Source organism: Ruegeria sp. BB7 (assembly GCF_056539365.1).
Map to the genome: position 1 here is coordinate 1 of NZ_JBQFUV010000018.1, position 56,630 is coordinate 56,630.

Sequence of the window (56,630 nt, forward strand, 5' to 3'; positions counted from 1 at the left end):
GCTTGCTTCACCGCAAATCCGCCGCATAATCACAAAAACCAGATGAGCCAGATCCTCTCTTAGCTCAGGCGGCCATCTGTCCCAAAATCCCTGACGACGGACACTCGGAAATCTCGTGGCAGATGCCGTCCGCTCCGCTACCAAGTCAGATGTTACATTGAACTCTGCCGGAATGATCCGCGCCGGACTGCAACAGGGTACAAGCGGCGTGCAGAATGTCTATGATGTCTTCCTGCTGGCACCGCTCGGTGTCGGCGTTGAGGATCATAGCACCGGCGGCTCGCTCATTGTCGCCTATCTCACAGGGCGCGAGATCAAGAATTGTCTGGAGTTTCTGCTGCTCGGCAACCCCAACCTTCCGGGTCAGTACTTTCCGCGCGTTTTTGGAATACGCTTCCGCTACGATCCATCGCGACCGCAATTCGAAACCATCACCGAAATCGAACTGGGCGATATCGAGAGCGGTTATCGCCCGATCGATATATCCGAGGAGTCCGAGGCGCTCTACAGCGTATCATGCAACCTCTACTTTGGACTGATCCTGGCTTCGATACCCGTTGATACGAACGGAGCATTGTCGTTGGTGCCGAAGACGAAGGACGGTGAACCGCTGTTAACTCGCGCGGATGCATTGCCCGACAAACAGTTGAGCCCGTACGTTCTGCCCCCGAAAGGCGATATCGATCCACGCAAAGTTGTACAAGACGGAGGCGGGACACCCTCGCAGGAAATCAAGGAGTGGCAAGCAATCATGGAATACCTGAAGGGCTTGCCCAACAAGAACGACCAGGGCGTCTCGATACTTCTGATGAACCAACGCGCGATGGAAGATCGATCGATTAGAATTGGCGCGTGATTTTCAGTTCCGTATCGTCCCTTTCGTGCGCGTCATCGGCTGACAACTGCAACGTGTGGCTGTCCATTTATGTCTGACTTTGATCTAATGCAGACATACCATAGCTTGCCCCCAATGTCTGAAAGGTCCGCGATCCAGACCTTTTAGAACTGATGCATTGCGTTCCCGCAGCGAAGGTCCGCAAAGCGGGCTGCGACTGCAGAATTTGAAGGCAGCGCTCAATGTCTGATAAGGGCCGGGGGCCGCCATGTTGAGCCTAGCCGCCGAACCAAACAGGCGCGTCGCCTTCTGCCCATGGCGCGTACTTGTGCATTACGTTTATGAAGACTTCGCTTTCCAGGAAACGATCCAGCCATGCAATCAAATTTGGCCATTCCTGTGCGTCAAACCACTCTCTGTCTATATGGGCGAACTGGCGAACAAAGGGCAGAAGTGCCAGATCGGCGAGGGTGGGGCGATCTCCAAATAGCCAAGACCGCCCGGCCAATCTTTTGTCGAGGCCGACCAAGTAACTGGCCGCTTTCATGCGCTCTGTCGCCTGGTCGATGTCCGGATAGCGGGTGGCGTATTTTGTGTGATCCAATGCGGCCTTGAATGGACCATCATTTTCTGTAATCAGGTCCCACCCTTCCTGAGGCATGTCCAAAAGCCGGGGCGGATCATTCTGTTCGAGAGCCCAGATCATGATATCCAAGCTTTCGTCAAAAACCTTATCCGCAAGGCGAAGCGCCGGCACCGTTCCGAATTCTGATGTTTGCAAGAAGGCTTGTGGCTTGTCCCTTAGACGAATTTCGCGAAACTCGACTTTGACACCAGAACACGCCAAGGCGAGGCGGGCCCTGATTGCATACGGGCAGCGGCGGAACGTCCATAAGATAGGGTGATGAGCCATAGGAGGATTTATCTGCAACCCGCCGGTACGGTCAAACCCTTCTTCGATTGTCAAATTATAGCTTCTGCTGTCATGCCGCCAAGCCGGTCAAGCGGGCCACCGCTTCGCAAACATCGGACACGGTATCCGTTGGTTCAGGGGCAAACCGGGTTTCGTCGCCTTCACGGAACTTTCCGGTGCGCACCAGATACGCCTCTGCCAAGCCCGCAGCCAAAGCGCCGGCAATATCGCTTTCAGCATCATCACCGATCATAGCTGTCTGCGCGGGGGCAGCGCCGGTGCTGGCAACTGCGGCTCTGAAAAAACCGGGATCCGGTTTGCCTAACAGTTGAGCCCGGATGCCGGTAGCGTATTCCAGCGCTTTGACAAAGCAGCCCGCATCAAGGCTTAACTGCCCATCCTCATCCTTGAAAATGCGGTTGTATGCGAGCGCGATCAAGGGCGCCCCATTTTGCAACAATCTGTATGCCCGGTTCATATTTTCATAGGAAAACTCCTGGGCGGCATCGCCAACAATAACGGCGGGCGGTCCATTGCGGTCGCAGGCAGAAAACTCTTCCTCAAGCGCTGGGTGTACGAGCAAACGCGGGCTGTGCCCTGTGCGCGAAAGCCAATCCAAACAGGCAGCGACAGGTGTAAATACCTCTTCCGGCTGAATCGCGAATTTAAGGTCCCGCAGCTTGTCCATGATGCGGTGCTTTGGCTGCCGCGTACTATTGGTGAGGCATCTCACTTGCAGTCCGCTGGATCGCAACCGGGTAAGTGCCTCAGTGGCTCCGGGGATCGCTTCGGGCCCCTGGTAAAGAACTCCGGAGATATCAAGTAAAACTGTTTGAATCATTCTCAAATTTTGCTGGAGCCTACACGAGGTGTCAACTTTGGCACCTTCCGCGCCACCCGGAACCGGTGGCATCAGGAACAGTATTCCATCCGCAGAGATGCAGCAGTTATCAGGATGAGGAGAAGCTACACTGAGGGCGAGTGGCACGGTGAGGACAACGGCAGGTTTATTACGCAGATTGTGGGTTAAGAGAAACGTCAATCCCGTGCATGCCGGGAACGGCAGCAATGCGGACTGCAACTGCACAAATGCCGTAGCGCGACCAACGGCAAGTATGGGCCGTTCGTTCAAAATTACGATTTGAACTAGCAACACTTCAGGCTAGAGATGGTAACTTTGGTTGGCGGAAAGGTAAGTTAATTGGTCAAAAGGCAAAATATCTCTGCATTTTACACTTGTTTTATTGGTCGGAGTGAGAGGATTCGAACCTCCGACCCCTGCCTCCCGAAGACAGTGCTCTACCAGGCTGAGCTACACTCCGACCGTGGCGGGTGATCTATACCCGAGGATATGGATGTGCAAGAGGGATTTTCTGGCGGTGATCAGGAATTCACCAGCCTCTTCGCCAACATTCCCTTCAGGGTAAAGGGTCAGTTCGATAAAGCCGAATTTTCGTGCCGCCGTGGTCCACAACTGGTCCTGCGGGCAGCAATGGCAGGCGCGTTGCGCGGGCGAGTGATTGATTGCTAGTTACGATGCCGACGCGCCAACCGGCAAATCGTGATGTTAGGGTCTTACCAAGGCTGCCATATAGAGAGCGGAGGCGTTTTTCGTCTCCGATCCTTGCACCATAAGGAGGATTGACGATAACCAGGCCCTCAGGGCCTGTCGGGGGTTTTATGTCGCTGACTGAGCGGCACAGAAATCGGGTAAACGCGGCAACTTCGGCGCGATTTGCATTTGTACTGGCCGCATCGACTGCCCCGGCATTCCGGTCGGACCCAATGAACACTGTGTCAGTTTCTACTTTTGATCTGTCCTGGCGCATTGCGGACCACGTGATTGAATCGAAACCAGGCAAATCTTCGAAAGCGAAACCACGAGAGCGTCCTGGGTTCAATCCCAGTGCGATCTCGGCGGCTTCGATGACAAAGGTGCCAGACCCACACATTGGGTCCAGAACTGGTTCGGCCCCGTCAAAACCGCACTCGCGCAGGAACATTGCCGCCATGGTTTCGCGCATGGGTGCTTTAGCTACTGCTGACTTATGGCCGCGCTTGTGCAGCGGGTCACCGGAGGTGTCGATCGAGAAAGTACAGATGTCCTTTTCGATGCGTAGCAAAACGCGCAAGACCGCATCGGGCGAGATCGACGCACCGAGTGTTTCTGTGATCGCTCGTTCGACCCTCTGTCGAGCTGCTCCTGCATGGTAGATGCGGGATTTGCGGCTTGTAGCCTCAACCTTAATCGGAATGTCTGGGCGCAGGAACTCGGCCCAAGGGAACTTGCGTGCGCGTTTATCAAGCTGCGCCAGATGGACGGCTGGGAAACTGCCTATCCTGACAAGAACTTTGTTGGCCCCGCGCAAACACAGGTTTGCACGCCAGACTTCAGGCCAGGCACCGCGGACGTTAACCCCGCCAGCCACAATTTTAGCCTCTGCGAATCCCTTTTCCAAAGCTTCGGCATGTAGCGGAGCCTCAAGCCCGGGTGTGGCGACCAAAAAAATTTCAAATTCGGTGTTTTGTTCCATTGGCAGTACCTACACCGGAAGCATTCCGGGTGCGACCGGCAAATTTTCCTGCGACAAATCGTAAATTTACAACGGAAAGCGGCGATCACGGTCAATTTGCGCGTCAACGGGTTTGCTTTTGACGTCATCCCCGCGTAAACGGTGCCAAATCTGAATTCCGCCCGCGGACTTTTAACGCATTCTGACGCTTTTGCGGCGACGCCAAAGAAATCACGCGTTATTGTCTGGACCGGATATGGGTTGGATATATTAAGGCGCAGGGAATGAGGCTTGGAAGACCGTACCGACATGCAAACGTTCAAACTTAAAAAGGGGTTGGAGCTGCCGGTGCTGGGTGCGCCGGATCAGATTATCCAACCAGGACCTGAATTTAGGACCGTTGGGGTATTGGGCGGGGATTACCTGGGCCTGAAACCACGTATGCTGGTTCAGGAAGGTGATACGGTTCAGCGTGGAACGCCGCTGTTCTGTCATAAGGACGCGCCAGAGGCGATGATGGTCGCCCCGCTCAGCGGTAAGGTCGTGGCCGTCAATCGCGGCGCCCGTCGTGTGCTGCAGAGTGTGGTGATCGAGGTGTCCGACCCCAACGATACGGGGCTGGATTTCTCGGGCGTCGGCAATTCGGACGACGCTGAAGGTGTGACCGAAAAGCTGTGCGCGGCTGGTCTTTGGACGGCGTTCCGCACGCGGCCCTATTCGAAAATGCCAGTGCCGGGCACCAAGCCTGCGGCTATTTTCGTTACCGCCATGGATAGTGAGCCACTGGCAGCTGACGCGGCCGTGATCATTGCCGACGCTGGTGAGGCGTTTGCAGCAGGCCTGGGCGCGATTGCCAAGCTTACAGAGGGCAAAACCTATCTGTGCCAAAAGGAAGGCGATTCTATTCCAGGCGCGGATGTGCCTGGGGTTGAGGCCGCTGCATTCTCGGGGCCGCATCCAGCGGGTCTGGCTGGTACACACATCCATTTCCTCGAGCCGCTGGCAGGGAATAAGCAGGTCTGGACCATCGGTTATCAAGATGTGATTGCTATAGGCCGTCTGATGCAGACCGGTCATTTGGACCCGAATGTCGTGATCGCAATAAGCGGCCCGGGCGCGCGTCAACCGCGCCTGATCCGTACTGTGATGGGTGCGTCGACCGACGACCTGACCCGTGATGAGATCGCTGTAGATGGTACGCCGCGGGTCATCTCGGGCTCGATCCTGTCCGGAACCCATGCGGAAGGCCCCACTGCATATCTGGGTCGTTTCGCGCGCCAGATTTCTATTATCCGCGAAGATCATGACCAAATTCCAATGGGTTGGATTCGCCCGATGCCATCGAAATACTCGGTGCAGCCGGTGTTAGGTTCGGCACTTTCGAACAAATTGTTCAACCTGACCAGCAACCTGAATGGTGGCCGTCGCGCGATGGTGCCGACAGGTGTGTTTGAACGGCTGATGCCACAGGATTACCTGCCGACGCAGTTGTTGCGCGCGCTTCTGGTCATGGATACCGACAGTGCTCAGGCATTGGGTGCGCTCGAGTTGGACGAAGAGGATCTGGGCCTTGTCGGCTTTGCCTGTCCGGCGAAATATGAATACGGGCTGGCGCTGCGCGACTGCCTGACCAAAATCGAAAAGGAGGGCTGATCCAAATGGGTTTGCGCAACTTCTTTGATCGGATCGAGCCGAACTTTACCAAGGGCGGCAAGTACGAGAAGTATTTCCCCATCTACGAGATGGTGGAAAGCTTCATCTACACTCCGAAATCCGTCACCACTGTAGCCCCGCATGCACGGTCCTTCGTCGATATGAAGCGGATCATGACCTATGTCGTGATCGCGACGATCCCCTGCATCCTGTTCGGGATGTGGAATACCGGCTATCAGGCGAACACGGCCATTGCCGCATTGGGACCGGACGCCGCAACTGGCTGGCGCATCGCTTTGCTGCAGATGTTTGGCATCTCGCTGGACCCGTCCAGCCTGTTTGCCAATGTTATGCACGGGCTGTTGTATTTCTTGCCGATCTACATCGTCACTCTTGTGGCGGGGGGCATTTTCGAGGTTATCTTCGCTACTGTTCGCGGCCATGAGGTGAACGAAGGTTTCCTTGTGACCTCAATGCTTTACACGCTGATCATGCCGGCGACCACGCCATTGTGGCAGGTGGCTCTGGGCATTATTTTCGGTGTGGTCATCGGTAAAGAGGTCTTTGGCGGCACCGGCAAAAACTTCCTCAACCCTGCGCTTGTCGGACGTGCATTCCTGTATTTTGCCTACCCGGCGAACATGTCGGGTGACACGGTCTGGACACCGGTTGACGGCTTTTCGGGCGCAACTGCACTGTCGGTTTCTGCGTCCGAAGGCTATCAGGCGCTGGCAGCCGAAGGTCTGACCTGGTGGAATGCCTTCTTGGGCTTCATGCAGGGTAGCTTTGGCGAAACCTCGACACTGGCCTGTCTGATAGGTCTGTGCTTCCTGCTGGCGACGCGCATAGCGAACTATCGCCTGATCGTTGGCTGTTTGGGGGGTATGATCGTCTTTTCCCTGCTGCTGAACCTGATCGGCTCGGAAACCAACCCGATGTTTGCAATGCCGTGGTACTGGCACCTTGTCGTTGGTGGCTACGCCTTTGGCCTTGTCTTCATGGTCACCGAACCGGTTTCGGCCAGTCACACCAATCTGGGCCGCTATATCTACGGCGCGCTGATCGGTTTCATGGTTGTGATGATCCGTGTCATTAACCCGGCTTTCCCCGAAGGCATGATGCTGGCTATCCTGTTCGGCAACGTCTTCGCACCGCTGATCGACTATTTCGTCGTTCAGGCCAACATTAAACGGAGGGCGCGTCGCCATGTCTGATACGCAATCCCCAGACAATAACGAGGCACCCAAGGGCGCGATTGCCAAGTTTCTGGCGGCCTCGCCAGATTCGGTCGGCAAAACGATCTTTATCGCTGTCGCCGTCTGTCTTGTTGCTTCGATGGTCGTGTCGGCTGCTGCTGTCAGCCTGCGCCCCGTGCAAGAGGCGAACAAGCTGAAGGACAAGCAGGTTAACGTCCTGCAGGTGGCGGGCGTCTTTGAACCCGGCGTCGATGTGACCGAAGCATTTGCCGCATTCGAGCCGCATGTGCTGGAACTGTCTAGTGGCGAATTCGTTGACGATCAGTTCAATCCAGCGACTTTCGACGATATCGCTGCCGCAAGCGATCCGGAATTGAGCGTCGCTCTGGACGATGATCCAGCCGGGATCGGTCGCAAATCCCAGTATCGCGTGATCTATCTGCTGCGCGATGATGCAGGCGATTTGGACAAGGTAATCCTGCCGCTGCACGGCTATGGGCTGTGGTCCACGCTCTATGGCTTTATTGCGCTTGAGAACAACGGCAACGATATCTTCGGCCTGCAGTTCTATCAGCATGGTGAGACCCCGGGCCTCGGTGCCGAGGTGGACAACCCGCGTTGGAAAGCCTTGTGGAACGGTAAGAGGTTGCGGGACGACAACGGTGATCTGCAAATCACCGTCGCCAAGTCGCAACCGGCGGCTGGCCCTGACTTCTATGTCGATGCGCTGGCTGGTGCCACGCTGACTTCGGTTGGTGTTGATAACCTGGTGAAATTCTGGATGGGTGATGCGGGCTACGGTCCCTTCCTGGCCAAACTGCAAGCAGGAGAGTTCTGATGTCCCAGACCAAGAAAGAGATGCTGGTCGACCCGCTTGTCGACAACAACCCGATCACGCTGCAGGTGCTGGGTATCTGTTCGGCGCTGGCGGTGACCTCGTCGCTGCAGGTGTCCTTTGTTATGGCGCTGGCGGTGACCTTCGTAACGTCGTTCTCGTCCTTCTTTATCTCGTGTCTGCGCAACCAGATCCCGGGCTCGATCCGGATCATCGTGCAGATGGTGATCATCGCCTCGCTGGTGATCCTGGTGGATCAGGTGCTGAAAGCATATGCGTTCGAAATCTCGAAAACCCTGTCGGTCTTCGTCGGTCTGATCATCACCAACTGTATCGTGATGGGCCGCGCCGAGGCGTTTGCGATGAAAAACCCGCCGGTCGCTTCATTCATTGACGGGTTGGGCAACGGGATGGGTTATGGCCTGATCCTGCTGCTGGTCGGCTTCATTCGTGAGCTGTTCGGCGCGGGTTCGCTGTTCGGCATCACCATTCTGGAGACCGTCAACAATGGTGGGTGGTACGTGCCAAACGGCATGCTGCTGCTGCCGCCGTCGGCGTTCTTCATCATCGGTCTGATCATCTGGGCCTTCCGCACGTGGAAGCCAAACCAGGTGGAAGAACGTGAATACAAAATTCAGCAGGTAGAGGCCCACTGATGGAAGGTCTGATCTCACTGGCCGTAAAGGCCATCTTTGTCGAAAACCTTGCGCTTAGCTTCTTCCTGGGGATGTGTACTTTCATCGCCGTTTCCAAGAAGATTTCTACCGCGCTTGGTCTGGGTATTTCGGTGATGCTGGTGCAGGCAATTACCGTGCCAACCAACAATCTGCTGCTGAGCTATCTTCTGAAACCGGGTGCGTTGGCCTGGGCTGGGTTCCCTGACGTGGACCTGACTTTCCTTGGCCTGATCTCGTATATCGGCGTGATTGCGGCGATGGTGCAGATCCTTGAGATGATCTTGGATAAGTACTTCCCACCGCTCTACAACGCGCTGGGGATTTTCCTGCCGCTGATCACGGTGAACTGCGCCATTCTGGGTGGTTCGCTGTTCATGGTGGAACGCGACTACAACTTCGCCGAGGCAACAACCTACGGTCTGTCTTCCGGCTTTGGCTGGGCGCTGGCGATCACCGCGATGGCGGGTGTGCGCGAAAAGTTGAAATACTCGGATATTCCCGACGGCCTGCAGGGTCTGGGGATTACCTTCATCACCGCTGGACTGATGGCCTTGGCCTTTATGTCCTTCTCGGGCGTGAAACTGTAAGGAGGGCGCAATGGAAACTTTTAGCTTAGGCGTCATCCTTTTTACACTGATTGTTATCGCGCTGGTGACGATCATTCTGGCGGCACGTTCCAAACTGGTTTCAACCGGTGACGTGAACATCACTATCAACGGTGAGAAAACAATTTCGGTTCCTGCGGGCGGAAAACTGCTGCAAACGCTGGCCACCGAGAAACTCTTTGTCCCATCTGCTTGTGGCGGAGGCGGTACCTGCGCGCAGTGCCGGGTAAAGGTGCATTCGGGGGGCGGGTCGATCCTGCCGACCGAGGAAAGCCACATCACCAAGCGTGAGGCTGCCTGCGGTGACCGCCTGTCCTGCCAAGTTGCGGTCAAGCAGGATATGGACATCGAAGTTCCCGAAGAGGTCTTCGGCGTCAAGAAATGGGAATGCACCGTGCGTTCGAATGAGAACGTGGCAACCTTTATCAAAGCGCTGACTCTGGACCTGCCTGAAGGTGAGGATGTGAACTTCCGCGCTGGTGGTTACATCCAGATCGAAGCTCCTGCACACCAGTTGAAATACACCGATTTCGACGTGGAAGAGGAGTATCGCGAGGATTGGGATCGCTTCAATCTGTGGCAGTATGAATCTGTAGTGAGCGAGCCGATCGAACGCGCCTATTCGATGGCCAACTATCCGGACGAGAAAGGTATGATCATGCTGAACGTTCGGGTCGCGTCGCCGCCTCCGGGGTCGGAAGGAATCCCTCCGGGGCAGATGTCTTCCTACATCTTCAACCTGAAACCGGGCGACAAGGTTACTATCTCGGGTCCGTTTGGTGAGTTCTTTGCACGCGAGACGGAAAAAGAAATGGTGTTCATCGGCGGGGGCGCCGGTATGGCGCCAATGCGGAGCCACATCTTTGATCAGCTCAAGCGCCTTGAGAACCGTAACCGCAAGATCAGTTTCTGGTACGGTGCGCGTTCCAAGAAGGAAATGTTCTTTGTCGAGGATTTCGACACGCTGGCCGAAGAGTTCGACAATTTCGAGTGGCACGTGGCCCTGTCCGACGCGCAGCCTGAGGATGACTGGAAAGGCTATACCGGCTTCATCCACAACGTGCTGTTCGAAGAATACCTCAAGAACCACCCCGCGCCTGAGGATTGCGAGTTCTATATGTGTGGCCCGCCAATCATGAACCAGTCGGTCATTAATATGCTGCTGGATTTGGGCGTGGACCGCGAAGACATCATGCTCGACGATTTCGGCGGGTAAGAGACGAAGAAACCGGCGCGAAATGCGCCGGTTTTTTTACAGCCGCAGGTCGCTTGCGTCTTTGGGTAAACAGGATTTCACGTCGTAGAGCACTGACTGCTCTTTGCCAAAAGCGCGAATCTGTTGGAGGTCGAGGGCGCGAAACTCCTCATGAGCCACCGCAAGAACTATGCCGTCGTAGACACCTTTCTGTGGCTCTTCGATCATGGAAATTCCGTATTCCGCATGCGCTGCCTGATTGTCGACGTGGGGGTCGTAGACATCGACTGCGATCCCGTAGTCCTGTAGCTCATCGATGATATCGATCACCCGTGTATTGCGCAGATCGGGGCAGTTTTCCTTAAACGTCAGCCCCATGACCAGCACACGGGCGCGGGCTACGTTTATACCGACTCGCATCATCCGCTTGACCAGTTGTGACACGACGTAGCCGCCCATGGCGTCGTTCAGCCGCCTCCCGGCCAGAATGATCTGAGGGTGGTGGCCAACTGCCTCGGCTTTGTGGGTCAGGTAATAGGGGTCGACGCCAATGCAATGCCCGCCGACCAGACCAGGCCGGAAAGGCAGGAAGTTCCATTTGGTACCAGCAGCCCGTAAAACTGCCTCGGTGTCGATGCCCATCCGTCCGAAGATCATCGCCAACTCGTTGACCAGCGCGATATTCAGGTCGCGCTGCGTATTTTCGATAACTTTTGCCGCCTCAGCCACCCGGATGCTTTCCGCTTTGTGCGTCCCAGCATTGATAATCCGCGCATAAAGCGCATCAACCAAATCGGCGACTTCGGGAGTAGACCCCGAAGTCACCTTGCAGATATCGGAAATCCTGTGCATTTTGTCGCCCGGGTTGATCCTTTCCGGGCTGTAGCCTGCGAAGAAATCCGTATTGAATGCTAGCCCCGACATGCGCTCTAGAACCGGCACGCAGTCTTCCTCGGTCGCGCCGGGGTAAACTGTGGATTCATAAATCACCAGATCTCCGGGTTTCAGCAATCCACCAACCATTTCAGACGCGTTGAGCAATGGAGAAAGATCTGGCTGCTTTCCGTCCGTGATAGGCGTTGGCACAGTCACGATATAAGTATCGCAGGTGGCCAGATCGGCCAGATCGGTTGTGAAAACCACTTCTGAGGCCGCAGCCAGATCATCGGGCTCGACCTCTTGCGTCGCGTCATGCCCTGAGCGCAGGTCGGCAATACGGGTTGCGTTGATATCGAAGCCTACGACCGGGCCGATCTTGCCGAAGGCCACCGCCAATGGCAGGCCAACATAGCCCAGACCAATCACTGCGATCCGACGAGAGTTCGGGTTGGTTTCAAACATCAGAGAACCTCGGACAAAGGCCAAGGCCGTGCTCCCAATTGGAGAGCAGGAGTTTTTTCAGATGGAAACCAATCAGTCTCGCGGTGCCTGTCACCAGATCACGTATCATTCATCCCTCGACCTTGAAGCAGTCTTTGACGCATCAGGGATACTGTCACCGGGCCAAGGTCAAGGGGATTTTCCGAGAATCCGTTCAGCCGACGATCATCTGCTTCATGCGCAGTGCTTCGTATTCCAGCTCTTTCAAACGGAAATGCACGACGTCACCGATGGTAATCACGCCGCACAGGTTGCCATCCCGCAGGACCGGCATGTGGCGAAAGCGGCCTTCGGTCATGCTTTTCAATACATCATTCAGCAGATCGTCTGGCGAGCAAGTCTTCACCTCGCGTGTCATCAGATCCTCGACCGATTGCGGCAGGGTTTGACCGGGTGTATCCGCCATACGCCGCACGATGTCGCGTTCGGACAGAATACCCTGCAAGCTACCATTTTGATCAGTCACGAGAACCGCACCAATCCGCTTTTCCTTAAGCGTATTGACGACCGAATGAATAGTTTCGTTCGGACGTACCGAAAAAACCGCATCCCCCTTGCCCTCAAGCAATTTTGACACGGTGGTCTGCGAATGGGACAGGTTCGACTCTGTCGATTGGCTATACGTGGTCTTTTCAGCCTTATCGCCGCGCGTTGGGGACTGGTAAGAGGTTGGGGCCATGGGCAATCTCCTTCCTGGTTATTGCTAAGTCTTTCCCTTTCACCTTAGCGCAGCTAAACGACGTGTATAGGGTACAATTGCGCTGAAAGGCAAAATCACCCGCAATAATGGAAGCTTAAGCCTTTGACCGACCTGTATCTTACCCCGCCTGTCGCTGTCTTGATATTCTTTGTGGTGGTAGTGTGTGGGCATAATTTTCGTATGGCCTGGAAACAGCAGCCAAAGGGGTGGCAGAAACGGGCGTGGCTTTTCGGGGTGCCAGCGGTGATTGGCCTTTTAGTCTTGGGCTTTATGCCACTCAAACTCTGATGTCGGTTTGACTCTGGCTGGGGTGGCTGGCATATGCCGGGCACCAAGTTTTCAGGAGACCCCAATGCGTCTTGTGCCTGTACTGGCTTTTGCCACACTTCTATCCGGCTGCCTGTTCGACAAGGAACCCGAGGTGATCCGCCTGTCGGGCGAGACGATGGGAACAACGTTCAATATCACGGCTATCGGTAAGGATTTGGACGAAAACGCCCTGGCCACTGCGGTCGAAGCAACGCTGGCCGATGTCAACTCCAAGATGTCCAACTGGGACCCGAATTCCGAGGTCTCGACATTTTCTGCTGCAACCAGCACCGATGCCATGCCGGTCTCCGCAGAATTCGTGCATGTGATGCAAGCCGCCAATGAAGTACACGAAAAGACTGGTGGTACGTTCGACGTGACCCTTGGGCCTCTGATCGAGCTGTGGGGATTTGGTCCGCGCACACCGGAAGACCCGGTGCCCTCGGATGCGGACATTCAATCTGCACTGGAAAGTGTGGGTCAGAACAGATTGCTGAAATTGGATGCCGAGGCGGGAACGCTGAGCAAATCCGATGCCAGCGTTGGGATCAACCTGTCGGCTATTGCCAAGGGCTATGGTATTGATGCGGTTGCGGAAACTCTGCGCGATGCCGGCATCGAGAACTATCTGGTCGAGATTGGTGGCGATCTCGTCACCAAAGGCGAGAACGACAAGGGCGAAGTCTGGCGGATCGGCATCGAAAAACCGCAGGCAGGCGCGCAGTCACCGCAATTGATCGTGTCTGTAGGTGATCTTGGTATGGCCAGTTCGGGCGATTACAAGAATTTCTTCGAGCAGGACGGCGTACGATATTCGCATATTATCGACCCGACAACCGGTCGCCCTATCACACACCGGACTACATCGGTCACTGTTCTGGCCGAAAACGCCATGATGGCGGATGCTTGGGCCACTGCGATGTTAGCTCTGGGTCAGGAAAAGGGTCTGGAACTTGCCGAAAAGCATAAACTTGCCGTGTATTTCATCTCGCGGGATGTGACAGGTGGTGAAGATGCCTATATCACGGTACACAGCACTGCGTTCAAAGACGCTTTGAGCTCTAACTGACGGAAGAACCTGAGATGAGCACTTTTATTCTGGCCTTCATTCTGTTGCTGATCATCGTTGTTGGTATGTCCCTGGGTGTCATGCTGATGGGCAAGAAGATCAAGGGCAGTTGTGGCGGTCTGAATGCGATTTCAGGAGCGGATAAATGCGTGGTCTGCAAAAAGGATGTGGACCCCAACAGCCCCCTGCGCGATCAGTTACAATGCAAGCGTGCTAAGAAGATGCTGGACCAGATGGAACAGCAGGCCGAAGCATAGTTTACGCTTCGCTGCAGGCCGGGAATTGGCTAACTAGGTCCCTGACCATAGGGGGACACTAAGTTGGCCAAAGCCAAAAACATCCTGTTCATAATGTTTGACCAGCTGCGCTGGGATTATCTGAGCTGTTACGGCCATCCGCATTTGCATACTCCGAACATTGACCGCCTTGCCGCGCGCGGTGTGCGGTTCAATCGCGCCTATATCCAATCCCCGATTTGCGGCAGCTCGCGCATGTCCACCTATACTGGGCGTTATGTGCATTCGCATGGTGCGTCTTGGAATGGCATCCCGCTAAAGGTGGGCGAAATGACGATGGGCGACCATCTGCGCAAGGTTGGGATGGACTGCTGGCTGGTCGGCAAGACGCATATGCGCGCGGATGCCGAAGGGATGGCGCGGCTGGGGCTCGAGCCTGACAGCCTGATTGGCGCTCGCGTGGCAGAGTGCGGGTTTGACGTGTTCGAGCGTGATGACGGCATGTGCCCCGAGGGACCGGACGGGTATTACGACCCGGACGGTGCCAAGGCCTATAACACCTACCTGACGGACAAAGGATACGAGAGCGATAACCCCTGGCACGACTTTGCCAATTCCGGGTTAGATGCAGATGGCAATGTACTATCTGGCTGGTTCCTGAAGAATTCTTCTGAGGCGGCAAATATTGCAGAAGAAGACAGTGAAACTCCGTATCTGACCAGGCGGGGTATCGAATTCATGGAGTCGCATGACGGACCATGGTGCTGTCACCTGAGTTTCATCAAACCGCACTGGCCCTATATCGTGCCCGAACCCTATGCCTCGATGTATGGCCCCGAGCATGTTCTGCCAGTGGTCCGGTCCGAAGCCGAACGTGAGAACGCCCACCCGGTTCTGCGCGCGTTCATGGATACGAAAATCGGCCAGACATTCTCGCGTCAGGACGTGCGCGAGGCGGTGATCCCTGCCTATATGGGCCTGATCAAACAGGCCGACGATCAGATGGGGCGCCTGTTCGACTGGATGGAGAAAACCGGCCGGATGGAGGACACGATGATCGTGTTGACCTCGGACCACGGCGATTTTCTGGGCGATCATTGGATGGGAGAGAAGACGTTTTTCCACGACGCCTCAACCAAGATGCCTCTGATCATCTATGACCCATCGCCCGAGGCCGACGCGACGCGCGGCACGGTCAGTGATGCACTGGTGGAATCCATCGATCTCGCCCCGACCTTCGTAGAGGTGGCAGGAGGTGAGGTGGCCTCGCATATTCTTGAAGGGTGCTCGCTGTTGCCGATTTTGCATGGGCAGCAAGAGGAGATGCCACGCGACGTGGTAATCTGCGAATACGACTATTCCGCGTCGCCGATTGCGGATGCTCTGAAAGCCTCGGTTCGGGATGCGGTGATGTTCATGGTCGCGAACAAAAAGTGGAAACTGATCCATTGCGAGAGCGGTCATCGGCCCATTCTGTTTGATCTGGAAAACGATCCGAGCGAACTGAACGATTTGGGCGGCAGCGACACCCACAAAGATATCATCGCCGAGATGTATGATCACCTGTTTGCCTGGACCCGACGCCCCTCACAACGCACGACTCGGTCGGAACAGCAACTGATCGAGATGCGGACCAAAAGCCGGGGCAGGGGGGTTGTTGTTGGGGTTTATGATGAAAACGACGCGCCGCTGAACCTGACAGTCAAATACAGGCGGCGCAAAGCACGGCCATTTGCTGAATTTGTCGGCAAGGATAAGTCGCCTCACCATTAATTCTGAGCGACCTGGGCCAAAAGACGGTTCACCCGCCGATAGTCAGGCGATAAAAGACGGGTCAAGAGCAGAAATCCGGAGAGCTTCAAATGACCGCCCCCAAACCCGTTGTCTTGTGCATTCTCGATGGTTGGGGCCTGTCCGAGGACACCGAAGCCAACGCGCCCTATCTGGCCAATACGCCAACCTTCGATGCGATCATGGCCAATGGCCCACACGCCACGCTGATTACCCATGGCCCGGATGTGGGCTTGCCCACCGGTCAGATGGGCAATTCCGAGGTTGGCCACACCAATATCGGCGCGGGCCGGGTTGTGGCCATGGATTTAGGTCAGATTGATCTTGCGATTGAGGATAGCTCATTCTTTGACAACAAAGCTTTGCAGGACTTCATTACCAAGGTGAAAGATGCGGGCGGCACCGCGCATCTGATGGGGCTAGTGTCGGATGGTGGTGTTCATGGGCACCTGAACCATATCGCCGCCGCCGCCAAGGCGATCACCGACGCGGGAGTGCCTGTCGCACTGCACGCAATCACCGATGGCCGCGACGTGGCTCCGAAATCCGCCTTTACCTATATCGCCGAATTGGAAGACCGCCTGCCCGAAGGCGCGCGCATTGTCACCGTCAGCGGGCGCTATTTCGCGATGGACCGTGACAATCGCTGGGAACGCGTCAGCGAAGCCTATGAGGCAATGATCAACGGGCAGGGTCGAACCTCGGCATCGGCTCATGGCGCAGTTGACCACGCCTATAACCAATCTGAAACTGATGAATTCATCGTGCCGACGGTTCTGGATGGCTTTGACGGCGTCAAGGATGGTGACGGGTTTTTCTGCCTCAACTTCCGTGCCGATCGCGCGCGAGAGATCCTGCGAGCGATTGGCGAACCTGATTTTGCTGATTTTGAAACTGACCCGCGCCCGAAACTGGCCGCTCTGCTGGGTATGGTAGAATATTCGGACGGCCACAATGCCTATATGACCACCGTTTTTCCAAAGCGCGAAATCGTCAATACACTGGGCGAATGGGTGGCCAAACAGGGTCTGCGTCAGTTCCGTTTGGCCGAGACCGAGAAATACCCGCATGTTACGTTCTTCCTGAACGGTGGCAAGGAAACGCCGGAACACGGAGAAAACCGCTATATGCCGAAATCGCCCAAAGTGGCGACTTATGACCTGCAGCCCGAGATGTCCTCGGCCGAAGTAACCGCCAAGTTCGTTGAGGCGATTGAGGCAGGCTTTGACCTGATCGTCACCAACTATGCCAATCCGGATATGGTTGGCCATTCAGGCGATTTGAAAGCAGCAATCAAAGCGTGCGAAGCCGTGGATCAGGGGTTGGAACAGGTGGTTGCTGCGCTCGAAAAGGCCGGTGGCGCGATGATCGTCACCGCCGACCACGGAAATTGCGAGATGATGGTCGATCCCGAAACCGGGGGCCCGCATACCGCACACACACTGAACCCAGTGCCCGTAGCACTGGTGGGCGGCCCAGAGGGTGCCAAATTGCGCGACGGACGCCTATCCGACTTGGCGCCGACGCTGTTGCAACTTATGGGTCTGGAGCAACCACCGGAAATGACTGGCCAGAGCTTGTTGTCATGACCCTTCGCGCGCTTCTTTTGGCACTGCTGACTACGACACCGGTCCTCGCCCAGACTGCCCCGTCAACCGCAGCGCTGAACGCAGCGCAAATGCTGGAAGAAGCGTCTATCGCATTGGCCGAAGCCGACAGCGCCCGCGACCGTGTGCGTGCGTTGACCGAAACTATACAGGCTTATGAGGCTGGCTTGACAGCTATGCGCGACGGATTGCGCCGCGCCGCCACGCGTGAAGCGCAACTGACCGCAGAACTGCACACGCGTGAGAAAGAGATTGCGCAACTACTGGGCGTATTACAGACCATAGAAACCACCTCTCCGCCCGTTCTGATGCTGCATCCATCCGGTCCGCTGGGTTCAGCGCGCGCGGGTATGATGCTTTCCGAAGTCACGCCAAGCCTGAATGCCCGCGCACTGGCTTTGGCCCGTGATCTGCAGGAGGTGCAAACCCTCCGGCAATTGCAGCAAAGCGCGGCGGACACACTGACCGAGGGCTTGACCGGCGTTCAAACCGCCCGCACCGAGCTAAGCACGGCCATCGCCGACCGTACAGACTTACCGCAGCGTTTTGTCGAAGATCCGATCCGAACGGCGATTCTGATCTCTTCAACCGAGACGCTAGAGGGTTTTGCCAGCGGACTGTCTGAAATTTCGGAAGGCGAGATTGTCGCGACCAATGCTGATATTTCAGACCTGCAAGGGCAAATCCCATTACCTGTGCAGGGCGTCATGTTACACCGTGCCGGTGAGACCGACGCCGCCGGAGTAAAGCGCCCCGGAGTGGTTCTGGCCACGCAACCCCGCTCGATTGTGAAATCCCCTACCGCAGCGACAATCCGGTACAGTGGACCACTTTTGGATTTGGGGAATCTGGTAATCCTTGAGCCTCAACCCGGTCTTTTATTCGTATTTTCGGGCCTGCAAGAGGTCTACGGCAAACCCGGTCAAGTCATCCCAAAGGGTACTCCAGTGGGTTTGATGCCCGGTGAAACGCCCGGAATCGGCGCTATTTTGTCAACAAGCAGTGATGGCACTGGAACTGACCGGTCAGAAACGCTCTATATAGAGGTAAGACAGGATAACAGCCCCGTGGACCCGGAATCGTGGTTTCGGATCAGCAAGGATGGATAAAACCGTATGAAGAAATTTGTGATGGCCGGTCTGGCCGGAACCGTGGCAGGTATAATTGCAACCACTCAGATCGCTGGCCCGTTGCTGGCGCAAGAGGCTGAGAGGAAGGCGGATGTCTATCAGCAGCTGGACCTGTTCGGGGATATTTTTGAACGCATTCGCGCGCAATACGTAGAAGAGGTAGAGCCGGAAGAACTGATCGAGGCGGCGATTGATGGCATGCTGACTTCGCTGGACCCGCATTCCAGCTATCTGTCGCCCGATGATGCCGAACAGATGCGTGTCCAGACACGCGGAGAATTTGGTGGCCTTGGCATCGAAGTCACGCAGGAAGAAGGCTTTGTGAAAGTTGTTTCACCGATTGATGGAACCCCAGCTGATGAGGCGGGGATCGAAGCCGGAGATTTCATCACTCATGTCGATGGAGAGAGCATTCTTGGTCTGACGTTGGACAAAGCGGTCGATCTGATGCGTGGCCCTGTCGGGTCCGAGATCGTTATCACCGTCGTGCGCGAGGGCGAGCAGGAACCTTTTGATGTGACCATCATCCGCGACACGATCAAACTGACCGCCGTGCGCGCTCGCACCGAAGGCACCAGTGTGGTTCTGCGCGTGACTACATTCAACGATCAGACATTCCCCAACCTTCAGGAAGGTTTGAATGAGCAGATCGAAGAGGTTGGCGGCATCGACAAGGTCAACGGTTTTGTTCTGGACCTGCGCAACAATCCGGGCGGCTTGCTGACGCAAGCGATCAAGGTGTCAGATGCATTCCTGAATGAAGGTGAAATTGTCTCGACCCGTGGTCGCGATCCAAGTGAAGGTGAACGTTTCAACGCAACCCCAGGCGATCTGGCAGAGGGCAAGCCAATTGTTGTTCTGATCAACGGCGGTTCTGCTTCGGCGTCTGAGATTGTTGCGGGTGCGCTTCAGGATCACCGCCGTGCAATCGTGGTTGGCACTAAGAGCTTTGGCAAAGGGTCAGTGCAGACGGTCATGCCCCTGCGCGGGGACGGCGCGATGCGCCTGACCACTTCGCGTTATTACACGCCATCGGGCCGTTCGATCCAAGCGCTTGGCGTCAGCCCCGACATCATTGTGGAACAACCGCGAGCAACGCCGGATACGGAAGAGGAAGACACGAACCGCCCAGCCCGATCCGAGGCAGACCTGCGCGGAAGCCTAAACAATGACAGTCTCAGTGAAGATGAGATTCGTCAGATCGAGGAAGATCGCGCTCGGGCTGAAGCCACTGCAGAACTACGGGAAGAGGATTATCAGCTGGCCTATGCCATCGACATCCTCAAAGGTTTGTCGGCCTTCAACCCGAACGGGCCGTCGCAGTAACAAAGAATGGGCCGCCTATAAGGGCGGCCCTTTTTCTTTGGGGGAATAGCTTCGCAAGCTAGCGAAGGATGCTCTAGTGTTCGCTATTGGCGGAGTTTGAGCCGCCAGCGGGGTCACCTACTTTCGTTCTGTGACCGACGGAACACTCGTTTGAGCATGTCGAGTTCGGCACGTAGAAGCCCGACCTCGGCCCGCAGATCATCTGTCGCAGGCGTACCCGCGATAATGGTAAAATCACCAAGCTTATCCGCCGTAGCCGTATCAATGATCACAAAACAATGAACACCGTCGGACAAAGCTGAAACCGGAACCGGGATACTGAGTAACCATCCGTCTTTCGCTGGTGACACGCGCACATCTTCCAGCGCTGCCCCCAAATATTGCACTTTGACCGCCGGTTCAGATTCCGCTTGCAAATGCGCCTGCCAAAGACCGTTTTCAAAGCAGATGGGTGTCAATGTCGGTTGCGTCATGGCCAGAACTCTCACAAATCGGCGCGGTGGTGGCGGCAGAAGGTCAGATCGCGCATCTTGACGCGGTTCATTCGTGGGTTTTCCAAGATCAGGTCCAGCCAGATCTTTTCAAGGCGCGCCTCATTCAAAGGCAAATGCGCCAGATCAAAATCTATCGAGCAGGATTGGCTTGAAAGGTCTAGCTTCCGCAGAACTTGCTCGGTGTTCGGTCCGTGTTGAATGTTTAGGCGAGCAAAGACCTCAAGAGACAGCTCAGCTTCAATTAGTGCATCCACACGCACCAGATGCTGTCTGGTCAAGCCCTGCGAAGCCTCTGGCGGCAACTCTACGGACAACGACAGAAAAGAACCGGAAAAGCCGAACACCTCGACTTGCAGGCCATAAGGAGCCAGATCCTTGTCACGGGTGTTACGGGTTTGTCGAACCCCTATTTCAGCCAGAGGGCAGTCATGGAACAGCGTTGCCTGCCGGTCCATCTGGGCTTTGCGCGGGGCAGAGGCCGCACCCGGGCGGGACAACGGCATGCGCCATAAATCTGGGCGCCAGCTCCAATCGGTGCTCAGAGGTTTGGGAATTTGTGTCGACCCGATTCGCGGGTGGGTCAGGCGATTGTCAGCTTCTTGGATCAACATATCCAGAAGGGTGCGAAGTTTGCGCGCATCGTCACGTTGCAGACGCAACTGCTGTTCTGGAGTTGCGTCTGCTTTACGCAGAGCCTTGCGCCAGCGTTCTATGACCCGTCGGTGATTATAGCGATCCAGCAGTTTGCCCATGGCCCTATCGTTCAAAAGTGCGCCCCTGTTTAGTCAAAGACGCGATCGAGGTTAAAGGCGTATTACCAGATTGTGAGATCAAAACTCTCAAATTCGTGAAGGCGGCAGAGTATGGGCATAGCAATCCTAAACTGTTAGGTCTGGCCATTCTTGCAATCATCCGGGTCAGTGCGTACCGTCTGACATCTGACTGCAGGGAACCACCCAAAAACTACCAAACGTTTTGAGGCAAAACCGGGGTATGGAACCTACTCTATTCGCATTCATCTGGAAACACTCGAAAAAACAACAGCTTGTGCTGCTGTTCCTGACGGTACTTTCATTTCCGTTCCTCTATGCTTCGCTTGAATTGCCCAAGCAGATCATCAACGGTGCCATTGGGGCACCAAGTAGCACGGTGGCCGTTATGGGCTTCACCGTGACGCAGGTTCAATACTTGATGATTCTGTGCTTTGCCTTTCTGGCCACCGTGATCGCCAGCGGGCTGATGAAGATGCGGATCAATACGATGAAGGGTGTCTTGGCCGAGCGTATGCTGCGCCGTCTGCGGTTCACCCTTATCAACCGCACAATGCGGTTTCCAAAGTCCTACTTTGCCACCACCAGCCAGGGTGAGCTGGTATCGATGATCACCTCCGAAGCCGAACCGATGGGCGGGTTAATGGGAGACGCCATTGCCCAGCCCGTGTTCCAGTTCGGCCAGATGATGACTATCGTCACTTTCCTGTTCATGCAGAGCGTCTGGTTCGGCCTAGCCAGCATCGCGTTGATCCCTTTGCAGGCGTGGTTGATCCCAAAGCTGCAGCGTCAGATCAACCTATTGAACAAGGAACGTATCCAGCAGGTTCGGAACCTCAGTTCTGAGATCGGGGAAAGTGCGGCGGGCATTAGCGACCTGCGAACGAATGGCGGCTGGCGCTATCGGCTGGCGCAATTCAGCCATCGGTTGGGGCGCTTGTTTGAGATCAGGTTCAAGATCTACAAAAAGAAATTTTTTATGAAGTTTCTAAACAACCTGATCACGCAGATGACGCCGTTCCTGTTCTATTCGGTCGGCGGTTATCTGGCGATCAAGGGCGAGGTGACGGTAGGTGCGCTGGTAGCGGCGCTTGGAGCCTATAAGGACCTGAGTGGCCCGTGGAAGGATCTTCTGACCTATTACAATCAGGTGCAGGACATGTCTCTGCGGTGGGAGGTTGTGACCGAACGGTTTGCGCCCTCCAACATGATCCCCGAAGAGCTGTTCGTGGGTGAGCCCAAGGTGATCCCGCGTTTGAACGGCGCGATTGAACTGCGAAACGTGACCGTACGCGACGATGACGGCAAGACCATTCTGGAAGACATCGATCTGACCATCCCTAAAGGCGCACGGGTTGCGATCCAATCCAACCATGCCTCGGAACGCAATGCTTTGGCGCAGGTTCTGACCCGTGAAGTGCTGCCAGTGCAAGGGGATGTGATCATGGCAGGGCAAAATCTGAAAGACCTGCATCAATCGGTGATCGCCGCCCGGATCGGTTATGCCTATTCGCGGCCCTACCTTTTCAACGGAACGCTGGGTGACAACCTTTTGATGCCGCTGAGACCGCACCCTCAACGCTCAGCAGAGACCGAAACCGCGCCAAGCCGCTGGCAGATCGAGGCAGAGCGATCGGGCAACCCGACAGATTCCCTGGATGACGAATGGATCGACCCCGAACTGGCTGGGCTGGACGATATCGATGATATTCGGGCCTGGTGGTTTCAACTGGTTGAGGCGATGGGCATTGACGAGTTCATGTTGCGGCGCAATTTACGCACGCGGTTTGACCCTAAACTTCACCCTTCACTGGCGGAAGACGTCGTCAAATTGCGTGGAACTGTTGCTGAAAAGTTAAAAGAAAAGGGGCTGGATCGACATGTTCACCGTTTCGACCCAGAGCGTTTTAACCCGACCGTCCCGCTTGGGGGTAACCTGCTTTTTGCCACTCCCTCGCGGGACATAACGCCGGAATCTCTGGCCAGTGATGCGCGCTTCAAAAAACTGTTTGGAATGCATGATCTGGCCAATGACGCCATGTCGATGGCCAGCACCGTGCTCGAGACGTTGGATCAAGCTTTTGGTCGCGACGGGGCTGATCACCCGCTGTTCCTGCGCCTGGGAATGTCGAAGGAGATGTACCACAAACTGCTCGACATCAAAGACCGCCGAAATTCCAAAGGTGAGAGCGGTATCGACGACTCGGAGCGGTTCTTGTTGTTGACACTTCCTTTTCTGCTGACCGCGGAACAGATTGGCCCGGATTTTCCCGAGGAATATAAGGATAAGATCCTGTCCATCCGTAAAGATCAGGCTGAACGTCTACGTGAGGCGCTAGAGGGCATGTTTGTCCCGCTGTCCCCGGACAGCTACATCCCCCGGCTGACCGTGATGGAAAACGCGCTGTATGGTCGGATTTCTGTGACGGCCGGCGCGCATGCCGAAGAAATTGAGGACGTGGTTGCTCAGGCCATGAACGAGGCCGGGTTGCGGCGACGAGCAGCATCCACCTTGTTCGATCTGCCGACCGGGCTGGGCGGGAACAACCTGCCGACGGTGTTTCAAGAGCGCGCGTCGTTTTCCCGTGCCGGGATTAAACGGCCTGACATTCTTATTCTGGACAAAGCCCTTGCAAGTCACGATTCCGAAAGCCGCCTGCGTACTCGACTGCGCCTGCGTGAGCTGCTGCCCAACTCGATCATGATCTTCATGGAAGATCATTTTGCCCACCCCGAGGCGTATGATTTGTTCATCGAAATCAAGGATGGCCGTATCGACGGCGTCTCGCGGACACAAGCTCGTCAGGAAGGCGCGGCTTCGGATGATCTGAGCACAAAGCTGGAAATTATTTCTTCGACTGAACTGTTCTCGGGCATCGATGCACGAAACCAGCGTCTGCTGGCGTTCTCTGCACAATGGTATGAAGTGGCCGAAGGCCAAATGATCTTTTCTCAAGGTCAGGCGCCTGATGCCGCCTATCTGTGTATCAAAGGTCAGGCAAAGCTGGATTGGCCTGCCGAAGAGGGTGGCAAACGCACGATTTCGATCATCGAGCCTGGCCGCCTGATCGGTGATCTGTCAATTATTACCGGAGAACTTCGCCAACTGGATCTCACTGCGATAACAGACTGCACTTTCTTGCGTATTGGCGCAGAAGAATTGCGTGCAGTGATCGAAAGCGATGCCTCGGTGGCCGTTCAATTGCTTCAGACCGTCGCCGGGTATCTGACAACTTTGTCCAACAGGCTCAACACGGCACAAAATCCTTCTGACGTCTTCACGGACGCTCCTCAATCAATCGAAGGTGAAATCACTGATAATGCGTGATCCAGCCGCCTATTCCGCCCATGAGCGGTTGTTGCGCGAAGCCCGCGCCCGCCCAGAATTGTGGCGGCTTGTTCTTGGGTTGGTCATCATTCTCACGCTCTATATTGCGCTAAACTCCGTGCTTTTTGCCGTTGTGGGCAGGTTGCTTGCGTCGCATCGAGATCAGGGTCTGTTGCAGGCTACTTCCGCGTTTACCACATTGGTATTGCTGATTAGTTTCGGGTTTCTGACCTTGGGTGTTGCCGTTGCCGCCAGGCAATTGCAGCGTCGCTCTCTGGCCTCGATACTTGGCCCGTTTAGCCTATTCCTGCGTCAATTCTGGCAGGTGTTCCGAGCCCTTGTGATATTGGGGCTGGTGATGATGGTTCTTCCACCTTACGGCATGGGTGAGCCTCTGACCCAGAACCTTGCCCTGTCAACGTGGCTGTTGCTGTTCCCACTGTCCGCGATTGCAGTGCTGATTCAGACCAGCGCCGAAGAGGTGTTGTTTCGCGGGTATATCCAGCAGTCACTGGCCGCCAGATTCCGGTCTCCGGTAATCTGGATAGGGTTGCCTTCCGTTCTGTTCGCCGCGGGGCATTACGCGCCGGGTATCACGGGTGAAAACGCATTGCTGGTAGCTGTCTGGTCATGTGTCTTTGGCCTATTGGCTGCCGATCTGACCGCACGGGCGGGTACGCTGGGGCCAGCTATCGCTATGCATTTCATGAACAATACCATAGCTTTGCTGTTTATCTCACTACCCGAAACCCTAAGCGGCCTTGCACTGTACCTGCTACCTTTCGGCATGTCCGAGAGTGGTCTGCTGCGGCAATGGCTGTTTGTGGATTTTGCCGCGATGACCGTCAGCTGGTTAACTGCGCGTCTTGCGCTCAGGCGCTGATTGCATTTCCTTCCGTTGCGTCTTATTTGACATCAACGCCGCATAACAAGGTTCCGCCATGAACTGGATCACAAACTATGTCCGCCCCCGGATCAACTCGATCTTCTCTCGTCGTGAAGTGCCGGAAAACCTATGGCACAAGTGCGATGAATGCGGCACGATGCTGTTCCACCGTGAACTGGCAGAAAATCAAAACGTCTGTACACAATGTGATCATCATATGGCGATCACTCCACGTGAACGTTTCTCGCATCTGTTTGACGGTGGCATATTCGCCGAGGTCGACGTTCCCGCCCCAACTGCCGACCCTTTGCATTTTCGGGATCAAAAGAAATACCCGGACCGAATGAAAGCAGCCCAGAAAAAGACTGGCGAGAAAGAGGCGATGCTGGTCGCTACGGGCGAGATTGGGCGCACTCCGATAGTGGCCGCCGCTCAGGACTTCTCGTTCATGGGTGGCTCTATGGGCATGTATGTGGGCAACGCCATCATCGCTGCCGCGCAAGAAGCGGTCAAACTCAAACGCCCGCTTATTCTGTTCTCGGCTGCTGGCGGCGCGCGGATGCAAGAAGGTATCCTGAGCTTGATGCAGATGCCGCGCACCACCGTGGCCGTCGAAATGCTCAAAGAGGCAAATCTGCCCTATATCGTCGTACTGACCCACCCAACGACCGGTGGCGTGACGGCGTCATACGCGATGCTGGGTGACGTGCATATTTCCGAACCCAACGCGTTGATCTGCTTTGCAGGGCCTCGCGTGATTGAACAGACCATTCGTGAAAAATTGCCCGAGGGTTTCCAACGTGCCGAATATCTGCTGGACCACGGCATGCTTGACCGCGTGACCAGGCGTACAGAAATGCGCGACGAACTGATCACGATCACCCGCATGCTCATGAATCAGCCTCCGGCGGTCAAAGGTGATCTGCCGGCACCGAAACCGGAAGAGACCGTGGCCGAAGAACCGTCCGAGGACGCGGGCGAGAAATGACCGGCCAGTCATCCGACCTCATCCTTGATCGGATGATGGCACTGCACCCCAAGATCATTGACCTGACCTTGGATCGCGTGTGGCGTTTGCTCGCAGCTCTCGACAACCCGCAAAATAACTTGCCACCGGTGATTCACATCGCGGGAACCAATGGCAAGGGTTCGACTCAGGCGATGATCCGAGCTGGGCTGGAAGGGGCAGGGCTGTCTGCCCATGCCTATACCTCGCCGCATCTTGCGCGGTTCCACGAACGCATCCGGCTGGCTGGTGAGCTGATCTCGGAACCTGCGCTGACGGCTGTTCTTGACGAATGTTATGCCGCCAACGGTGGCGAGAACATTACCTATTTCGAGATCACCACCTGCGCTGCTCTGCTGGCTTTCGCACGCACACAGGCAAATTACACATTGCTTGAGGTTGGGCTTGGAGGCCGCCTGGACGCCACCAATGTCATTCATGAACCTGCGGTGACGGTGATTACCCCGGTTTCCATTGACCATGAGCAATTCCTTGGCAACACGCTGGGAAAGATTGCCGCTGAAAAGGCGGGCATCATCAAGCCGGGCGTCCCTTGCATCGTTGGTCCGCAACAGGATGAAGCGTTGGAGGTCATCGAATATACTGCCGCACGGCTTGGGGCTCCGTTGCTAATCCACGGCCAGCACTGGCACGTGCATGAGGAAAACGGACGTCTGGTTTATCAGGACGAAACCGGCCTGCGTGATCTGCCGATGCCAAATCTGCTGGGGGCGCATCAGATATTGAACGCGGGGGCCGCATTGGCCGTTCTGCGGCACTTGAATCTGGGTGATGACGCCTATGAGGCTGCTGTGACCAAAGCCGAATGGCCCGCCCGCATGCAACGCCTGAAAACCGGGCCGCTGGTTGAGGCCGCGCCGCAAGCTGAATTGTGGTTGGACGGCGGCCACAACGCAGCTGCCGGTGCCGCATTGGCCGATGTCCTCGCCAAACTACCGCAACGCCCTACCCATATGATTTGTGGCATGCTCAACACGAAGGACGTCACCGGCTATCTGGCCCCGCTCGCCGCACAGGCCCACAGCCTGACCGCGGTTTCAATCCCGGATGAGGCCGCCACGCTCAGTGCCGATGACACTGCCGCCGCAGCAGTGAAAGTTGATCTGCCAGCCACAACAGCTGAAAGTGTGGCCGACGCTTTGGTTGCAATCGTAGCTCAGAATCCGCAAGCCCGCATCCTGATCTGCGGCTCGCTTTACCTCGCGGGCAACATCCTTCGAGAAAACGGTTAACCCATCCGCCTATAAGGCTTCATCTGGCCTAAAATATCCCGGGGGAGCCGCCGATGGCGGCGGGGGCAGAGCCCTTATTTCCCCCAGCTCTGATCCTGCATCTCACGCAAGCGCGAGGCGGTGCGTTCAAATTCAAACGTCCCTTCGCCCTCGACATACAGCATCTCTGGCTCCGCCGCAGCCGAACAGATCAGCCGCACCTTTGCCTCGTACAAAGCGTCGATCAGAGTCACAAAGCGCTTGGCCTCGTTGAAGTTGTTTCGGGACAGACGGGGGATATCCTCCAGCACAAGGACCTTCAGTTCCTCGGCTATCGCCAGATAATCCGCGGGTCCCAACATGCGCCCGCACAGATCGTAAAACGAAGCCCGTGCAACGCCGTTCCGAAAGGCCGGTAACTCCACTGCACGGCCCTTGACCTGCAATACCAGAGGCTCTGCAGCGCCCCCTGACAGATCATGCCAGACACTGCGAATGCTCTTCCGCGCCTCTGGCCCGATAGGCGTGAAATATACAGGTGCGCCCTCCAACCGATTTTGTCGATAGTCGGTGGGTGAAACCAGCTCCCAGATTTGCAGCTGTTCTTTGATATGGGCGATGAAAGGTAGGAATAACTGACGGTTCAGCCCGTCCTTATACAAATCATCCGGGTGCCGGTTTGATGTTGTCACAACCACCACACCGCCTTCGTATAGCAGGTCGAACAGCCGGCCGACGATCATAGCATCAGTGATATCGGTGATCTGCATCTCATCAAAGGCGAGCAACTTAACCGAGTTCACAACGCCTTGCGCCACTGGGGCCAAGGCATCTTCGACACCATCCTGACGCGCCTTGTGCATACCCGCATGGATTTCTTGCATAAAGGCGTGGAAGTGTACGCGTCGCGCGGGAATGTCCTCAAGCGCATCCACGAACATATCCATCAGCATGGATTTGCCACGCCCGACACCGCCCCACAGATATAGCCCTTTGGGCGGAGGGGGGGCTTTTCGGAAAAGCCCGCGTTTGACCGGAGTAGCCAGCGCTGCGCGGATACGCTCGAAATGGGGTAAAACTGCCTCCTGCGCATCATCCCGGGTCAAGGTGCCCTCGGCAATGCGGGCGTCATAAATCGAAATTAAATCCGTCATGGACCCGAGCCATAGCGCCCGTGTTGCGCCTTGAAAAGCAACCATTTCCCAAGACACATCAAATTTCCTTATCCGTGACCGCAAATCTGCTGATTTGACCGACTGTTCAATTTCGCTAACGTCCATCGAACCAACGCCCCCGAGGTTCCCATGCCGCACTCTGTTCGCTTGCTAAACCCAATCTTGATCGTAGGATGCGTCATCATAACGGTCAGCTTTGCCGTGCGCGCCTCGTTCGGGGTCTTCCAGATTCCCATTGCCAGCGAATTTGGCTGGCTGCGGACAGATTTTTCGCTGGCAATTGCAATCCAGAATCTGGCCTGGGGGATCGGGCAGCCGATCTTTGCCGCAATGGCCGAAAAGATTGGCGACAGGAAAGCAATCATTCTGGGCGCGCTGACCTATGCTGCCGGTATGGTGCTGTCGGCTTGGTCGATCACACCGTTTGGCCATCAGATGTATGCGTGGCTGGTGGGGTTTGGCATCGCGGGCACCGGCTTTGGCGTCGTACTGGCCGTGGTTGGGCGCGCGTCTTCCGACAAAAACCGCTTAATGTCTCTGGCCATCGTTACAGCTGCAGGCAGTTTTGGTCAGGTGATTGGTGCGCCAACGGCAGAATGGTTGCTAAGCTTCCTACCTTGGCAACAGGTTTTCCTCGTCTTCGCTATTGCGATCCTGGGCCTTGTGCTGACGCTGCCCTTCATGCGCGCGCCACAACCGGTCACCAAAACCGAGCTGGAAGAAAGCATGGGTGAGATTCTAGGCCGCGCTTTCCGCGATCCCTCTTATGCGATGATTTTTCTGGGGTTCTTCAGCTGCGGCTACCAATTGGCTTTCATCACGGCCCATTTCCCCGCCTTCGTGACGGAAATGTGTGGTCCGATCCAACCCGGCGGCGTCCTGCATTCGTTGGGTATCACGACCACCTCGGCCTTGGGTGCCGTGGCGATCTCATTAGTGGGGCTGGCCAACATCTGCGGCACGTTGCTGGCCGGCTGGGCAGGCAATCACTTCCCCAAGAAATACCTGCTGGCAGTAATCTATACCGGCCGCACCTTGGCGGCAGCAATCTTTATTCTCATGCCGATCACACCAATGTCGGTTATCGTTTTTTCGATCGTCATGGGTTCGCTTTGGCTGGCCACAGTGCCGCTAACTTCTGGTCTTGTCGCGCATCTGTACGGGCTGCGGTACATGGGCACTCTGTACGGCTTTATTTTCCTAAGCCATCAGATTGGCGGTTTCCTGGGCGTTTGGCTGGGCGGGCGCATGTATGATGTCTATGGCGATTATACGATGGTCTGGTGGATTGGCGTAGCCGTTGGCGCCTTTAGCGCCGTTGTCCACCTGCCGATCCGCGAAAATCGCAGCGCGACGCCGGTTCCGGCCTGATCTAATTGGCCTCTTCCAGGGTCAGCAAACTTTCGGATACCAACCGATCCGCCCAACCTTGCGGGCCAGTAAAGTGATGCGTCTGCCAGCCGCGCGCGCGCGCCGTTTCAATGTTGTCGATCCGGTCATCGGCAAACAGCAAACTGCTGGGCGGCAGGCCACAATCGGTCTCAACCATCTCATAAATCGCGGTGTGCGGCTTTACCGTTTTCATCCGACCCGAGACGTATTGCCGGTCAAATTCATTCAGGAACGGATAGATCGTGGTGGCATAGTCGAAATTCTGTATACCAAAATTAGTCAGCGCAAAAACCGGAACTTTCTTTGCACGCAAAGCGCGCTGCAACCGAACGGAATGCGGAATTTCCGGCGTGGCCAATTCGATCCACTTATCATGCCACATACGAATTTCTTCGCGCCATTCGGGGTATTTTTCGGCCCAGTCATAGATCGTGTCGGTAAAGTGATGACCTTGATCGACCAGATCGTTCATTCCGTGCAGGTCGACCTGGGCGAACATGGCGCGACGCCGGTCTTCACCGATGACCTTGTCGTAATAGCGCTCTGGCTGCCATTCGATCAGAACGTTTCCAATATCGAAAATAACGGCTTCAATCGCCATGGGGGCCTCTATCATATCAAAATCGGTTTGGGCTGACTGAACCAACCCAGCCCGCGATTTACAAGGAGGAACCGCAGCGTGAAGCGCTGCTTGGCCCAACCGAAGCAGACGCATCTGTGATGCACCATTGTCAGGCGCGAGCCTTACCCTCGTAGAGCAACCCGCACCTCGCGTTCCAACACATCCAGAAATCGTGACCTATCTGCTTTGCCAAAGGGTTTGCCACCACCACCAGCCCCTAATGGATTGGCTGCGCGTAGATCAGCCATCAGGTCGCGCATTGCCAGTTGTTGCCCGATATTGGCGGCGGTGAACACCTCTCCGTTTGGGCGCAATACCCGTGCTCCCGCCTCAACGCATTTGGCAGCCAAAGGGATGTCCGATGTCACAACCACATCGCCAGGGCCACAGCGTTCGGCGATCCACTTATCCGCCTCATCTGCGCCCTCGGCCACAATGACAACCTGCACCAGAGGGTTCGCCGATGGCCGCAGCCCGCCATTCGAGACCAGCGCCATCGGCACTTTGTGCCGTGTGGCAACTCGCTCGGCCTCAGCCTTCACAGGGCAGGCATCGCCATCGACATAAAGCGTTGTCACGTTTTTTGGGCCTCTCGCTTGGCAGGCGCAGCAGGCTTTTTCTTAACCTTGAACTCCTCCGGGATCGGCATCCGATTGAATGCGTCCAGACCGGCGATCTTGTAGGCCTCGGCCAACGTTGGATAATTGAACGTATTCTGCACGAAATAGTCCACTGTACCTTTTAGATTCAGAACCGCCTGCGCGATATGGATCAGTTCGGTCGCGCCTTCGCCAACGATCTGCACGCCCAGCACCCGGCGGGTCTTTAGCGAGAACAGCATCTTCAACATGCCATGTTCCAACCCCATGATGTGCCCGCGTGAGGTTTCGCGGAACCGAGCTACGCCAACCTCATATGGGATACCGCGCTCCTGTAATTCTTCCTCGGACATGCCGCAGGTCGAGATTTCAGGCACCGAATAGATACCATAGGGATACCATGGGCTTTCAGGCAGGGTGGGGGTTTCCAGCGCATGGCAGGCCGCCACGCGGCCCTGTTGCAGCGAGGTCGATGCCAACGAGGGATGTCCGATCACGTCGCCGGTCGCATAGATATGCGGCACGGCTGTCTGATAGGTTTTGCGATCCACCTTGATGCGGTTTCGATGGTCGGTCTCAAGACCAACAGCGTCCAGGTTCAGCGCTGAGGTTGCGCCCATTCGGCCAGCTGCGAACAGCAGCATCTCGGCCCGCACATGGCGACCGTTATCAAGGGTTATTTCGACGTGTTCGCCTGCATCTTCGATCTTTTCGACCGCCGATCCCAACCGCAAATCAACGCCGTTCTCGCGAATCTGATGGGTGAAATCATGGATCAGACGCTTGTCGATGAAATCAAGAAAGGTCTCGCGTGGTTCGATCAGGGTCACGCGCACATCCAGAGCAGAGAACATGGTGGCATATTCAACACCAATCACCCCGGCACCAATCACCACCAACGAACGCGGAATCTCTGCCATTTCTAGGAAATCGTCACCGTCGACTACAGTCTTACCATTAAAGGGCACATAGTCGGGTCGATAGGTCTTGGTTCCGGTGGCAATCAGAAATTTGGCCGCGGTCAGGCGCGTGGTTTCTCCGGCATCGGTAGCGACCTCGACCTCATGCGGCCCAACGAATTTGGCCAGACCGTTCAGGGTTTCCACGTGGTTGCGGTTGAACTGGTGTTCCAACACGTCGACCTCGTGGTCGAGTGTCATGTGTAGACGGGCTTTGAGATCCTCGGCGCGGATCTGATCCTTGACCCGGTAGGAACGGCCATAAAAGCTGCGCTCGCGCCAGCCGGACAAGTTCAGCACCGTTTCCCGCAAGGTCTTCGAGGGGATGGTGCCGGTATGTACCGAGACACCTCCAAACCGGTCCTTGCGGTCGATCACCAGAACGCGCCTCTTGAGTTTGCCAGCCTGTATCGCCGCTGCGCGTCCGGATGGTCCTGACCCGATGATGATCAGGTCATAGTCGTATGTGCCCATCCCTTAATCTCCGTACAAAGCTTCGGCATGGAAGGAGATGTGATCTTCCATGAAGGTCGAGACAAAGAAATACGAATGATCATACCCTGGCTGCAGGCGATAGGTCGCTTGCTGGCGGCGCTCTGCAATGGCCTGCGCCAGCGTTTCGGGGCGCAGCAGGTCGATGAATTGGTCGCTGGCGCCGGTGTCAATCAGGATCGGGCCGTCAAAGCCAACGTCTTTCATCAGCACAGAGGCATCGTGTTTTGACCAAGCCGCCTCATCGTCACCCAGATAGGCGCTTAGCTGTTTGCGGCCCCAATCCGCGCCGGTCGGGTTCGAAATTGGCGCAAAGGCCGAAACCGAGCGGAATCGCCCCGGCAGGTTCATCGCCAATGTCAGCGCACCGTGGCCGCCCATCGAATGGCCAGTAATCGCCTGACGCTCCATGTCGATGGCGAAGTTTTCCGCCAGTAGGGCAGGCAGTTCCTCTGCCACATAATCCCACATGTTGAAATGCGGCGCCCAAGGCGTTTGCGTGGCATTTACATAGAACCCGGCGCCCTGACCCAGATCATAATCTTCATGATCGGCTACGCCTTCGCCACGGGGCGAGGTGTCGGGGAACACGACCGCTATGCCCTGTTCCGCCGCCCAAGCTTGTGCACCTGCCTTGGTCATGGCGTTTTCGTGGGTGCAGGTCAGGCCCGATAAGTACCACAGCACCGGAACCGGGCCGTCCTTCGCCTCGGCGGGCAAAAACAGGCCAAAGGTCATGTCGCATTGGCAGGCCGAGGAGGCATGGCGATACACGCCCTGCACGCCGCCGAAACAGGCGTTTTCCGAGAGGGTTTCCATCTGGCAAAGTCCTTCAATTGGGTCGAGATATGGCTAACGACCCAAGGGCGCGGCGTAAAGGCCACGCGCATTGAGAGCACACATTTTTTGACTAAGGATATTCAGAGTGCCGAAAGCCAGGCGATAACAATCGGAAAACTCAGGATGCTGGCTACCGTCGATAGCAGGATTGCTGCCGAGGCCCGGTGCGGAGCTACACCGTAATGAGCTGCAAGCATGTAGACATTCCCAGCCACTGGAAGCGCAGCAGCAGCAATCGCAACTGTCGCGGGAAAGCTTTCAATTGGGATCAGCCATAGTAGAACTATGGCTACACATGCGGGATGAATGACCAGCTTGCAAAAGCTCAGCCAAGCGGCGACCTGAACGCGTTCGGCCGATTTCGAGGCCAGCGAGGCTCCGATAGCGAACAATGCGCCTGGAGTTGCGGCGCCACCAAGAATGGTCAGAAAATCATTCAGGGGGGCAGGGACAGGTATCTGCAATGTCGACCACAACAGCCCCGCGGATATCGACACGATCATCGGGTTTTTCACCAAGCCCCTTCCAATCAGGCGAAACGTGGATAGGGTCAATCGCCCGTCGTGCCCAGCATGTATCAGGATCACGATCAGCGAAGAAAAAACCACCAGATCGACGGCCAGTACCAACATGACAGGCCCAATGGCAGCTTCGGTCAGCAACAGGGCCAACATTGGCAGGCCCAGAAAGCCGACATTTCCGATGGCGGCGCATTGGGCCTCGATCGCCGCAGTAGGAATATCGAGGCCGCGCAACCACGCCACTAGTGTCGCCAGCAGGTAAACGGCCATCGTGCCCAGCAGATAGCCAGCGACCAGCCGCGCATTGAAAATCTCGGCAAAGGGCAGTGTGGCGGCAAAGCGGAATAACATCGCCGAAAGCGCGAAATAGAAGACGAATTTTGTCAGGTAGGCCGTCGCCTCTTCGGTAAAAAAGCGGCTGCGCCCGGCCCAGTATCCCAGGCCGATGATCACAAAGAACGGGAGGGTACGCAGAAAGATCTCGACCATGGTCAGTGTGTTAGCACTGTTTGGTAGCAGGGCAAATCATCAGCATAGATCAAGGCCTGACGTGAAAATGACCGAAGTTCATTGCAGGGGAGGGAAGGTAGGCACGAAAATCGTTGTATCTGAACTGATCGGTTTATAGTTTGGTAGGATTAGCAATCCAAAGAGAGCCTATGACCCAGACAGCAGCCATCCTTCGCACCGGCCGTAAATTCGATCAAGTTTTGCGGGGCGCCCGAGAGGTATTCATGGCAGACGGGTTCGAAGGCGCAAGCGTCGACGACATCGCGCGCGCGGCGGGTGTGTCCAAGGCAACGCTGTACAGTTACTTCCCGGACAAGCGGCTGTTGTTCATGGAGGTTGCTCAGACCGAATGCAAGAGATTGGCCGAAAACGTCATTTCGATGATCGACGACACCAAACCGGCGCGCGAAGTATTGACGATTGCGGCGACACAGCTGACCGCATTTCTTGTGTCTGAATTCGCGCAACAGGTGTTTCGCATCTGCGTGGCCGAGCGCGATCGGTTCCCTGAACTGGGAATGGCGTTTTATGAGGCTGGTCCGAAAAACGGACAACGCCACATGGCAGAATACCTGGAAAAGGCCGTAAAAAAGGGTGAGCTGACCATTGAGGATATTCAGATTGCGGCTGAACAATTCTCGGAGCTGTGCAAAGTGCGCATCTGGTCCAAGGCGGCTCTGGGCATCCAGAACCGATTCAGCCAATCAGAAATTGATGCGATCGCTATCCAGGCGGTGGACATGTTCATGGCCCGCTACGGGGCCTGACCATATCGGCGGTCCAAGACAGGTCCTCAGAATAGTATCAGTCTCTTTCTCAACTAAAAGCCGTCTGCCGGTGTAACCCACGCTTTTTGGAAGGGTCATTTCTTTGCGACTATTGAACGCAAAGACCCAAACGCTTTGAACCAGTGGTTTCAGGCGTTGTCATTCTGTCCTTGCCAGAACGGCCCAAAGGGCGGAACACTGATAGTGTATCCGATCCATCTGCCAGTTGTCTGCGGCAGCCTTTCAAGCCAGTTGACAATGGATTTTGTATTTTGGATACATTGGGCAGAGATATCGCTATGACACGAGTCGTCAAAAAGCTCTGGCCAAAAAGAGCAACGCGAATGTCTACTAAAATCATTTCTGGGAGACCCACATGAAACTGAAATTAATGGCCGCAACTGCTGCGATTGCCTTGTCGGCTGCCGCAGCACAGGCAAATACACTGGTTTATTGTTCGGAAGGATCACCGGAAGGGTTCGATCCGGCCCTGTTTACTGCCGGGACCACCTTTGATGCGTCCTCGCACCCGATCTATAACCGCCTGCTCGAGTTTGAAACCGGCACGACCAATGTCATTCCTAGTCTGGCTGAAAGCGTCGAGGCCAGCGATGATGGTCTGGAATACACTTTCAAGCTGCGTCAGGGCGTCAAGTTCCACTCCAACGACGAATTCACACCGACCCGTGACTTCAATGCTGATGATGTGATCTTCTCGTTCATGCGCCAGAAGGACGAAGGCCACCCATACAATCAGGTTTCTGGCGGTACATGGGAATACTTCCAGGGCATGGGTATGCCCGATCTGGTCGAGTCCATCGAGAAGATTGACGACTACACCGTGAAATTCACCCTGTCCAAGCCCGAGGCGCCTTTTGTCGCCAACATGGCGATGGATTTTGCCTCGATCCTGTCCGCCGAATACGCGGATGCGATGATGGCAGCGGGTACACCTGAAAAGCTGAACACCGCACCGATTGGCACCGGCCCGTTCTCGTTCGTGGCGTACCAGAAAGACGCCGTGATCCGCTATGCGCAGAATGCTGACTATTGGAAAGACCCGGCGGATGTCGAAAACCTGATCTTCGCGATCACTCCGGATGCCTCGGTTCGCTATCAAAAACTGAAGGCCGGCGAATGCCACATCATGCCCTATCCGAACCCCGCCGACATTCAGGCGATGAAGGATGACGCAGACATCAACATGATGGAGCAGGAAGGCCTGAACGTGGGATATCTGGCCTACAACACCACCATGGCGCCCTTCGACAACGCGAATGTCCGCAAGGCGCTGAACATGGCCATCGACAAGAATGCGATCATCGACGTTGTCTTCCAAGGCTCGGGCCAGGTTGCCAAGAACCCGATCCCGCCAACCATGTGGGGTTATAACGACGCCATCACCGATGATGCATATGACCCCGAAGCAGCCAAGGCGATGCTTGAAGCCGAAGGTGTGTCGGATCTGTCGATGAAAATCTGGGCAATGCCGGTGCAGCGCCCTTACAACCCGAACGCACGGCGTATGGCTGAACTGATCCAAGAGGATTTTGCCAAGGTCGGCGTGGGTGTTGAAATCGTGTCCTATGAATGGGGCGAATACCTGTCGCGCTCGAAAGAACTGAACCGCGATGGTGCCGTTCTGCTGGGCTGGACCGGGGATAACGGCGATCCGGACAACTTCCTGGCCGTACTGCTGGGCTGTGACGGTCGTGAAGCCTCGAACCGTGCACAATGGTGCCACCAGCCGTTCGAAGATCTGATCCTGAAGGCCAAGCAGAGCACAGATCAGGCCGAACGGACCAAGCTGTATGAAGAGGCTCAGGTCGTTTTCAAAGAGCAAGCACCATGGGCCACCATCGCGCATTCGGTTGTCTACATGCCGATGAGCAACAAGGTGCAGGGCTATAAAGTGCACCCGCTGGGCGGCCACATCTTCTATGGTGTGAGCGTCGAATAAACCACCACTCACGTACCGGAGCTGCCAACAGGTGGCTCCGGTTTTCCTTTTGGGAGGTCGGCCTGAATGCCGGATTTATCCGAGTATCGCGAACTGGCAAGGAACATGTCAGTAGATGCCGTGGCGCTGGTGCCCGGCCCGAATTTCACCCGCGCTTTGGGAAAACCCTTCATGAGCCATGAGCGGCCCTTTGTGGTCGTGATCCCGGCCGAAGGCGCTCCGGCGGCGATTGTGCCAAATCTGGAGCTGGGTTCTTGGGCGCTAGTCGGATTTGAAGGCGCCGTTTTCGATTGGCGCGATCAGAACGGTTATGATGATGCCTTTGCGGCGCTGGCCGCGCATATGCCCCTTTCGTCACTGGCTGTGGAAGGCCAGGTGATGCGGGTTTTTGTTTCCAAAGCGCTGACCCGTGCAATGCCGGACCTGCGCATCGTGGACGGTGAGCGTGAGATTTCCGGATTGCGCATCATCAAGACAGACGAAAACATTGCGGCATTGCAGGCGGCGATAGATGTCTCGGAACGTGCGTTGACGCGCGTCGTCGAAGATGTGCGTGTCGGCCAGACCGAAAAGCAAATTGAGCAATCTTTGATCCAGGCGCTTTTCGCCGAAGGCGCGGAATCGCTGGCTTTTACTCCTATTGTCGCCGCAGGGGATAACTCGGCCCAGCCGCACGGCAAGGCGCGCGCCGATTACCAAATCAAACCGGGCGACACGCTGTTGTTTGATTTCGGCGCCCGCAAACACGGGTTTGCCGCCGATATAACCCGCACCTTCTTTGTGGCCGAGGTCTCGGACGAGGGCAGGGACGTCTACGACACCGTTCTGCGCGCCAACCTCGCCGGGTTCGAGGCCTGCCGCCCCGGCGTCACCGCCCACGATATCGACGACGCGGTGATCAGCGTGCTCGAAGCCTCGCCCTATGCCGACCGCATCCGCACCAAAACTGGGCACGGTTTGGGCCGCGACGTTCACGAAGCACCGTACATTATGCGTGGAAATGACCAGAAAATCCTGCCTGGCATGGTCTGGACCAATGAACCGGGTCTTTATGAACTGGACAATTTCGGCGTACGCATAGAAGATGACGTGCTTGTTACCGAGGATGGCTGCCGGTCTCTGACCAGCTTTCCCAAAGATCTCACAATCATAGGTCGCTGATGTTTGGCTACTTACTCACACGCCTTGGCATGTTCGTTCCGACATTTCTGGGCGTGACGCTGATTTCCTTCATGTTCATCCGGGTTCTGCCCGGTGACCCCATCATCGTCATGGCTGGCGAACGCGGCATGACCGAAGAACGCTATCAGGAGATGGTCGAGAAGCTGGGCTTCGACAAACCGGTCCTGCAGCAATACTGGGATTACCTCGTTGGCGTCTTGCACGGTGATCTGGGCGAAAGCTTTGTCACCAAGAAACCGGTCTGGGATGAATTCTTTGCCCTGTTCCCTGCAACACTGGAATTGTCTATCTGCGCGATGATCTTTGCGGTGGCTCTTGGCTTGCCCGCCGGTGTGATTGCTGCCGTGAACCGGGGCAAGTTCTTTGACCGGGCGCTGATGTCCTCGGCATTGGTCGGCTATTCGATGCCGATCTTCTGGTGGGCCCTGCTGCTGATCATCGTGTTTTCGGGCAATCTGGGCTGGACGCCGGTCTCGGGCCGGATTGATCTGCTGTATTACTTCCCAAGCGTCACTGGCTTTATGCTGATCGACAGTTTGTTGTCAGGGCAACCGGGTGCATTTGGGTCCGCCGTTCGACATCTGATCCTGCCGACCATCGTTCTTGGTACGATCCCGCTTGCGGTGATCGCGCGCCAGACACGCTCGGCCATGTTGGAGGTGCTGGGCGAAGATTACATCCGCACCGCCCGCGCCAAGGGCCTTTCGCCTTCACGGATCAACGGACTGCACGCGCTGCGTAACGCCCTGATCCCGGTGATCACAGTGATCGGCCTGTCAGTTGGTACGCTTTTGGCTGGCGCAATCCTAACCGAGACGATCTTTAGCTGGCCGGGCATCGGCAAATGGATGGTCGACAGCATTTTCCGCCGCGACTACCCGGTGGTGCAGGGCGGTCTACTGATGATCGCAGTGATCGTGATGCTGGTAAACCTACTGGTCGATGTCCTTTATGGCATCATCAACCCCAAAATCCGGAGGCGGTGATGGCTGAACTGTCTGCTAACACTCCCAAGACCGAGGACCGCCCCAGCGCATTGCGCGAGTTCTGGTATTACTTCAGCGAAAACCGCGGTGCCGTGATGGGCCTGTGGGTCTTCACGGCCTTTGTCATCTGCGCAGCATTTGCACCTCTGCTGGCCCCTTACGATCCGACCGAGCAGTTCCGGGATCACATTCTGCAACCTCCGGCGTGGCAAGAGGGCGGTAGCTGGGCATTCCCGCTGGGCACCGACCCGCTGGGTAGAGATATGCTGTCACGGTTGATCATGGGATCACGATATTCCTTTTTCGTTGGCATCGTTGTGGTCTGTGTGGCCGTGACGGGCGGGGTAGTCATTGGCCTGCTGTCCGGCTTCGCACCCAAATGGGTCGACACGCTGATCATGCGGGTGATGGATATCATCCTGTCATTCCCATCATTGTTGCTGGCGCTGGTTCTGGTGGCAATCCTTGGCCCGTCACTGACCAACGCGATGATCGCCATCGCCATCGTGTTCCAGCCGCATTACGTGCGTCTGACCCGTGCTTCGGTTTTGTCGGAACGGCAAAAGGATTACGTTACATCCGCGCGCGTGGCGGGTGCGGGTAAAGCACGCCTGATGTTCAAAACGGTACTGCCCAATTGTCTTGCACCAATCATCGTGCAGGCGGCGCTGTCGTTTTCGACCGCCATTCTGGACGCCGCAGCCCTTGGCTTTCTGGGCATGGGCGCGCAGCCGCCCACACCGGAATGGGGCACCATGCTGGCCGAAGCGCGTGAGTTCATTCTGCGCGCCTGGTGGGTGGTGACTTTCCCTGGCCTCGCCATCCTGATCACCGTGCTCGCCATCAACCTGATGGGCGACGGTCTGCGCGATGCGCTGGACCCGAAACTGAAGCGGAGCTGACGATATGAGCCTGTTGGATATCCGAAACCTCACCGTCGAATTCGCCACCGCTTCGGGCAAGTTCCGCGCCGTGGATGGTGTCGACCTATCGGTCGACAAGGGCGAGTTGATGGCCATCGTCGGCGAAAGCGGTTCGGGTAAATCCGTGTCGATGCTGGCGCTGATGGGTCTGCTGCCTTGGACAGCGACAATAACCGCCGATGAGATGAAATTCGAGGGCATCGACCTGACCAAAATCTCGGCCCGCGACCGGCGCAAGATCATTGGCAAGGACATCGCCATGATCTTTCAGGAGCCGATGTCCTCGCTGAACCCATGTTTCACGGTTGGTTTTCAGATCAAAGAAGCATTGCGCATCCACCTTGGGCTGAACCGCAAAGATCGCCACCAGCGCGCGATTGAGCTGTTTGACCAAGTTGGCATCCCGGCACCGGAAAGCCGCCTGAACACATTTCCGCACCAGATGTCGGGGGGGATGAACCAGCGGGTGATGATCGCCATGGCCATTGCCTGTAATCCCAAGCTGTTGATTGCGGACGAACCTACAACGGCGCTGGACGTCACCATTCAGGCGCAAATTCTGGACCTGCTGATGCGGCTGCGTGATGAACAGGGAATGGGTCTTGTGCTTATCACCCATGACATGGGTGTCGTCGCCGAAACGGCTGAGCGTGTGCAGGTGCAATATGCTGGTCAAAAGGTCGAGGAACAGCCCGTCAAAGATCTGTTTCGCACGCCGCGCCATCCCTATACATCTGCATTGCTGAGCGCGTTGCCGGAGCGGGCAACCTCGAAACTGCTGCCGACAATTCCGGGGGTGGTGCCCGGTCAGTTTGACCGACCCAAAGGCTGCCTGTTTAGCCCTAGATGCAAGTATGCGGACGATATTTGCCGGTCGCTGCCTCCGACCCCGCACAGTACCGAATTTGGCAAAGCCCGCTGCCACCATGTTGAAAGAATAACCGCCGGAGAACTGGCATGACCGCCCCTATCGTTCAGGCCAACGCATTGGCCAGGTTCTACACAGTCAAAGGTGGTTTGTTGTCGAAACCGGCCACGGTCAAGGCTTTGTCCGGCGTGGATTTCGACCTTCGACCCGGCAAAACTCTGGCCATTGTTGGTGAATCGGGTTGCGGAAAGTCGACGCTGGCGCGGGTTGTGACGATGATCGAGGAGCCGACCTCAGGCAGCCTGACCATCGACGGAGTCGAGATCACCCCGTCAAAATGGGCACAGATGCGCGAGACTGTGCAGATCGTTTTTCAGGATCCCTATGGTTCGCTCAATCCCCGGCAACGGATCGGGCAGATTCTGCAGGAACCCCTAATCATCAATCGCCCGGATATGTCCGCTGCAGACCGTGAGGCTCGGGCACGGGAAATGATCGACCTAGTGGGCCTGCGTCCCGAACATTACGACCGCTATCCGCATATGTTCTCGGGCGGACAGCGCCAGCGCATCGCTATTGCCCGAGCGCTTATGTTAAGTCCGAAGGTTCTGGTTTTGGACGAGCCGGTCTCAGCATTGGACGTCTCGATCCAATCGCAAATCCTGAATCTGCTGGTTGAGTTGCAGGAACGTCTGAACCTGGCCTATCTGTTCATTTCGCACGATCTGTCAGTGGTTAAACATTTCGCAGATGATGTGATCGTCATGTATCTTGGGCGTGCTGTTGAAAAGGCTCCCAAGGAACAGCTTTTTGCCGCCCCCCGCCATCCCTATTCCAAGGCGCTGCTTTCAACCACGCCGCGCGCGGACCCCGAAGCACGCAAGGAACGGATCAAGCTGGAAGGCGAATTGCCTTCTCCAATGAACATCCCCAAAGGCTGCGCCTTTGCACAGCGATGCTGGCTGGCGACTGAGGAATGCCGCGCTGCGCCGCCCGATCTCAGCGGGACAACACACAAGGTCGCGTGCCTGCATCCATTAGATTAAGTGGCTATTTTTCTTTGCGCGTCGCGATGATCATCTCGAGCAGCTGTTCTTTCGTGCGACGGATGTGACGGGTCAAAAGGGCACACGCGTCCTCGACCCGGCCGGCGCGGGCAAGTGACAATAACTCACGATGGTCTTTCTTCGCGGGTTCGCGTTGTTCCATGACACTCAGGTGCATGCGGACATATCGGTCGGATTGTACATTGACGCGTTGCAGGATTTCATTGCTCAACCCACGCCCGGCTGCAGCATAAAGAGCCATGTGGTAGGCGTTGTTCAGGCTGCCCCAGCGGCCCACGTTATAGGCCTCATAAGACTTTTCCATCTCGTCCAGTAACCGATCGCACTCAAAGAAATCTGCGTCTGTCATCTGTGGGATGGCGCGCTGAAACAAATCCACTTCCAACAGGATGCGCAGGTCAAAGATTTCACCGATCTCTGACAGAGAGTGCGAGGTGACCGAAGCACCCCGGTTGTTGGTCAACTGCACCAGCCCCTCGGCATCTAATCGTTTCAATGCCTCACGGATCGGCATGCGAGAGACATCATAATCCTCGGCCAGTGCTTCTTGCCGAATGGTCTCTCCCTCGGCCATTTCACCACTCAGAATCCGCTCGCGCAGATCATTGGTAATGACTTCTGGCAAGCTTTGTCGGGGGATCGCACGGGTTCTGGGCATTAGGATCGTCTCGAGATTTGAAAACTTGTATCCAAAATACAAAATGATAGGGAAATTTCCAAGCCCTTAGCCAACCCGATAACGGTTCCGTGTCGGTCAGCGTAACGGACTTTTAGTGCAGGGCGAAAAAAGAGCTTAAAAATTTGGGAACTCGACTCGGAACCAAACTATACAATGGACCGAAGTTTGAATTTACAGCACATTGCTGACACTTCTTCTTAGTCTACAAGGCACGCCATGCGGACATATTTGAACCCGGTCACAGCATCGATGTTACACCCAAATTGATTTACGTTCGGAACCGAATGGATGAATGTCGGGGCAATGCACCTGATCTAAAGGACCCTGACGCGTTTATCTCCGTCATCATAGCATTGGCTTAGTAGAATGGGCGATATCATGAACACATCCAACACCCGCAATGAAGGTATGCGAATAGGGGGGAAGGTTGTTTTCACCGAGGCTACGATCCCTGTGCGCTATGCTTTTACCAACGAGGTCATCGGAACCGTCCCTGCAGGCACCGCCGAACACGCCCGGAATGCTTTTGAGATCGCCGCGAATTATAAGCCAAACCTGACCCGATACGAGCGTAGTCAGATTTTGCGACGCGCTGGTGAACTAATTGGTCAAAAGCGGGAATACCTGGCGAAATGGCTGACGCTGGAACTCGGCATCTGCCACCAGCATTCGATATACGAGACAAAGCGCGCGCAGGATGTCTTTCAGTTCGCCGCCGCCGAGGCGTTGAAAGATGACGGCGAAACGTTTTCGTGCGACCTCACACATAACGGCAAAGAGCGAAAGATTTTCACCAAACGCGAGCCGGTCAATGCGATTAGTGCGATCACCCCATTCAATCATCCGCTGAACATGGTCAGCCACAAGGTCGCTCCGTCGATTGCAACCAACAACTGTATGGTCTGCAAACCAACCGAACTGACCCCACTGACGGCTCTGAGTTTGGCCGATATTCTCTATGAAGCGGGTCTACCTCCCGAGATGTTCCAGGTTGTCACTGGCTGGCCGCAGGACATCGGGGATGAGATGATTACCAATGAAAACATTGACATAATCACGTTCACCGGCGGCGTGCCGGTCGGTAAGATGATCGCCGCAAAAGCGGGTTATAAACGTCAGGCATTGGAATTGGGTGGCAACGATCCCCTGATTGTTCTTAACGACTTGAGCGATGCCGATTTGGAGAAGGCAGCGGCGATTGCCGTGGCTGGGGCCACCGGAAACTCTGGTCAGCGCTGCACCGCAATCAAACGCATTTTGGTGCAGGACAGTGTGGCCGACAAGTTTGTGCCCTTTGTGTTAGAGAAAGCCAAGGCGATCAAATTCGGCGATCCACAGGACCCCGAGACGCAACTGGGCTGTGTGATCAATGCTGAAGCAGCAGCGCTATTCGAAAAACGAGTATTCTTGGCTGAGGAAGAGGGCGCGGAAATCCTCTACCACCCTGGTCGTCAGGGCGCTCTGCTACCGCCGGTTGTGGTCGACAAAGTACCGTATGACAGTGAGTTGGTGATGGAGGAAACTTTTGGCCCCATCGTACCCATCGTGCGCGTGCCCGATGACGACGCCATGGTTATGGAACTTTCGAACAGTACCGCGTTCGGATTGTCCTCGGGCGTGTGTACCAATGATCTGAACCGCGCGATTGCCTATATAAACGGTCTGAACGTTGGAACTTGCAACATCTGGGAACAACCCGGCTTTCGGATTGAGATGTCGCCTTTCGGTGGCATCAAAAATAGTGGTAATGGCGTTAAGGAAGGCGTCATTGAGGCGATGAAATTCTTCACCAATGTTAAAACATATTCGTTGCCTTGGCCGGGATAGCAGCGCAACACTCCCGGACAAAATTGATCAGGGTTTCCCATTATAATATTGGGGCTTTACCCTTGCACAACTTCTTGTCGTTGCACGCCCAACCCCGCGATGCCCAACTCAATCGTGTCCCCGGGTTTCAAATAGGTTTGCGGATTCTGTCCCATTCCCACACCCGGCGGCGTTCCGGTCGCAATTACATCACCCGGTTGAAGCGACATAAACTGGGACAGATGAGAGATCACGGTCGCCACACCAAAATGCATCGTTTCGGTCGACCCGTCCTGATAGCGGTGGCCGTTCACCTCTAGGTACATCGGCAGCTTCTGTGGATCGGGAACCTCATCCCGCGTGACCAGCCAAGGGCCAATCGGGCCGAACGTGTCGGCAGATTTGCCTTTGACCCACTGGCCCGACCGGTGCATTTGAAAATCTCGTTCTGACAGATCATTGACTACGCAGTAACCAGCCACATGGTTCAAAGCCTCGGCCTCGGTCACGTATTTGGTTTGCTTGCCAATGACGACGCCCAGTTCGACCTCCCAATCGGTCTTGACCGAGCCACGCGGAATTTCAACGGTGTCATTCGGCCCCATGATGGCCGAGGTCGCTTTGAAAAAGACGATGGGTTCAGCAGGCAACTCCAACCCACTTTCGGCAGCATGATCAGCGTAGTTCAAGCCGATGCAAACGAACTTTCCAACGTGGCCAACACACGCCCCCACGCGCGGTTCGCCTTGGACAACGGGCAGCAAGGAAAGGTCGAGTGTGCGCAACTTGTCCAACCCTTCGTCGCTCAGAGCCGTGCCCGAGATATCGTCGATGACGTCTGATAGATCGCGGATATTGCCATTAGCATCCAAAACGCCAGGCTTTTCCGCACCGCTTGGTCCATATCGCAACAGCTTCATGTCCTGTTCCTTTGCAACTCGGATGGCACCGATTGGATCAATTCGATCTTGTCAACCAGTCAGCGCAAGGGACGAATACTTTGTTACTTACATTTGTTCCGGCAGCAGATAAGCGGGCAGGTCTTGGTAGCAGACCGGGCGCAAGAACCGTCGGATCGATAGGGTCCCTACCGACGTTGCACCGAAGTTGGTTGAAGCCGGGTAGGGGCCGCCATGGACCATGCTGTCACAGACCTCAACTCCGGTCGGGAAGCCGTTGGCCAACAGCCGACCAGCCTTGCGTTCCAAAACAGGCACCAGTTTGCGCGCGATTTCAGCGTCTCCTGCGTCCATATGCAATGTGCATGTCAACTGCCCTTCAATTGTACGGGCAATGTCGATGATTTGGTTGGTGTCGCGTGCACGCACGAGGATCCCCGTAGGTCCGAATACCTCATGATGCAGGCTGCTGTCACTTAACCAATCATCACCTGAGACAACAAACAGGTTTGGAGCCGCGTGACGTGGCGCACTTTCGTTCTGCACAACTTGCTGAACTCCTGTTCCAGCAGCAAATTGTGCAACCCCGTCACGATATGCGTCCGAGATGCCGCATGTCAGCATTGTTTGCGCGGGAGTTTCAGCCAAAGCGGCCTGCGTTGCAGCCTGAAGAGCATCGGCGCTTTCACCGTCCACCACAATTGCGATGCCAGGGTTAGTGCAGAACTGACCGGCACCCATGGTCAAAGAGCCCGCCCAACCGCTTCCGATCTCCGCGCCTCGGACGGCTGCAGCTTCTGGCAAGACAAACATCGGATTGACCGAGCCCAGTTCTCCAAAGAATGGAATGGGGTCCGGGCGCTGAGCGCACAGATCGAACAGCGCCCGACCGGCGCGCAACGATCCAGTAAAGCCCACAGCACGGATCAATGGGTGTTGGGCAAGGGCGGTTCCAACATCTATTCCGTCGCTTTGAATCAAGGAAAACGTACCCGACGGACTGTCAGTTGCTTTGATCGCGGCGTCTATGGCCTGTGCAACAATCTCACCTGTGCCGGGATGGGCGGGGTGGCCTTTGACAACCACGGGGCAGCCCGCCGCCAAAGCCGCGGCCGTGTCCCCACCCGCAACCGAGAACGCCAGCGGGAAGTTGGACGCTCCGAACACTGCGACCGGCCCCAAGGGACGTTGGATCATCCGCAAATCTGAGCGCGGCAGAGGCGCCCGTTCCGGCAGTTCAGGATCGTGTCGCAGGTCCAGGTAATCTCCAGCCTCGATATGATCCGCGAACAGGCGCAGTTGACCTACGGTACGACCGCGTTCCCCCTGCAGACGCGCTTCGGGCAAACCGGTTTCCTGACAGCCGATTTCCGTTATCGCATCGCCACGGGCATCAATCTCATCCGCAATCTTGCGCAGCAAAGCCGCGCGTTCAGAACGGGTGGACCAGCCAAATGTTGCAAAGGCCTCTTCAGCGGCGTGAACGGCACGATCAACGTGAGCAGGCGTACCGACTGAAAAGTCGTGACAGGGCCCATGTGCTGGGTCCGAGGGGAACGTCACCTCCGTTCCAATCCATTCTCCGGCAATAAGGTGCTTTCCAGTCAACATGTTAAAATCTTTCTTATTTTCAGGCCGCGTTTGGCGATGTTTCGCATCAGTTGAAGGGCATCAAAGTTCCAGTCACGAATATCACCATGCCGGTTCGGGTTGAACAGGTCTCAGCGGAAAACATAGCCAATCCTTGTGTTAAAACTCGGCTTATTGGTGTGAATCACAAAATCAGATTGGATACCGCTTCACACGGTTGTCTTGTGCCGGGTCAAGAACGCATTTTCTCATTTCATAAGTTTCGCATATATGTGTTAGGCTTCAAGCACTGCATTTGTCACATTCTTTAAAGGTAGTTGATCCATTGCCAGAAAAACCGAACAGCGTATTCAAGCTGCGTCCACTGGAAAAGGCCGATTTAGAGGTAATTACGCCTTGGTTTCAGGACATCGAAGACCTCGCCCGGTTTGATCGCACGTCGCGCACGCCCTGGAATCTTGCGCAAACTGAAGAAGTGTGGAGCGATGCCTTCAACACCTCAAGCGGTAACGGAAAGTGCTGGTTCGTCGTCGAATCTGACAATGGGAAGATATTGGGATTGATTGGCCTCGACGCCATCTCGCCAATTAACCGGGATGCAGTTGTCGCAATGTTTGTTGACAAGTCTGCCAGACGGCTTGGCATTGCGATCCGTGCTGCTGCTCTGGTTGTCGATTTTGCGTTTCGCCAACTGGGCGTGAACCGGGTGACCTCATATTATCGGAATGATAACCATATCAGCCGTGACCTTGTGGCCAGATTGGGGTGCCAGGTCGAAGGAACCATGCGGCAAGCCTGGTTCGCTGACGGGAAGTTTCACGACATGATCGTGGTTGGCCTTCTCCGTCAGGATTGGATGGAAAGACGCGCAGTCTTGGCAAAAGAACTCTGCCCTGAAACGATTGTATCTTTCGGATCAGAGGGTTCCACGAACTGGTCATGGCCGCCTCAGCTTGATAAAGGTGGCTAACGGGGTGTTTATTTGCTCTCAGACTGAAAAAGTACTTTTGATATAAAGTGACCATTGGGTTCCAATCCGGGCCCTGAGGCGAGTAATGAATGTGAATACCACGAGTCCAAACCCTTCCATTACGCAAAAACTGGGTGCAGTCCTGTTTGCCGACGTGGTCGGGTATTCCCGCTTGATGAGCGAGAATGAGATGGACACGTATAACGCGCTGAAATCATTGCTTTATCAGCTTGAGGAAACCTGTGCTCGCTTTCAAGGTCGGGTGGTCGAAGTGCGCGGTGACGGCATCCTGGCCCTGTTTGAAACCGCGACAAGCGCGGTGGAGTTCGGGGTGGAATTGCACCGTATCGCCAGTCAACACAATCAGAAGCGCGCTGATGACCAGCGAATCAAATTCCGCGCTGGCGTTCATCTGGGCGAGATTCTCATCGATGATCGCGGCATTCATGGCGATAACGTCAACATAGCAGCCCGGCTACAGGAAATTGCCGAACCCGAAAGGGTTTACGTGAGTTCTGCAGTTTATGATCAGGTGTGCAACCGCTTGCGTTATGGGTATGAATTTCTCGGGCCCAAACACCTAAAGAATATTCTTTCGCCTGTCTCAACCTACTGCGTGCGTAGCGAAGTCGCGGGCGCAACGATGGCCGGTACAATGCGGCCCGAAATTTTCGGGGATGTTTTGGAAAGACCCGATTCCCCCTCGGTCGCAGTCCTACCTTTTAGCAGTCAGGGCGGGGATGAATCGGACAGTTGGATCGCCGAGGGGCTGACCGACGACATCATTATGAACTTGTCCAAGTTCCGCAATTTGTTTGTCATTGCGCGAAACTCATCCTTCTTTTTCAAAACTCAGTCGATGCCACCGAAGGAGGCCGCGCAAAAACTGAACGTGCGTTATGTTGCACGGGGCAGTGTGCGACGGTCTGCCAGTCGCATTCGGATAACAGCGGAATTGATTGATGCCACCACCGAGCGCACCATTTGGGGTGAAAGGTTCGATCGCAAGATCGACGATATTTTTGATATTCTGGACGAAGTGACAGAATGTATCGTTGCCGCCACCGCGGTTATGATCGAGTCGCACGAAAAGCAGCGTATGATTCAGGCGGTTCCGTCCGACCTCGAGGCGTATGGATCGGTTCTTCAGGGCCAATACCACATTTTCAAATACACTCGGAACGACAACCGCAAGGCGCAAAACTTCTACCAATCCGCGCTGGAACGGGACGAAGGTTATGCTCGCGCAGCAGCGGCATTGTCCCGAACGCTGAATATCGACTGGCGGTATTCCTGGTCCGAGGACCCCTCAACCGCGCTGGATCAAGCCCTGACTTTTGCGCAACGATCAATCGAACTGGACCCCACGGATGCACGCGGTTTCGGTGAATTGGGTTATGTGCATCTGTACCGCAAGGAACATGATGCTGCTCTGCAATCCTACCAGCGTGCTTTGGCTCTGAACCCGAATGACGCGGACATGCATTCGGATTTCGCTGACGCGCTGGCGCATTGTGGTGACAATGAAACGGCAATCACTCATATCCAACAGGCGATGCGGTTGAACCCTTATTTTCCGGACCAGTACCTCTGGCATCTGGGCGGGGCGTATTACAACCTCAGGCGCTATCAAGACGCCATTGACGCCGTCAACAAGATGAACAATCCCACCGAAGGGCAACGCCTATTGGCAGCTAGCTATGCGCAGCTTGGCCAAACCGATCTTGCTCGTCAGATCGCGGATAAACATCGTGCCGCGCACCCGAACTTCTCATTGGCGCGCTGGGGAACCGTCCAGCCGGACAAGCAGGAAGACGACACACAACATTTCGTTGAGGGCCTTAAAAAGGCAGGGTTTTGAGCGAATAAAGGCCCTGCATAGCACGGGCCTTTCGCAAAGTTATTCCGAATTGGTCCTTAATGACGCTTCCGCGTGTCAGTCTTCCGAACCTCGCGCTCGCGCGCCACTTACTCGGGCACCGCTCACGCGCGCGCCGCTGACACGGGCACCACTCACTCGGGCACCGCTCACGCGTGCGCCACTGACACGGGCGCCGCTGATTGCCGGACTGTCGTAGCCGAAATAGATATCCAACAGAACCTGTTCGAACTGACCGGTCATTACATCCATGCGAATGGTGAAGTCAGCCTTATCATAATTCCAAACCATCACATCGGCCGAAACCTGATAATCAGCCGCCGCGACACCGCTTAGCGAGGGGTCCAGAGGCGAACGAGCATCAGCACCACTATTGCCGCTTGGAGCCGCTGCTTTTACGCCTTCGCCATGTACCAAGAACACCGTCGGCTCAGGTAGCTCATAATACGTACCTTCGTAGGCAAAGCCGTAAATACGGGCCAGACGGGCATCGCCGCCAAATTGATCACCGATGAAGTTATTCGCGCCTTTGCCTCTTTGACGCTTTTCCACAAATAGCTGGTTGGTCGTCGAGTCTTGCTTTTGGACCCAGAATGTACGCTTAAATTCCCGACCACGTTTTACATATACACTGGCCTCGTAATCGACCGTCGTTCTATCGACCAGATTGAATGTGTCATCGTCTTGTTTTTCGGCCTTATAGATACCGGATACAATGTTGTGAGTGTCACCTTTTTGAATCAGAATCCGGTCGCCATCACGCAGCTTGACCCCATCAATACGGGTAATGCCGGATGGCAGGCTGTCAGTGTCACCAATCTCGTCCGCCAATCGCACTTTAATTTGCTTGATCTGAAGGTCTTTGACCTCACGCCCATATAACAGCACTTCGGAAAAACTGAGCAAGGACTCAGACATATCGTTTTCTCCCAGCTATGGGATCGACAGAGTCAGGACCCTAATCTCCCCCTTAAAACAAACCCGATCAAAACATTCCGGGTAAATGAATTCCAATAATCATCCCAACCTTGCATGCCATAAAACTGTTTCAAAATAAAGGATTTTAGTTTCAATCCGGCACCTGCGTGCGAACCGAGTTCGAGTGGCTGTCTTCTTCCGGATCGGGCAGGCGAGGCCCCGCAGTTGTCAGGCCGATATCGCGCATTCTGAAATTGCCCTCGATAATGCGGCGGAATGCACCACCGGTGATTTCCTGATCGACCGCCAGCAAAGCCTTTTCCACCCCGAAATAACTAAGCATATCCGCATCCAGCCGTTCCCAGGTGTCAGCCAGGTAGGTGCCGAGATAGTCGCGCGCCTCAAGCAGGGCGATGCGGAACCCTTCGGGGTTTTCGGCATAGCGCTTGTCGAATATACCCTGCATCACCTCGCTGTAATTCGGTGAGCCCTCCAATTTGTCCGACAAGTCTTCGTCTTCAGGCAAGATCAGGTCGTGGACCAAAAGGCGCTCGTGATAGATATCGACAAAAATATCGAACATCGCTCCGGTCAGGGGTTCCGATAACGCGTGTTCGCTTGACCATCCGGCGGCAAATTCCGAAAGCGACCGGTCGTTTGCCGCCATCCGGATCTGCGCGTTGTCCGACAGTTCGGCAAACCGGCTGAGGCGGTTGAACGTATAGAGGTTTCCCCGCGTATTCTCGAGCAGTTTGTCTATGACAGACCCAAAGTGCAGTGAAGCCAACAGGGCAACCAAATCAGCTGCGGATTCGTGAAACCCATAATATTCACCCCCGGCGTCCCCATCCGAGGGCAACCCGATCACGCTGTAGATGATAGCGTGGCCGATCTCATGCGCGACCACATCGAAATTCAGGCTATAGGGGCGGTATTCATCCCCGTGCTCGTGGGTTCCGCCGGTTTCCAAAAATCCCCAGCCTATATGAGCGTTATCTAGACTGGGTAACAGTGACAGTTCCAGCCGTTCAAAATCACGGCCGAAATGCCACGGGATCGGACGATCGAAATACCCCTGCCACACATCCATGGTGAAATGGGCCGACCCGAACAAATGGGCGGCCTCAAAGGCGGGATCGGACGGGTCGATATGGATGAAGTTGCCAAATTCATCGGGCATGGCGGGTGGCTGGATGTATCCATCCCACGGCGGCAGATACATGCCCGGCCCATTCGGACCTGGTATAATCGCACCATATGGAGTTGTTTTCCCCACCGGGTTGACGGTGTACATGCGCGGCCCAGACGGCCCCGGACCGATGCTGCCTTGTGGTGCCGAAACCTCGACCAGTTCCAGTTCGGCATTCGGCTCCAGAAATGGAGATTGTGGGAAAAGCAGAAACCGCGTCCCGGGCTCTTCCTCTTCGATCTGTTCGGGGTAGTTCACTTAACGCCCTCCCGTGTCGTGCCCGGACAATTCCAGCGGCCTTTGTTCTATTCGGCGGCCCCCGCATCAGTGCCAGAATGGCAATACAAATATTCAGCTTCAATCATTTCATAAAACGCATCGCGCCCGGTCAGACCAAGCGACTGTGTATAAGAGTCAAGATCATCCGGCACCTCTTGGTCAAGACGAGATTCAAAATACCAAATCAGCACACGCAGACGATCTATCCCAACTGCACATGTGGGGACGGCACACCGGGCTTTGTCGACGGCCCGATCACGCAATTCTGTATACTGATCCAACCGGCGCAATTCGGACAGCAAATGCGCATCCAATCGGCCCGCGCGCGAGGTGACAGCCGCGTCAATCCGCGCGCCATCGGCCAGCATCGCTTCGTAGCTTTCAACATTCAGATCATTGGCCTCGATCCACTGCATCAGATCAGACCGGCGGGACAACCCCGTACTGGCCCTGTGATCGTCCATTTGCCTGACCAATTCGGAACGCTCGGGGTTCAGGTCCTGACGGGTCGCGTCCTCGTAAGACAGCAGGGCCAAGGCTGCGCGATCCCTTAAGCGCGTAAAGAGTTTGGGGTCCAGCCGCAGTTCGTCCAACACGGCGCTGTCGACAACCTGAAGACTCGCATCCACCCGTGATCGCAGAGCCTTCCACATCAGGGTGCGTTCAGTTCGGGCAGGCTCCAGAGCGGGCAGGGTACCATCGGCCAAATAATCGGAGATACGCTCAAGCATGGCGCACGCGTCCCGGGCCTTGGCGTCGATGCGACCTGTTGGCAGCCATTCCGTGAACGCGGTCATTCCGGGCAATGCGGCTAACGCTCCAAGGATGTCTGGCCAAGCACGTTGGCGGTAGTGTAACGCCTTTGCATAGCGCAATATCTCAGCAGCGGAATCTGGCGATAAAATCTTATCGTTCTGAGCTTTTGATACTGTCGCACGGATTGACACCATCGGTTCACTTAATGGCCGAAACGCCAGTTCGGCTGGACTGTGCAGAACCGCGACCTCATCATCATCCTGCAATACACCGCTGAGGAAGTCTTCAAATATACCGCCAACACCGATCATTCCGAAATCGGCCAGCTCGGCGGCGCGCAATGCCCCCATGCTGGCGCTGCCAAAAACCGGAATTCCCTGTTCCATCGCCCACAGGATTTCCTTGTGCCAGACCGCCGGAACACCCTCGAAAAACCCGTCAATGATGCCGATCACATCCGGTTTGTCGCGCGCAACTCGGTATACGTCGCCCTGCCGGACGGGGGGTAGGATTTCAGCATCCAGACAGTCTGACACCGCCTCTGATGAAAGCGTCGGGCCTACAAAAACTACGGCTGTCATGTCAGACCCTCTGAAATGCGAAGTGCCCGAGGGCCGTGGACATAGTCAGGATCATCATGAGGTGCCTCAAGCCCAGGGATAACCGCGCGAACCACCGCGATGTCGAATTCCGGGCGCGACAAGTCCAACGCAACCACCTGCGAGATCCCCACATTGGCAAGCCGCTGCAAAATGAACTCTAGGTCTTCATCGAAAGATCCGGTCACGTGGGACGGGCAGTTGGAGAAGTTCTGACTGGCCTCAGCACCTTCAATCAAGCCGCGCGCATAGCGGTCGCGTTCGTATTTGGCCTGATCAGTGAATTCTTCCGGGTCGAGATCATCCCTTGCGCCGGAAATATAAGTCAGCCGCGTTTGTGCGGCCTCGGTCAGTGCCCTGAGCAAAGCAATCGCGCGGTCAGGATGGCAACCATCACCAATACCGATATGGCCCGGTTGTCCACCTCCTTCGCAGATAACACACCGGAAACTCGCAATCTCGATATCCGAGGTTGTATTCCACAGCCCAATCTCTAACCCGGCCGCTGTAATCATCTCTATGGCCTGACGACAACGTGGATCATCAACGCTATCCACATTCAGCCGCGGAGGTGCTGTATTTTGAAACCACAACGCCGTCGCGTCCCGTTCAATCAGTTCGCAGATCGCGTGACAGCTGGCCTCGGCCAAGCTGTTTCCCGAAGCCAATCCGTTGGTTGATCGGGGAAAGGCCTTCTGACCTCCGACCGGAGCCGCCGTATAGTCTGTGTCGACCATCTCAAGCGGCACCCAACACGGAACATTCGCACCTACATCCTGACCCAAGACCCAAAGAATGTTCGCGTGGGGATCAAAGCGCCCGCCGCTTACGCGCGGCAACCCGGCGACATCCACAACATTCGTTTCCAGTGAAAGATCGGCATATCTGGCAAGGCGCTGGGGAAGCTGAATCCTCTCAGCATGCCAAGACTCAATCGCCTCCATCACACCGGATGCTTCGGCGGCACGCAATGAAAGACCTTTGCCCAGAGACACCGCAACCGACCGTGAGTTTGGTCGCGCAACCATTACTGTCGGCAACCCGATCCGGTCCAGCCCAGTCAAGTTCGCAATCCGGGTGATCCCCATGTCCTTCAAAAACGGTTTCACGATCTCAAGTGTTTGCTCTGGATCGCGCAACCGATGCGTGTCCAGCATATATTGCTTTTGCGATCCGTCGGGCATTTAGCGGGCCTTGTTAAAATAATTGACCGTAACGTAAAAATAATTGCGCCGGTCCAGACTATTACAACGTAGGATGATAGATCACATCCGTTCGGTCAACCGCCACAACTCGCCAATTGGCTGCGGGTGAGCCGGGAAAGGCAACGGAATTTTCGCCGGTCTTCAATACCACACTCGGATAAGAAGACCTAAGCAGTGCATCCGGCCAATACGGAGGCCTAGCACCATCCCGGAATGTATCGCCGGAATTTCCAGACAAAGCTTCCGGCATCAAACAGTTTTTCGAGCGTCCAAATAGGTCTGCAAGGTCGGCTTCGAGAGCTCCGCCGTCCATCTTTTCGCCATTTCTCAGCCGGATTGTGCCAGTCCAAGGTCAAGGGGGGCTCAGTACCACTCGGCTGAAGGTTCCAGAGGGTCACACGCGGATGGCACAGTATCGCGATTAACCCAGGATTTGAGAATGTAGTCATCTCCAGCAAGTGCGTGCAGACCTGCCGCAATCCGGTTTCTGAAACACTACGCGGTTACAAACAGCTTTATCGCGATTTATTTGGTGTGATACCCAGTTTATTGGAGTGTATCCCCTCGGCATACGTAATCCCTCGACAATTCGATAGGAGCATGAGATGAGTTACTCATGTCTAAAAAATCGTTTTTCGAACGCATTCTACGCTTGGAGCCTGGTATCTCCCTCATCTAATGGAGTTACGATAGGGTCGTTAACAATTGGATTCTCATTACTTCACTCGTGGGTGGTGGAGTAATGACTTACACATCCACTATAACGGAGTGGACGCAGCAACTCGGGCCTGCTGGAATATCCGCTATTGCTATCTTTTCCGTTTTGACAATTTTTGTCTTGCTAAGCTTAATTAAGTGGTTGAACTCTAAGGCGCGGTACAACGAGACGGCATTGAAACTAATAGATAAGGCGCGGGATGGGCGACGTTTTAGAGTCAATCCTGTTGAGCAAGAATTCACGAAAGAGCGTTTCAACATAGCTGATATTGTGCACCCTATAACACAATCAGCAGAAGGTAAGAATTTCACGGATTGTAAAATTTTTGGGCCGGGAACTGTTCTGTTTAGGGGTGAATGCCATTTCTATGGAATAGAGTTTTTTGAGGTGAATTTCGTTCCGATCAAGGCGGGTACGCAAATTTTCGAACGAAATCAGGTGGTTCTGTTCGATTGTGAAATCCGTGGCGGTAAGATTTCCAATCTGAATATACTGTCCGTCGTCAGGGATTTTGGGACAGATGGCCGCCTGAGCTAAGAGAGGATCTGGCTCATCTGGTTTTTGTGATTATGCGGCGGATTTGCGGTGAAGCAA

48 protein-coding genes, 1 tRNA gene and 1 pseudogene are annotated in these 56,630 nt (G+C 55.6%); 29 read left to right on the top strand and 21 right to left on the bottom strand.

What is annotated here, in order from left to right; translation table 11 throughout:
- Nucleotides 1-112 precede the first annotated feature (112 nt).
- Nucleotides 113-856, top strand: a pseudogene (locus tag ACR0D7_RS17665) (5'-nucleotidase); the annotation flags it as partial.
- Between the two features lie 256 nt (nt 857-1,112).
- Here ACR0D7_RS17665 and ACR0D7_RS17670 read toward each other — a convergent pair.
- The 4 genes from ACR0D7_RS17670 to ACR0D7_RS17685 form a co-directional block, all read right to left on the bottom strand.
- Nucleotides 1,113-1,748 carry a glutathione S-transferase gene (locus tag ACR0D7_RS17670; RefSeq protein WP_480680243.1) on the bottom strand — a complete coding sequence of 212 codons (636 nt, stop codon included), beginning with the start codon at nt 1,746-1,748 and terminating at the stop codon, nt 1,113-1,115.
- Nucleotides 1,749-1,818: 70 nt separating this feature from the next.
- The gene (locus ACR0D7_RS17675; protein WP_480680202.1) at nt 1,819-2,880 is read right to left on the bottom strand and encodes a TIGR01458 family HAD-type hydrolase; all 1,062 of its coding nucleotides are present in this window, start codon (nt 2,878-2,880) and stop codon (nt 1,819-1,821) included.
- 113 nt (nt 2,881-2,993) lie between these two features.
- Nucleotides 2,994-3,070, bottom strand: a tRNA-Pro gene (locus ACR0D7_RS17680).
- 96 nt (nt 3,071-3,166) lie between these two features.
- Entirely contained in the window at nt 3,167-4,282 is a 1,116-nt protein-coding gene (locus ACR0D7_RS17685) for a THUMP domain-containing class I SAM-dependent RNA methyltransferase (RefSeq protein WP_480680203.1), read from the bottom strand.
- Between the two features lie 288 nt (nt 4,283-4,570).
- Between ACR0D7_RS17685 and ACR0D7_RS17690 the strand changes: the two genes are divergently transcribed.
- From ACR0D7_RS17690 to nqrF, 6 genes are read left to right on the top strand one after another with little or no spacing between them, the layout of a single operon-like run.
- Nucleotides 4,571-5,914, top strand: a complete 1,344-nt coding sequence (locus tag ACR0D7_RS17690) for a Na(+)-translocating NADH-quinone reductase subunit A (RefSeq protein ID WP_480680244.1) — start codon at nt 4,571-4,573, stop codon at nt 5,912-5,914.
- Between the two features lie 5 nt (nt 5,915-5,919).
- Nucleotides 5,920-7,128, top strand: a complete 1,209-nt coding sequence (locus ACR0D7_RS17695; RefSeq protein WP_480680204.1) for an NADH:ubiquinone reductase (Na(+)-transporting) subunit B — start codon at nt 5,920-5,922, stop codon at nt 7,126-7,128.
- The gene (locus tag ACR0D7_RS17700) at nt 7,121-7,948 is read left to right on the top strand and encodes a Na(+)-translocating NADH-quinone reductase subunit C (protein ID WP_480680205.1); all 828 of its coding nucleotides are present in this window, start codon (nt 7,121-7,123) and stop codon (nt 7,946-7,948) included. The genes ACR0D7_RS17695 and ACR0D7_RS17700 overlap by 8 nt, the downstream gene beginning before the upstream one ends.
- The gene (locus ACR0D7_RS17705) at nt 7,948-8,601 is read left to right on the top strand and encodes an NADH:ubiquinone reductase (Na(+)-transporting) subunit D (RefSeq protein ID WP_170384454.1); all 654 of its coding nucleotides are present in this window, start codon (nt 7,948-7,950) and stop codon (nt 8,599-8,601) included. Before ACR0D7_RS17700 ends, ACR0D7_RS17705 begins: the two co-directional genes overlap by 1 nt.
- Nucleotides 8,601-9,209 (top strand): NADH:ubiquinone reductase (Na(+)-transporting) subunit E, encoded by a 609-nt coding sequence (gene nqrE, locus ACR0D7_RS17710; RefSeq protein WP_170384456.1) that lies wholly within the window; start codon nt 8,601-8,603, stop codon nt 9,207-9,209. The genes ACR0D7_RS17705 and nqrE overlap by 1 nt, the downstream gene beginning before the upstream one ends.
- Nucleotides 9,210-9,219: 10 nt before the next feature.
- Complete coding sequence (gene nqrF, locus ACR0D7_RS17715) at nt 9,220-10,443, top strand: NADH:ubiquinone reductase (Na(+)-transporting) subunit F (protein WP_480680206.1); 1,224 nt, start codon at nt 9,220-9,222, stop codon at nt 10,441-10,443.
- 36 nt (nt 10,444-10,479) lie between these two features.
- On the opposite strand, the gene tviB is transcribed toward nqrF, so the two are convergent.
- On the bottom strand, nt 10,480-11,763 hold the full coding sequence (gene tviB, locus ACR0D7_RS17720) for a Vi polysaccharide biosynthesis UDP-N-acetylglucosamine C-6 dehydrogenase TviB (protein WP_480680207.1): 1,284 nt from the start codon (nt 11,761-11,763) through the stop codon (nt 10,480-10,482).
- Between the two features lie 193 nt (nt 11,764-11,956).
- On the bottom strand, nt 11,957-12,481 hold the full coding sequence (locus ACR0D7_RS17725; protein ID WP_170384462.1) for a CBS domain-containing protein: 525 nt from the start codon (nt 12,479-12,481) through the stop codon (nt 11,957-11,959).
- A 373-nt stretch (nt 12,482-12,854) separates the two neighbouring features.
- Here ACR0D7_RS17725 and ACR0D7_RS17730 point away from each other — a divergent pair, with 373 nt between their 5' ends.
- From ACR0D7_RS17730 to ACR0D7_RS17755, 6 genes are all read left to right on the top strand, one after another.
- Complete coding sequence (locus ACR0D7_RS17730) at nt 12,855-13,880, top strand: FAD:protein FMN transferase (RefSeq protein WP_480680208.1); 1,026 nt, start codon at nt 12,855-12,857, stop codon at nt 13,878-13,880.
- A gap of 14 nt (nt 13,881-13,894) precedes the next feature.
- Nucleotides 13,895-14,137, top strand: coding sequence for a (Na+)-NQR maturation NqrM (gene nqrM, locus ACR0D7_RS17735; protein ID WP_170384464.1), 243 nt, complete (start codon nt 13,895-13,897; stop codon nt 14,135-14,137).
- 63 nt (nt 14,138-14,200) lie between these two features.
- The gene (locus ACR0D7_RS17740) at nt 14,201-15,889 is read left to right on the top strand and encodes a sulfatase-like hydrolase/transferase (protein ID WP_480680209.1); all 1,689 of its coding nucleotides are present in this window, start codon (nt 14,201-14,203) and stop codon (nt 15,887-15,889) included.
- 89 nt (nt 15,890-15,978) lie between these two features.
- Nucleotides 15,979-17,496, top strand: a complete 1,518-nt coding sequence (gene gpmI, locus ACR0D7_RS17745; protein ID WP_480680210.1) for a 2,3-bisphosphoglycerate-independent phosphoglycerate mutase — start codon at nt 15,979-15,981, stop codon at nt 17,494-17,496.
- Nucleotides 17,493-18,623: a murein hydrolase activator EnvC family protein gene (locus ACR0D7_RS17750; RefSeq protein WP_480680211.1), complete on the top strand. Its 1,131-nt coding sequence runs from the start codon at nt 17,493-17,495 to the stop codon at nt 18,621-18,623. Before gpmI ends, ACR0D7_RS17750 begins: the two co-directional genes overlap by 4 nt.
- Nucleotides 18,624-18,629: 6 nt before the next feature.
- Nucleotides 18,630-19,970 carry a S41 family peptidase gene (locus ACR0D7_RS17755; protein WP_480680212.1) on the top strand — a complete coding sequence of 447 codons (1,341 nt, stop codon included), beginning with the start codon at nt 18,630-18,632 and terminating at the stop codon, nt 19,968-19,970.
- Nucleotides 19,971-20,083: 113 nt separating this feature from the next.
- Here the strand turns inward: ACR0D7_RS17755 and ACR0D7_RS17760 are convergent, their stop codons facing one another.
- Both ACR0D7_RS17760 and ACR0D7_RS17765 read right to left on the bottom strand, forming a co-directional pair.
- Complete coding sequence (locus tag ACR0D7_RS17760; protein ID WP_480680213.1) at nt 20,084-20,443, bottom strand: hypothetical protein; 360 nt, start codon at nt 20,441-20,443, stop codon at nt 20,084-20,086.
- 11 nt (nt 20,444-20,454) lie between these two features.
- Complete coding sequence (locus tag ACR0D7_RS17765; protein ID WP_480680214.1) at nt 20,455-21,216, bottom strand: DUF6478 family protein; 762 nt, start codon at nt 21,214-21,216, stop codon at nt 20,455-20,457.
- A 241-nt stretch (nt 21,217-21,457) separates the two neighbouring features.
- On the opposite strand from ACR0D7_RS17765, the gene ACR0D7_RS17770 reads away from it, so the two are divergent.
- Genes ACR0D7_RS17770 through ACR0D7_RS17785 form a run of 4 tightly spaced genes read left to right on the top strand, consistent with a single transcriptional unit; the run spans nt 21,458 to nt 27,707 of the window.
- A complete protein-coding gene (locus ACR0D7_RS17770) occupies nt 21,458-24,562 on the top strand; it encodes an ABC transporter transmembrane domain-containing protein (RefSeq protein WP_480680215.1) in 3,105 nt (1,034 codons plus the stop codon).
- A complete protein-coding gene (locus tag ACR0D7_RS17775; protein WP_480680216.1) occupies nt 24,555-25,445 on the top strand; it encodes a CPBP family intramembrane glutamic endopeptidase in 891 nt (296 codons plus the stop codon). The genes ACR0D7_RS17770 and ACR0D7_RS17775 overlap by 8 nt, the downstream gene beginning before the upstream one ends.
- A 58-nt stretch (nt 25,446-25,503) precedes the next feature.
- Complete coding sequence (gene accD, locus ACR0D7_RS17780) at nt 25,504-26,436, top strand: acetyl-CoA carboxylase, carboxyltransferase subunit beta (RefSeq protein ID WP_480680217.1); 933 nt, start codon at nt 25,504-25,506, stop codon at nt 26,434-26,436.
- On the top strand, nt 26,433-27,707 hold the full coding sequence (locus ACR0D7_RS17785) for a bifunctional folylpolyglutamate synthase/dihydrofolate synthase (RefSeq protein ID WP_480680218.1): 1,275 nt from the start codon (nt 26,433-26,435) through the stop codon (nt 27,705-27,707). Before accD ends, ACR0D7_RS17785 begins: the two co-directional genes overlap by 4 nt.
- A gap of 74 nt (nt 27,708-27,781) precedes the next feature.
- On the opposite strand, the gene zapE is transcribed toward ACR0D7_RS17785, so the two are convergent.
- Nucleotides 27,782-28,840, bottom strand: coding sequence for a cell division protein ZapE (zapE, locus tag ACR0D7_RS17790; protein WP_480680219.1), 1,059 nt, complete (start codon nt 28,838-28,840; stop codon nt 27,782-27,784).
- 150 nt (nt 28,841-28,990) lie between these two features.
- Between zapE and ACR0D7_RS17795 the strand changes: the two genes are divergently transcribed.
- A complete protein-coding gene (locus ACR0D7_RS17795) occupies nt 28,991-30,232 on the top strand; it encodes an MFS transporter (protein WP_480680220.1) in 1,242 nt (413 codons plus the stop codon).
- Nucleotide 30,233: 1 nt separating this feature from the next.
- Here the strand turns inward: ACR0D7_RS17795 and ACR0D7_RS17800 are convergent, their stop codons facing one another.
- From ACR0D7_RS17800 to ACR0D7_RS17820, 5 genes are all read right to left on the bottom strand, one after another.
- Complete coding sequence (locus tag ACR0D7_RS17800; RefSeq protein WP_480680221.1) at nt 30,234-30,854, bottom strand: HAD family hydrolase; 621 nt, start codon at nt 30,852-30,854, stop codon at nt 30,234-30,236.
- Nucleotides 30,855-30,997: 143 nt separating this feature from the next.
- Nucleotides 30,998-31,453, bottom strand: a complete 456-nt coding sequence (locus ACR0D7_RS17805; protein ID WP_170384488.1) for a YaiI/YqxD family protein — start codon at nt 31,451-31,453, stop codon at nt 30,998-31,000.
- Nucleotides 31,450-32,907: a Si-specific NAD(P)(+) transhydrogenase gene (gene sthA, locus ACR0D7_RS17810; RefSeq protein WP_480680222.1), complete on the bottom strand. Its 1,458-nt coding sequence runs from the start codon at nt 32,905-32,907 to the stop codon at nt 31,450-31,452. The genes ACR0D7_RS17805 and sthA overlap by 4 nt, the downstream gene beginning before the upstream one ends.
- Before the next feature lie 3 nt (nt 32,908-32,910).
- The gene (gene fghA, locus ACR0D7_RS17815; RefSeq protein WP_480680223.1) at nt 32,911-33,744 is read right to left on the bottom strand and encodes an S-formylglutathione hydrolase; all 834 of its coding nucleotides are present in this window, start codon (nt 33,742-33,744) and stop codon (nt 32,911-32,913) included.
- A gap of 101 nt (nt 33,745-33,845) precedes the next feature.
- On the bottom strand, nt 33,846-34,775 hold the full coding sequence (locus ACR0D7_RS17820; protein WP_480680224.1) for an AEC family transporter: 930 nt from the start codon (nt 34,773-34,775) through the stop codon (nt 33,846-33,848).
- Between the two features lie 170 nt (nt 34,776-34,945).
- Here ACR0D7_RS17820 and ACR0D7_RS17825 point away from each other — a divergent pair, with 170 nt between their 5' ends.
- From ACR0D7_RS17825 to ACR0D7_RS17855, 7 genes are all read left to right on the top strand, one after another.
- Nucleotides 34,946-35,563: a TetR/AcrR family transcriptional regulator gene (locus tag ACR0D7_RS17825; RefSeq protein ID WP_480680225.1), complete on the top strand. Its 618-nt coding sequence runs from the start codon at nt 34,946-34,948 to the stop codon at nt 35,561-35,563.
- Nucleotides 35,564-35,939: 376 nt separating this feature from the next.
- A complete protein-coding gene (locus ACR0D7_RS17830; protein ID WP_480680226.1) occupies nt 35,940-37,523 on the top strand; it encodes an ABC transporter substrate-binding protein in 1,584 nt (527 codons plus the stop codon).
- 66 nt (nt 37,524-37,589) lie between these two features.
- Nucleotides 37,590-38,684 (top strand): M24 family metallopeptidase, encoded by a 1,095-nt coding sequence (locus ACR0D7_RS17835; protein WP_480680227.1) that lies wholly within the window; start codon nt 37,590-37,592, stop codon nt 38,682-38,684.
- On the top strand, nt 38,684-39,691 hold the full coding sequence (locus ACR0D7_RS17840) for an ABC transporter permease subunit (protein WP_170326437.1): 1,008 nt from the start codon (nt 38,684-38,686) through the stop codon (nt 39,689-39,691). The genes ACR0D7_RS17835 and ACR0D7_RS17840 overlap by 1 nt, the downstream gene beginning before the upstream one ends.
- Entirely contained in the window at nt 39,691-40,593 is a 903-nt protein-coding gene (locus ACR0D7_RS17845) for an ABC transporter permease subunit (RefSeq protein ID WP_170384503.1), read from the top strand. Before ACR0D7_RS17840 ends, ACR0D7_RS17845 begins: the two co-directional genes overlap by 1 nt.
- 4 nt (nt 40,594-40,597) lie before the next feature.
- Nucleotides 40,598-41,575 carry an ABC transporter ATP-binding protein gene (locus ACR0D7_RS17850; protein ID WP_480680228.1) on the top strand — a complete coding sequence of 326 codons (978 nt, stop codon included), beginning with the start codon at nt 40,598-40,600 and terminating at the stop codon, nt 41,573-41,575.
- Nucleotides 41,572-42,528: an ABC transporter ATP-binding protein gene (locus ACR0D7_RS17855; protein WP_170384507.1), complete on the top strand. Its 957-nt coding sequence runs from the start codon at nt 41,572-41,574 to the stop codon at nt 42,526-42,528. The genes ACR0D7_RS17850 and ACR0D7_RS17855 overlap by 4 nt, the downstream gene beginning before the upstream one ends.
- Before the next feature lie 4 nt (nt 42,529-42,532).
- Here ACR0D7_RS17855 and ACR0D7_RS17860 read toward each other — a convergent pair whose 3' ends face one another.
- Nucleotides 42,533-43,207, bottom strand: coding sequence for a GntR family transcriptional regulator (locus ACR0D7_RS17860; RefSeq protein WP_480680229.1), 675 nt, complete (start codon nt 43,205-43,207; stop codon nt 42,533-42,535).
- A 399-nt stretch (nt 43,208-43,606) separates the two neighbouring features.
- Here ACR0D7_RS17860 and phnY point away from each other — a divergent pair, with 399 nt between their 5' ends.
- Nucleotides 43,607-45,055 carry a phosphonoacetaldehyde dehydrogenase gene (gene phnY / locus ACR0D7_RS17865; protein ID WP_480680230.1) on the top strand — a complete coding sequence of 483 codons (1,449 nt, stop codon included), beginning with the start codon at nt 43,607-43,609 and terminating at the stop codon, nt 45,053-45,055.
- A gap of 56 nt (nt 45,056-45,111) precedes the next feature.
- On the opposite strand, the gene ACR0D7_RS17870 is transcribed toward phnY, so the two are convergent.
- Together ACR0D7_RS17870 and ACR0D7_RS17875 are read right to left on the bottom strand one after the other, a co-directional pair.
- On the bottom strand, nt 45,112-45,954 hold the full coding sequence (locus ACR0D7_RS17870) for a fumarylacetoacetate hydrolase family protein (protein ID WP_480680231.1): 843 nt from the start codon (nt 45,952-45,954) through the stop codon (nt 45,112-45,114).
- Nucleotides 45,955-46,041: 87 nt separating this feature from the next.
- Nucleotides 46,042-47,544, bottom strand: coding sequence for an aldehyde dehydrogenase (NADP(+)) (locus tag ACR0D7_RS17875; RefSeq protein WP_480680232.1), 1,503 nt, complete (start codon nt 47,542-47,544; stop codon nt 46,042-46,044).
- Between the two features lie 304 nt (nt 47,545-47,848).
- Between ACR0D7_RS17875 and ACR0D7_RS17880 the strand changes: the two genes are divergently transcribed.
- A complete protein-coding gene (locus tag ACR0D7_RS17880) occupies nt 47,849-48,493 on the top strand; it encodes a GNAT family N-acetyltransferase (RefSeq protein WP_480680233.1) in 645 nt (214 codons plus the stop codon).
- A gap of 85 nt (nt 48,494-48,578) precedes the next feature.
- The gene (locus ACR0D7_RS17885; protein WP_480680234.1) at nt 48,579-50,354 is read left to right on the top strand and encodes an adenylate/guanylate cyclase domain-containing protein; all 1,776 of its coding nucleotides are present in this window, start codon (nt 48,579-48,581) and stop codon (nt 50,352-50,354) included.
- Between the two features lie 75 nt (nt 50,355-50,429).
- Here the strand turns inward: ACR0D7_RS17885 and ACR0D7_RS17890 are convergent, their stop codons facing one another.
- From ACR0D7_RS17890 to ACR0D7_RS17905, 4 genes are all read right to left on the bottom strand, one after another.
- Complete coding sequence (locus ACR0D7_RS17890) at nt 50,430-51,290, bottom strand: hypothetical protein (protein WP_480680236.1); 861 nt, start codon at nt 51,288-51,290, stop codon at nt 50,430-50,432.
- A 151-nt stretch (nt 51,291-51,441) separates the two neighbouring features.
- The gene (locus tag ACR0D7_RS17895) at nt 51,442-52,737 is read right to left on the bottom strand and encodes a gluzincin family metallopeptidase (protein ID WP_480680237.1); all 1,296 of its coding nucleotides are present in this window, start codon (nt 52,735-52,737) and stop codon (nt 51,442-51,444) included.
- Between the two features lie 47 nt (nt 52,738-52,784).
- Complete coding sequence (locus ACR0D7_RS17900) at nt 52,785-54,095, bottom strand: TfuA-like protein (protein WP_480680239.1); 1,311 nt, start codon at nt 54,093-54,095, stop codon at nt 52,785-52,787.
- Complete coding sequence (locus ACR0D7_RS17905; protein WP_480680240.1) at nt 54,092-55,297, bottom strand: YcaO-like family protein; 1,206 nt, start codon at nt 55,295-55,297, stop codon at nt 54,092-54,094. Before ACR0D7_RS17905 ends, ACR0D7_RS17900 begins: the two co-directional genes overlap by 4 nt.
- Before the next feature lie 763 nt (nt 55,298-56,060).
- Here ACR0D7_RS17905 and ACR0D7_RS17910 point away from each other — a divergent pair.
- The gene (locus tag ACR0D7_RS17910; protein ID WP_480680241.1) at nt 56,061-56,573 is read left to right on the top strand and encodes a hypothetical protein; all 513 of its coding nucleotides are present in this window, start codon (nt 56,061-56,063) and stop codon (nt 56,571-56,573) included.
- Nucleotides 56,574-56,630 lie beyond the last annotated feature (57 nt).

Coding starts and splice junctions, on each gene's coding strand:
- ACR0D7_RS17670 (WP_480680243.1), bottom strand. CDS start 1,748: ATGGCTCATCACCCTATCTTATGGACGTTCCGCCGCTGCCCGTATGCA.
- ACR0D7_RS17685 (WP_480680203.1), bottom strand. CDS start 4,282: ATGGAACAAAACACCGAATTTGAAATTTTTTTGGTCGCCACACCCGGG.
- ACR0D7_RS17690 (WP_480680244.1), top strand. CDS start 4,571: ATGCAAACGTTCAAACTTAAAAAGGGGTTGGAGCTGCCGGTGCTGGGT.
- ACR0D7_RS17695 (WP_480680204.1), top strand. CDS start 5,920: ATGGGTTTGCGCAACTTCTTTGATCGGATCGAGCCGAACTTTACCAAG.
- ACR0D7_RS17700 (WP_480680205.1), top strand. CDS start 7,121: ATGTCTGATACGCAATCCCCAGACAATAACGAGGCACCCAAGGGCGCG.
- ACR0D7_RS17705 (WP_170384454.1), top strand. CDS start 7,948: ATGTCCCAGACCAAGAAAGAGATGCTGGTCGACCCGCTTGTCGACAAC.
- nqrE (WP_170384456.1), top strand. CDS start 8,601: ATGGAAGGTCTGATCTCACTGGCCGTAAAGGCCATCTTTGTCGAAAAC.
- nqrF (WP_480680206.1), top strand. CDS start 9,220: ATGGAAACTTTTAGCTTAGGCGTCATCCTTTTTACACTGATTGTTATC.
- tviB (WP_480680207.1), bottom strand. CDS start 11,763: ATGTTTGAAACCAACCCGAACTCTCGTCGGATCGCAGTGATTGGTCTG.
- ACR0D7_RS17725 (WP_170384462.1), bottom strand. CDS start 12,481: ATGGCCCCAACCTCTTACCAGTCCCCAACGCGCGGCGATAAGGCTGAA.
- ACR0D7_RS17730 (WP_480680208.1), top strand. CDS start 12,855: ATGCGTCTTGTGCCTGTACTGGCTTTTGCCACACTTCTATCCGGCTGC.
- nqrM (WP_170384464.1), top strand. CDS start 13,895: ATGAGCACTTTTATTCTGGCCTTCATTCTGTTGCTGATCATCGTTGTT.
- gpmI (WP_480680210.1), top strand. CDS start 15,979: ATGACCGCCCCCAAACCCGTTGTCTTGTGCATTCTCGATGGTTGGGGC.
- ACR0D7_RS17750 (WP_480680211.1), top strand. CDS start 17,493: ATGACCCTTCGCGCGCTTCTTTTGGCACTGCTGACTACGACACCGGTC.
- ACR0D7_RS17755 (WP_480680212.1), top strand. CDS start 18,630: ATGAAGAAATTTGTGATGGCCGGTCTGGCCGGAACCGTGGCAGGTATA.
- ACR0D7_RS17760 (WP_480680213.1), bottom strand. CDS start 20,443: ATGACGCAACCGACATTGACACCCATCTGCTTTGAAAACGGTCTTTGG.
- ACR0D7_RS17765 (WP_480680214.1), bottom strand. CDS start 21,216: ATGGGCAAACTGCTGGATCGCTATAATCACCGACGGGTCATAGAACGC.
- ACR0D7_RS17770 (WP_480680215.1), top strand. CDS start 21,458: ATGGAACCTACTCTATTCGCATTCATCTGGAAACACTCGAAAAAACAA.
- ACR0D7_RS17775 (WP_480680216.1), top strand. CDS start 24,555: ATGCGTGATCCAGCCGCCTATTCCGCCCATGAGCGGTTGTTGCGCGAA.
- accD (WP_480680217.1), top strand. CDS start 25,504: ATGAACTGGATCACAAACTATGTCCGCCCCCGGATCAACTCGATCTTC.
- ACR0D7_RS17785 (WP_480680218.1), top strand. CDS start 26,433: ATGACCGGCCAGTCATCCGACCTCATCCTTGATCGGATGATGGCACTG.
- zapE (WP_480680219.1), bottom strand. CDS start 28,840: ATGACGGATTTAATTTCGATTTATGACGCCCGCATTGCCGAGGGCACC.
- ACR0D7_RS17795 (WP_480680220.1), top strand. CDS start 28,991: ATGCCGCACTCTGTTCGCTTGCTAAACCCAATCTTGATCGTAGGATGC.
- ACR0D7_RS17800 (WP_480680221.1), bottom strand. CDS start 30,854: ATGGCGATTGAAGCCGTTATTTTCGATATTGGAAACGTTCTGATCGAA.
- sthA (WP_480680222.1), bottom strand. CDS start 32,907: ATGGGCACATACGACTATGACCTGATCATCATCGGGTCAGGACCATCC.
- fghA (WP_480680223.1), bottom strand. CDS start 33,744: ATGGAAACCCTCTCGGAAAACGCCTGTTTCGGCGGCGTGCAGGGCGTG.
- ACR0D7_RS17820 (WP_480680224.1), bottom strand. CDS start 34,775: ATGGTCGAGATCTTTCTGCGTACCCTCCCGTTCTTTGTGATCATCGGC.
- ACR0D7_RS17825 (WP_480680225.1), top strand. CDS start 34,946: ATGACCCAGACAGCAGCCATCCTTCGCACCGGCCGTAAATTCGATCAA.
- ACR0D7_RS17830 (WP_480680226.1), top strand. CDS start 35,940: ATGAAACTGAAATTAATGGCCGCAACTGCTGCGATTGCCTTGTCGGCT.
- ACR0D7_RS17835 (WP_480680227.1), top strand. CDS start 37,590: ATGCCGGATTTATCCGAGTATCGCGAACTGGCAAGGAACATGTCAGTA.
- ACR0D7_RS17840 (WP_170326437.1), top strand. CDS start 38,684: ATGTTTGGCTACTTACTCACACGCCTTGGCATGTTCGTTCCGACATTT.
- ACR0D7_RS17845 (WP_170384503.1), top strand. CDS start 39,691: ATGGCTGAACTGTCTGCTAACACTCCCAAGACCGAGGACCGCCCCAGC.
- ACR0D7_RS17850 (WP_480680228.1), top strand. CDS start 40,598: ATGAGCCTGTTGGATATCCGAAACCTCACCGTCGAATTCGCCACCGCT.
- ACR0D7_RS17855 (WP_170384507.1), top strand. CDS start 41,572: ATGACCGCCCCTATCGTTCAGGCCAACGCATTGGCCAGGTTCTACACA.
- ACR0D7_RS17860 (WP_480680229.1), bottom strand. CDS start 43,207: ATGCCCAGAACCCGTGCGATCCCCCGACAAAGCTTGCCAGAAGTCATT.
- phnY (WP_480680230.1), top strand. CDS start 43,607: ATGAACACATCCAACACCCGCAATGAAGGTATGCGAATAGGGGGGAAG.
- ACR0D7_RS17870 (WP_480680231.1), bottom strand. CDS start 45,954: ATGAAGCTGTTGCGATATGGACCAAGCGGTGCGGAAAAGCCTGGCGTT.
- ACR0D7_RS17875 (WP_480680232.1), bottom strand. CDS start 47,544: ATGTTGACTGGAAAGCACCTTATTGCCGGAGAATGGATTGGAACGGAG.
- ACR0D7_RS17885 (WP_480680234.1), top strand. CDS start 48,579: ATGAATGTGAATACCACGAGTCCAAACCCTTCCATTACGCAAAAACTG.
- ACR0D7_RS17890 (WP_480680236.1), bottom strand. CDS start 51,290: ATGTCTGAGTCCTTGCTCAGTTTTTCCGAAGTGCTGTTATATGGGCGT.
- ACR0D7_RS17900 (WP_480680239.1), bottom strand. CDS start 54,095: ATGACAGCCGTAGTTTTTGTAGGCCCGACGCTTTCATCAGAGGCGGTG.
- ACR0D7_RS17905 (WP_480680240.1), bottom strand. CDS start 55,297: ATGCCCGACGGATCGCAAAAGCAATATATGCTGGACACGCATCGGTTG.
- ACR0D7_RS17910 (WP_480680241.1), top strand. CDS start 56,061: ATGACTTACACATCCACTATAACGGAGTGGACGCAGCAACTCGGGCCT.